The organism is Rhodovulum sp. ES.010 (assembly GCF_900142935.1).
GTDB lineage: Bacteria > Pseudomonadota > Alphaproteobacteria > Rhodobacterales > Rhodobacteraceae > Rhodovulum.
The window spans coordinates 2,615,665-2,671,315 of record NZ_FSRS01000001.1; the positions used below are offsets into that span (position 1 = coordinate 2,615,665).

55 protein-coding genes (2 of these 55 running past the window's edge) are annotated in these 55,651 nt (G+C 66.8%); 18 read left to right on the forward strand and 37 right to left on the reverse strand.

Going from position 1 to position 55,651, the window contains the following annotated elements:
* From dnaK to radC, 3 genes are all read left to right on the forward strand, one after another.
* A protein-coding gene (gene dnaK / locus BUR28_RS12880; protein ID WP_074220497.1) for a molecular chaperone DnaK crosses the window boundary here: on the forward strand, positions 1-1,634 show its 3' portion. The gene continues 292 nt to the left of window position 1, outside the view; only the last 1,634 of its 1,926 coding nucleotides appear in the window; its start codon lies beyond the left edge, outside the window; its stop codon occupies positions 1,632-1,634.
* A gap of 74 nt (positions 1,635-1,708) precedes the next feature.
* Positions 1,709-2,860 (forward strand): molecular chaperone DnaJ, encoded by a 1,152-nt coding sequence (gene dnaJ / locus BUR28_RS12885; protein WP_074220498.1) that lies wholly within the window; start codon positions 1,709-1,711, stop codon positions 2,858-2,860.
* Positions 2,861-2,925: 65 nt separating this feature from the next.
* Positions 2,926-3,693, forward strand: a complete 768-nt coding sequence (radC, locus tag BUR28_RS12890) for a RadC family protein (protein ID WP_083626635.1) — start codon at positions 2,926-2,928, stop codon at positions 3,691-3,693.
* On the opposite strand, the gene BUR28_RS12895 is transcribed toward radC, so the two are convergent.
* From BUR28_RS12895 to secA, 3 genes are all read right to left on the reverse strand, one after another.
* A complete protein-coding gene (locus BUR28_RS12895) occupies positions 3,690-5,246 on the reverse strand; it encodes a phosphate ABC transporter substrate-binding/OmpA family protein (RefSeq protein WP_074220499.1) in 1,557 nt (518 codons plus the stop codon). The genes radC and BUR28_RS12895 overlap by 4 nt on opposite strands.
* Before the next feature lie 21 nt (positions 5,247-5,267).
* Positions 5,268-5,528, reverse strand: coding sequence for a hypothetical protein (locus BUR28_RS20135; RefSeq protein ID WP_175566948.1), 261 nt, complete (start codon positions 5,526-5,528; stop codon positions 5,268-5,270).
* A 252-nt stretch (positions 5,529-5,780) separates the two neighbouring features.
* The gene (gene secA, locus BUR28_RS12905) at positions 5,781-8,504 is read right to left on the reverse strand and encodes a preprotein translocase subunit SecA (RefSeq protein WP_074220501.1); all 2,724 of its coding nucleotides are present in this window, start codon (positions 8,502-8,504) and stop codon (positions 5,781-5,783) included.
* Between the two features lie 181 nt (positions 8,505-8,685).
* Between secA and BUR28_RS12910 the strand changes: the two genes are divergently transcribed.
* From BUR28_RS12910 to BUR28_RS12920, 3 genes are read left to right on the forward strand one after another with little or no spacing between them, the layout of a single operon-like run.
* On the forward strand, positions 8,686-9,534 hold the full coding sequence (locus BUR28_RS12910; RefSeq protein ID WP_074220502.1) for a peptidylprolyl isomerase: 849 nt from the start codon (positions 8,686-8,688) through the stop codon (positions 9,532-9,534).
* A gap of 19 nt (positions 9,535-9,553) precedes the next feature.
* On the forward strand, positions 9,554-10,921 hold the full coding sequence (argJ, locus tag BUR28_RS12915; protein ID WP_083626637.1) for a bifunctional glutamate N-acetyltransferase/amino-acid acetyltransferase ArgJ: 1,368 nt from the start codon (positions 9,554-9,556) through the stop codon (positions 10,919-10,921).
* Positions 10,918-11,316 (forward strand): (deoxy)nucleoside triphosphate pyrophosphohydrolase, encoded by a 399-nt coding sequence (locus BUR28_RS12920; protein WP_074220503.1) that lies wholly within the window; start codon positions 10,918-10,920, stop codon positions 11,314-11,316. The genes argJ and BUR28_RS12920 overlap by 4 nt, the downstream gene beginning before the upstream one ends.
* A 351-nt stretch (positions 11,317-11,667) precedes the next feature.
* Here the strand turns inward: BUR28_RS12920 and infB are convergent, their stop codons facing one another.
* The 6 genes from infB to pip form a co-directional block, all read right to left on the reverse strand.
* Complete coding sequence (infB, locus tag BUR28_RS12925) at positions 11,668-14,145, reverse strand: translation initiation factor IF-2 (RefSeq protein WP_074220504.1); 2,478 nt, start codon at positions 14,143-14,145, stop codon at positions 11,668-11,670.
* Between the two features lie 7 nt (positions 14,146-14,152).
* A complete protein-coding gene (locus BUR28_RS12930; protein ID WP_074220505.1) occupies positions 14,153-14,773 on the reverse strand; it encodes an RNA-binding protein in 621 nt (206 codons plus the stop codon).
* 20 nt (positions 14,774-14,793) lie between these two features.
* Positions 14,794-16,428, reverse strand: a complete 1,635-nt coding sequence (gene nusA / locus BUR28_RS12935; protein ID WP_074220506.1) for a transcription termination factor NusA — start codon at positions 16,426-16,428, stop codon at positions 14,794-14,796.
* 3 nt (positions 16,429-16,431) lie between these two features.
* Positions 16,432-17,025, reverse strand: coding sequence for a ribosome maturation factor RimP (gene rimP / locus BUR28_RS12940; protein WP_074220507.1), 594 nt, complete (start codon positions 17,023-17,025; stop codon positions 16,432-16,434).
* Between the two features lie 143 nt (positions 17,026-17,168).
* A complete protein-coding gene (locus BUR28_RS12945) occupies positions 17,169-17,795 on the reverse strand; it encodes a class I SAM-dependent methyltransferase (RefSeq protein WP_074220508.1) in 627 nt (208 codons plus the stop codon).
* A gap of 3 nt (positions 17,796-17,798) precedes the next feature.
* Positions 17,799-18,788, reverse strand: coding sequence for a prolyl aminopeptidase (gene pip / locus BUR28_RS12950; RefSeq protein WP_074220509.1), 990 nt, complete (start codon positions 18,786-18,788; stop codon positions 17,799-17,801).
* A gap of 71 nt (positions 18,789-18,859) precedes the next feature.
* Between pip and ubiG the strand changes: the two genes are divergently transcribed.
* A complete protein-coding gene (gene ubiG / locus BUR28_RS12955) occupies positions 18,860-19,606 on the forward strand; it encodes a bifunctional 2-polyprenyl-6-hydroxyphenol methylase/3-demethylubiquinol 3-O-methyltransferase UbiG (protein ID WP_074220510.1) in 747 nt (248 codons plus the stop codon).
* Between the two features lie 144 nt (positions 19,607-19,750).
* Here the strand turns inward: ubiG and BUR28_RS20440 are convergent, their stop codons facing one another.
* From BUR28_RS20440 to BUR28_RS12985, 6 genes are all read right to left on the reverse strand, one after another.
* Positions 19,751-20,356, reverse strand: a complete 606-nt coding sequence (locus tag BUR28_RS20440) for an IS630 family transposase (protein WP_139307493.1) — start codon at positions 20,354-20,356, stop codon at positions 19,751-19,753.
* Entirely contained in the window at positions 20,343-20,708 is a 366-nt protein-coding gene (locus BUR28_RS20445; RefSeq protein WP_074218878.1) for a helix-turn-helix domain-containing protein, read from the reverse strand. Before BUR28_RS20445 ends, BUR28_RS20440 begins: the two co-directional genes overlap by 14 nt.
* Positions 20,709-20,793: 85 nt before the next feature.
* Complete coding sequence (locus BUR28_RS12970) at positions 20,794-21,186, reverse strand: MarR family winged helix-turn-helix transcriptional regulator (protein ID WP_074221645.1); 393 nt, start codon at positions 21,184-21,186, stop codon at positions 20,794-20,796.
* Positions 21,187-21,233: 47 nt separating this feature from the next.
* On the reverse strand, positions 21,234-22,067 hold the full coding sequence (locus BUR28_RS12975; RefSeq protein WP_074220511.1) for a carbon-nitrogen hydrolase family protein: 834 nt from the start codon (positions 22,065-22,067) through the stop codon (positions 21,234-21,236).
* Positions 22,068-22,072: 5 nt separating this feature from the next.
* Positions 22,073-22,330 (reverse strand): glutaredoxin 3, encoded by a 258-nt coding sequence (gene grxC, locus BUR28_RS12980; RefSeq protein ID WP_139307644.1) that lies wholly within the window; start codon positions 22,328-22,330, stop codon positions 22,073-22,075.
* A gap of 36 nt (positions 22,331-22,366) precedes the next feature.
* Entirely contained in the window at positions 22,367-23,086 is a 720-nt protein-coding gene (locus BUR28_RS12985) for a ComF family protein (RefSeq protein WP_074220512.1), read from the reverse strand.
* A 44-nt stretch (positions 23,087-23,130) separates the two neighbouring features.
* Here BUR28_RS12985 and BUR28_RS12990 point away from each other — a divergent pair, with 44 nt between their 5' ends.
* Both BUR28_RS12990 and hemH read left to right on the forward strand, forming a co-directional pair.
* Complete coding sequence (locus tag BUR28_RS12990) at positions 23,131-23,970, forward strand: methyltransferase domain-containing protein (protein WP_074220513.1); 840 nt, start codon at positions 23,131-23,133, stop codon at positions 23,968-23,970.
* Positions 23,971-24,047: 77 nt separating this feature from the next.
* On the forward strand, positions 24,048-25,139 hold the full coding sequence (gene hemH / locus BUR28_RS12995; RefSeq protein WP_074221647.1) for a ferrochelatase: 1,092 nt from the start codon (positions 24,048-24,050) through the stop codon (positions 25,137-25,139).
* A 79-nt stretch (positions 25,140-25,218) separates the two neighbouring features.
* Here hemH and BUR28_RS13000 read toward each other — a convergent pair whose 3' ends face one another.
* Both BUR28_RS13000 and BUR28_RS13005 read right to left on the reverse strand, forming a co-directional pair.
* On the reverse strand, positions 25,219-25,398 hold the full coding sequence (locus BUR28_RS13000; RefSeq protein ID WP_074220514.1) for a hypothetical protein: 180 nt from the start codon (positions 25,396-25,398) through the stop codon (positions 25,219-25,221).
* A 139-nt stretch (positions 25,399-25,537) separates the two neighbouring features.
* A complete protein-coding gene (locus BUR28_RS13005) occupies positions 25,538-26,134 on the reverse strand; it encodes a L,D-transpeptidase (RefSeq protein ID WP_074220515.1) in 597 nt (198 codons plus the stop codon).
* Positions 26,135-26,300: 166 nt separating this feature from the next.
* Here BUR28_RS13005 and BUR28_RS13010 point away from each other — a divergent pair, with 166 nt between their 5' ends.
* Positions 26,301-26,837 carry a divisome-associated lipoprotein DalA gene (locus tag BUR28_RS13010; RefSeq protein ID WP_074220516.1) on the forward strand — a complete coding sequence of 179 codons (537 nt, stop codon included), beginning with the start codon at positions 26,301-26,303 and terminating at the stop codon, positions 26,835-26,837.
* A 6-nt stretch (positions 26,838-26,843) separates the two neighbouring features.
* Here the strand turns inward: BUR28_RS13010 and BUR28_RS13015 are convergent, their stop codons facing one another.
* From BUR28_RS13015 to BUR28_RS13050, 8 genes are read right to left on the reverse strand one after another with little or no spacing between them, the layout of a single operon-like run.
* Positions 26,844-27,338 (reverse strand): L,D-transpeptidase family protein, encoded by a 495-nt coding sequence (locus tag BUR28_RS13015; RefSeq protein ID WP_074220517.1) that lies wholly within the window; start codon positions 27,336-27,338, stop codon positions 26,844-26,846.
* A gap of 4 nt (positions 27,339-27,342) precedes the next feature.
* Positions 27,343-28,197 (reverse strand): ion transporter, encoded by an 855-nt coding sequence (locus tag BUR28_RS13020; protein WP_083626641.1) that lies wholly within the window; start codon positions 28,195-28,197, stop codon positions 27,343-27,345.
* A gap of 29 nt (positions 28,198-28,226) precedes the next feature.
* Positions 28,227-29,441 carry a class I SAM-dependent RNA methyltransferase gene (locus BUR28_RS13025; RefSeq protein WP_074221648.1) on the reverse strand — a complete coding sequence of 405 codons (1,215 nt, stop codon included), beginning with the start codon at positions 29,439-29,441 and terminating at the stop codon, positions 28,227-28,229.
* Between the two features lie 5 nt (positions 29,442-29,446).
* Positions 29,447-31,288, reverse strand: a complete 1,842-nt coding sequence (locus BUR28_RS13030) for an ABC transporter ATP-binding protein (protein ID WP_074220518.1) — start codon at positions 31,286-31,288, stop codon at positions 29,447-29,449.
* A 48-nt stretch (positions 31,289-31,336) separates the two neighbouring features.
* Entirely contained in the window at positions 31,337-31,921 is a 585-nt protein-coding gene (locus BUR28_RS13035) for a LysE family translocator (RefSeq protein ID WP_074220519.1), read from the reverse strand.
* A 26-nt stretch (positions 31,922-31,947) separates the two neighbouring features.
* The gene (locus tag BUR28_RS13040; RefSeq protein WP_074220520.1) at positions 31,948-33,096 is read right to left on the reverse strand and encodes a CCA tRNA nucleotidyltransferase; all 1,149 of its coding nucleotides are present in this window, start codon (positions 33,094-33,096) and stop codon (positions 31,948-31,950) included.
* Positions 33,096-33,716: a CoA pyrophosphatase gene (locus BUR28_RS13045; RefSeq protein WP_254813746.1), complete on the reverse strand. Its 621-nt coding sequence runs from the start codon at positions 33,714-33,716 to the stop codon at positions 33,096-33,098. The genes BUR28_RS13040 and BUR28_RS13045 overlap by 1 nt, the downstream gene beginning before the upstream one ends.
* Positions 33,685-34,686, reverse strand: coding sequence for an Hsp33 family molecular chaperone HslO (locus tag BUR28_RS13050; RefSeq protein WP_074220522.1), 1,002 nt, complete (start codon positions 34,684-34,686; stop codon positions 33,685-33,687). Before BUR28_RS13050 ends, BUR28_RS13045 begins: the two co-directional genes overlap by 32 nt.
* Positions 34,687-34,761: 75 nt before the next feature.
* On the opposite strand from BUR28_RS13050, the gene BUR28_RS13055 reads away from it, so the two are divergent.
* A complete protein-coding gene (locus BUR28_RS13055) occupies positions 34,762-35,208 on the forward strand; it encodes an NUDIX hydrolase (protein WP_074220523.1) in 447 nt (148 codons plus the stop codon).
* Here the strand turns inward: BUR28_RS13055 and BUR28_RS13060 are convergent.
* Positions 35,205-36,464, reverse strand: coding sequence for a PP2C family protein-serine/threonine phosphatase (locus BUR28_RS13060; protein WP_254813747.1), 1,260 nt, complete (start codon positions 36,462-36,464; stop codon positions 35,205-35,207). The genes BUR28_RS13055 and BUR28_RS13060 overlap by 4 nt on opposite strands.
* Positions 36,465-36,627: 163 nt before the next feature.
* Here BUR28_RS13060 and BUR28_RS13065 point away from each other — a divergent pair, with 163 nt between their 5' ends.
* On the forward strand, positions 36,628-36,957 hold the full coding sequence (locus BUR28_RS13065) for an Hpt domain-containing protein (RefSeq protein WP_074220524.1): 330 nt from the start codon (positions 36,628-36,630) through the stop codon (positions 36,955-36,957).
* Here the strand turns inward: BUR28_RS13065 and ilvA are convergent.
* Entirely contained in the window at positions 36,954-38,201 is a 1,248-nt protein-coding gene (ilvA, locus tag BUR28_RS13070; protein ID WP_074220525.1) for a threonine ammonia-lyase IlvA, read from the reverse strand. The genes BUR28_RS13065 and ilvA overlap by 4 nt on opposite strands.
* 124 nt (positions 38,202-38,325) lie before the next feature.
* On the opposite strand from ilvA, the gene BUR28_RS13075 reads away from it, so the two are divergent.
* Positions 38,326-39,543, forward strand: a complete 1,218-nt coding sequence (locus BUR28_RS13075; RefSeq protein WP_074220526.1) for an argininosuccinate synthase — start codon at positions 38,326-38,328, stop codon at positions 39,541-39,543.
* On the opposite strand, the gene BUR28_RS13080 is transcribed toward BUR28_RS13075, so the two are convergent.
* Positions 39,540-40,262: a sulfotransferase-like domain-containing protein gene (locus tag BUR28_RS13080; protein ID WP_139307574.1), complete on the reverse strand. Its 723-nt coding sequence runs from the start codon at positions 40,260-40,262 to the stop codon at positions 39,540-39,542. The genes BUR28_RS13075 and BUR28_RS13080 overlap by 4 nt on opposite strands.
* Positions 40,263-40,403: 141 nt before the next feature.
* Between BUR28_RS13080 and msrA the strand changes: the two genes are divergently transcribed.
* Positions 40,404-41,069: a peptide-methionine (S)-S-oxide reductase MsrA gene (msrA, locus tag BUR28_RS13085; RefSeq protein WP_074220527.1), complete on the forward strand. Its 666-nt coding sequence runs from the start codon at positions 40,404-40,406 to the stop codon at positions 41,067-41,069.
* Here the strand turns inward: msrA and BUR28_RS13090 are convergent.
* Positions 41,066-41,926: a ribokinase gene (locus BUR28_RS13090; protein WP_074220528.1), complete on the reverse strand. Its 861-nt coding sequence runs from the start codon at positions 41,924-41,926 to the stop codon at positions 41,066-41,068. The two genes, msrA and BUR28_RS13090, sit on opposite strands and share 4 nt — an antisense overlap.
* A complete protein-coding gene (locus tag BUR28_RS13095; protein ID WP_074220529.1) occupies positions 41,926-44,184 on the reverse strand; it encodes an NADP-dependent malic enzyme in 2,259 nt (752 codons plus the stop codon). The genes BUR28_RS13090 and BUR28_RS13095 overlap by 1 nt, the downstream gene beginning before the upstream one ends.
* A gap of 164 nt (positions 44,185-44,348) precedes the next feature.
* Here BUR28_RS13095 and mutS point away from each other — a divergent pair, with 164 nt between their 5' ends.
* A complete protein-coding gene (mutS, locus tag BUR28_RS13100) occupies positions 44,349-46,967 on the forward strand; it encodes a DNA mismatch repair protein MutS (RefSeq protein ID WP_074221651.1) in 2,619 nt (872 codons plus the stop codon).
* Here the strand turns inward: mutS and BUR28_RS13105 are convergent.
* Positions 46,964-47,524, reverse strand: a complete 561-nt coding sequence (locus BUR28_RS13105) for a nucleotide exchange factor GrpE (protein WP_074220530.1) — start codon at positions 47,522-47,524, stop codon at positions 46,964-46,966. The genes mutS and BUR28_RS13105 overlap by 4 nt on opposite strands.
* A gap of 3 nt (positions 47,525-47,527) precedes the next feature.
* The gene (hrcA, locus tag BUR28_RS13110; protein WP_371441618.1) at positions 47,528-48,568 is read right to left on the reverse strand and encodes a heat-inducible transcriptional repressor HrcA; all 1,041 of its coding nucleotides are present in this window, start codon (positions 48,566-48,568) and stop codon (positions 47,528-47,530) included.
* 149 nt (positions 48,569-48,717) lie between these two features.
* Between hrcA and rph the strand changes: the two genes are divergently transcribed.
* From rph to hemW, 3 genes are read left to right on the forward strand one after another with little or no spacing between them, the layout of a single operon-like run.
* Positions 48,718-49,434 (forward strand): ribonuclease PH, encoded by a 717-nt coding sequence (rph, locus tag BUR28_RS13115; protein WP_074220532.1) that lies wholly within the window; start codon positions 48,718-48,720, stop codon positions 49,432-49,434.
* Positions 49,435-49,437: 3 nt separating this feature from the next.
* Complete coding sequence (gene rdgB / locus BUR28_RS13120) at positions 49,438-50,046, forward strand: RdgB/HAM1 family non-canonical purine NTP pyrophosphatase (RefSeq protein ID WP_074220533.1); 609 nt, start codon at positions 49,438-49,440, stop codon at positions 50,044-50,046.
* Positions 50,036-51,199, forward strand: a complete 1,164-nt coding sequence (gene hemW, locus BUR28_RS13125) for a radical SAM family heme chaperone HemW (protein ID WP_074220534.1) — start codon at positions 50,036-50,038, stop codon at positions 51,197-51,199. Before rdgB ends, hemW begins: the two co-directional genes overlap by 11 nt.
* 8 nt (positions 51,200-51,207) lie before the next feature.
* On the opposite strand, the gene BUR28_RS13130 is transcribed toward hemW, so the two are convergent.
* The 5 genes in view from BUR28_RS13130 to mnmE are tightly spaced (at most 15 nt apart) and all read right to left on the reverse strand, a layout consistent with a single transcriptional unit that may run on beyond the window.
* On the reverse strand, positions 51,208-52,104 hold the full coding sequence (locus BUR28_RS13130; RefSeq protein ID WP_074220535.1) for a ParB/RepB/Spo0J family partition protein: 897 nt from the start codon (positions 52,102-52,104) through the stop codon (positions 51,208-51,210).
* A gap of 15 nt (positions 52,105-52,119) precedes the next feature.
* Positions 52,120-52,929, reverse strand: coding sequence for a ParA family protein (locus BUR28_RS13135; protein ID WP_074220536.1), 810 nt, complete (start codon positions 52,927-52,929; stop codon positions 52,120-52,122).
* Positions 52,922-53,542 carry a 16S rRNA (guanine(527)-N(7))-methyltransferase RsmG gene (rsmG, locus tag BUR28_RS13140; protein WP_074220537.1) on the reverse strand — a complete coding sequence of 207 codons (621 nt, stop codon included), beginning with the start codon at positions 53,540-53,542 and terminating at the stop codon, positions 52,922-52,924. The genes BUR28_RS13135 and rsmG overlap by 8 nt, the downstream gene beginning before the upstream one ends.
* On the reverse strand, positions 53,539-55,404 hold the full coding sequence (mnmG, locus tag BUR28_RS13145) for a tRNA uridine-5-carboxymethylaminomethyl(34) synthesis enzyme MnmG (protein WP_074220538.1): 1,866 nt from the start codon (positions 55,402-55,404) through the stop codon (positions 53,539-53,541). Before mnmG ends, rsmG begins: the two co-directional genes overlap by 4 nt.
* A gap of 12 nt (positions 55,405-55,416) precedes the next feature.
* Positions 55,417-55,651, reverse strand: partial view of a tRNA uridine-5-carboxymethylaminomethyl(34) synthesis GTPase MnmE gene (gene mnmE / locus BUR28_RS13150; protein ID WP_074220539.1) — the 3' portion only. It continues 1,055 nt past the right edge of the window; the window shows 235 of its 1,290 coding nt (coding positions 1,056-1,290); the start codon falls outside the window, past its right edge; its stop codon occupies positions 55,417-55,419.

The window sequence follows — 55,651 nt, forward strand, 5'->3', positions numbered from 1 at the left end:
GCGATGCCTGGGTGGAGGTTAAGGGCGAAAAATACTCCCCCAGCCAGATTTCCGCCTTCATCCTTCAAAAGATGAAGGAAACCGCCGAGAGCTATCTCGGCGAGAAGGTCGAGCAGGCGGTGATCACCGTGCCGGCCTATTTCAACGACCAGCAGCGCCAGGCCACCAAGGATGCCGGCAAGATCGCCGGCTTGGAAGTGCTGCGCATCATCAACGAGCCGACGGCGGCCGCGCTGGCCTATGGGCTCGACAAGAAGGACAGCAAGACCATCGCCGTCTACGACCTTGGCGGCGGCACCTTCGATATCACGATCCTGGAAATCGACGACGGCCTGTTCGAGGTGAAGTCCACCAACGGCGACACCTTCCTGGGCGGCGAAGACTTCGACATGCGCATCGTGAACTACCTCGCCGAGGAGTTCAAAAAAGAGCACGGCGTTGATCTGACCAAGGACAAGATGGCGCTGCAGCGCCTCAAGGAAGCCGCCGAAAAGGCCAAGATCGAACTGTCCTCCTCCAGCCAGACCGAGATCAACCAGCCCTTTATCTCGATGGACAAGGACACCGGCACACCGCTTCACATGGTCATGAAGCTGACCCGGGCAAAGCTGGAAAGCCTGGTTGGCGACCTCATCAAGAACTCGATCAAGCCCTGCCAGGCCGCGCTGAAGGATGCCGGCATCTCGACCTCGGAAATCGACGAGGTGGTGCTGGTCGGCGGCATGACCCGGATGCCCAAGGTCGTCGAGGAAGTGACCAAGTTCTTCGCGAAAGAGCCCCACAAGGGCGTGAACCCCGACGAGGTCGTGGCGATGGGCGCCGCGATCCAGGCCGGCGTGCTGCAGGGTGACGTCAAGGATGTCGTGCTGCTGGACGTGACGCCGCTGTCGCTTGGAATCGAGACCTTGGGCGGCGTGTTCACCCGCCTGATCGACCGCAACACCACGATCCCGACCAAGAAGAGCCAGATCTTCTCGACCGCCGAGGACAACCAGTCGGCGGTGACGATCCGGGTGTTCCAGGGCGAACGCGAAATGGCCTCGGACAACAAGATGCTGGGCCAGTTCAACCTTGAGGACATCCCGCCCGCGCCGCGCGGCATGCCTCAGATCGAAGTGACCTTCGACATCGACGCCAACGGCATCGTGTCGGTTTCGGCCAAGGACAAGGGCACCGGCAAGGAGCAGATCATCACGATCCAGGCCTCCGGCGGTCTGTCCGACGACGAGATCGACCAGATGGTCAAGGATGCCGAGTCGAATGCCGAGGCCGACAAGTCGCGGCGCGAGTTGGTCGAGACCAAGAACCAGGCCGAGAGCCTCATCCACTCGACCGAGAAGTCGCTTGAGGAACACGGCGACAAGGTCGATCCCTCGACGGTGGAGGCGATCGAACTGGCCGTTGCCGCGCTCAAGGATACCCTGGAAACCGAGGATGCCGGCAAGATCAAGGGCGGCATCCAGAACGTGTCCGAGGCCGCGATGAAGTTGGGCGAGGCGATCTACAAGGCCCAGCAGGAAGAGGCCGCGGGCGCGCAGGCCGAACCCGAGAGCGATGACGGGCCAAGCGGCGTCGACGAGGATATCGTGGATGCCGAGTTCGAGGACCTGGACGACGACGGGAAACGCTCGTAAGGGCGACAGGGACGGAAAAGGCCGGTCCGGGGGCACCCGGGCCGGCCCACGCGTTACGCGCAGAGGGATAGCCGATGGCAAAACGTGATTTCTACGAGGTTCTTGGCGTCGCCCGCGGCGCCTCGGCCGACGAAATCAAGAAGGCCTACCGCAAGAAGGCGAAAGAGCTTCACCCCGACCGCAACGCTGACAACCCCGGCGCCGAGGCCGATTTCAAGGAAGTGAACGAGGCCTACGAGACGCTGAAGGACCCCGACAAGAAGGCCGCCTATGACCGCTTTGGCCATGCTGCCTTCGAGGGCGGCATGGGCGGCGGGCCGCGTCCGGGCGGTCCGGGCTTCGGAGGGGGTGGCGGCGATTTCGCGTCGGCCTTCTCCAACGTGTTCGACGACCTGTTCGGCGACTTCATGGGCGGCGGCCCCGGCGGGCGCCAGCGCGCGACCCGCGGCTCCGACTTGCGCTACAACCTGCGCGTTACCCTGGAAGAGGCGCATGCGGGGCTGCAGAAGACGATCAAGGTGCCGGGCTCCGTCGCCTGCGACATCTGCAGCGGCACCGGGGCGGCGGGCGGCGCGGAACCGGCCACCTGCCCGACCTGCGCGGGTCTCGGCAAGGTGCGCGCCCAGCAGGGTTTCTTCACCGTCGAACGCACCTGCCCCACCTGCGGCGGGATGGGCCAGATCATCAAGAACCCGTGCACGGCCTGCGGCGGCGCCGGCCGGGTCGAGCGCGACCGCGCGCTTGCCGTCAACATTCCCGCAGGCGTCGAGACCGGCACGCGAATCCGGCTTGCCGGCGAGGGCGAGGCAGGCCTGCGCGGCGGTCCTCCGGGCGATCTCTACATCTTCATCGAGGTCGCGCCGCACCCGCTCTTCGAGCGCGAGGGAATGGATCTCTATTGCCGGGTTCCGGTCTCGATCGCGACCGCGGCGCTGGGCGGCGAGATCGAGGTGCCGACGATCGAGGGCGGCCGAACGCGCGTGAAGGTGCCGGCCGGCAGCCAGTCGGGCAAGCAGATGCGCCTGCGCGGCAAGGGCATGCCCGCACTCCGCGGCACGGGACAAGGCGACATGTTTATCGAGCTTGCCGTCGAAACGCCGGTGAACCTGACCCAACGCCAAAAGGAGCTGCTGCGCGAGTTCGAGGAACTCAGCGAGGAAAACAACCCCGAAGGGTCCAGCTTCTTCAAGAAGGTCAAGAGTTTCTGGGACGGGATGAAAAGCTGAGCACGGGTCCCGGAATCGGCCGGAGTTAACCTTTCGTTCAGCATGTTTTACCTAGTCTCGGGGCAATGACTCGCCCCAGCGATCCCAACCAGCTGTCCGAACCGCCCCTGCCGATCTTCGCAGGGACCGGGGTGCATGCGCTTGCCAAGGGCGCGCGGCTGCCCTCCTACATCCGCGATCATCGCCAGCGGCTGCGCAGCCGCTTCATGGCGGGCGGCGCGGACGCGATGCCGGATTACGAATTGCTGGAACTCGTCCTGTTCCGCGCCATCCCGCGTCAGGACGTGAAACCGTTGGCCAAGGCCCTGCTCGACCGGTTCGGCAGCTTCAATGCCGTGCTGTCCGCCTCGCCCGCGCGTCTGCGCGAGGTGAAGGGCGTCGGCGACGCGGTGCTGACCGAGCTGAAGGTTGTCGAGGCCGCGGCGCACCGGCTGGCCCGCTCGCGGGTCATGCACCGCCCTGTGATTGCCGGGTGGGAGGCGCTTCTGGACTATTGCCGCACCTCAATGGGCCACCGCGAGACCGAACAGTTCCGGGTGCTGTTTCTGGACCGCAAGAACGTGTTGATCGCCGACGAGGAACAGGCCCATGGCACGGTCGACCATGTGCCGGTCTACCCGCGCGAGGTGGTCAAGCGGGCGCTGGAACTCAACGCCTCAGCCCTGATCCTTGTGCACAATCACCCGTCTGGCGACCCGACCCCGTCCACGGCCGACATCGCCATGACCGAACAGGTCAACGCCGGCTGCGTCGCCCTCGGGCTCGTGCTGCATGATCACATCATCGTGGGCCAGGCGCGCGAGGTCAGTTTCCGCGCGGCGGGCTATCTCTAGCGCAGCCACACCTCGACCCGGCGGTTGATGAGCCGGCCCCAGTCGCTCTGGTCGCAGGCGAGCGGCAGCGCCTCGCCGAAGGCCTCGACGCGCAGCCGCACCCGCCCGAAATCCGCAGCGGTCGCCGCCGCCCGCACCGCCTCCAACACAGCCTCGGCCCGGCGCCGGGCCAGCGAGAGATTGGCCGAGGCCGGCCCGGCACCGTCGCTGAATCCCGCAAAGATCAGCGTTCGCCCGTCGAACAGCCCGGCCTCCAAGGCGTGTGCAAGCGTGGCCACGTTGGCGTAGGATTGCGCGTCGAGCCGGGCCGAGCCGCCCGTGCGAAACCGGAAGGTGGTGGTCAACCGGCCGGCCCCCGCCAGCGCCGCCACCATGCGTTGCAACTCGGACAGCGGAACCTCCGTTCCGGCCTGCGCGATCGCCTGGGCGAGCCTGTCGCCCTGGAGCGCCATCGGCAGCACATCCCGCCGCTGGTCGACGAAACCGGCGCGCCGAACCACCAACTGCGCAGCCGGGGTTTCCAGATAGTCGAGGAACTCGCGCAGGAACAGCGGCAGGCGGCGGGCCGGCGTGTAAAGGAAGAGCGGCGCGGCGAACGGGTAATCCTCGGTCTTGAGCGATTCGACGCTGGCCACCAGCGGCATCCCGCACCCCCCGACAACCGGAAGCTGGACGGCTGGGCCGAGCGCCGAGAACCGGGTGACGCCCAACCCCAGCGGGTCGTCGGCCACGGCCGCGGCCAGTTGCTCCGGGGTGGCATGTGGCGTTGCCGTCGCCGCAGGCGCCCGCCCACTCAGGAGACGGGCGGCCGCGGCCTGTTGCAGGCCGTTCCGCGCGCTTAGCAGGTGCAGGCTGACCGGCGCCTCTGGGCCGCCGACCGCCGTCCAGTCCGCCGCCTCGCCGGACATCAGCGCGACCAGTTCGGCGATGGTCAAGTCGGTCACAGGTTGGCCGGGTGCCACGACGGGCACGACGGCGTCGAGCGCGACCACGTGACGCCGGGCCGGGTTGGTCAGGTCGCCAAGCCCAGCGTCGCGCACCCGCCGTACCTCGTCCGGGCGCGCCTCGCGGGCGGCCATCACGAGATCGGTCTCGCCAGCCAGGAGGTCTGCGAACCCCTCGTCGGTGCTGCCCGTGCCCACGGCAATCTCGGCCACCCGGCGGTCGGCGTCGGGGTCGCCCAGCACGAACACGCGGTCGCGCGCATCCTCGCGCGCGTCCACGACCAGCCCGCGGCTTTCGGCATAGGCCGCGATCAGCGCCGGAATCAGGACCCGCCCGAGCGACGGGGCCCCGGAGAACCGGAACTGCGCGACACTGGCCTCGATCGTCGGACAGCCCGGCCCGGTGCAGATCACCGCCTGACCGTCGAGCGTCAGCGGCCCGTAGACCGTTGCGACGCGGTAGAACTCGCCGTCGAAACCGACGAGGGTGCCGCTGATCTCGACCGAGCCGTCGCGCGAGGTCAGAGTGACGTCCTGCGCGCAGGCCGGACCGCCCCACCCCAGATGAAAGAGCGCGGCGAGCATCGCCGCGCACCCGAAAAGCCGCATGTCTGCAAGAACCAGGTCGCCTCAGTTCGCGCCGAGTTTCCGGGGTCGGGGCAGGTTTTTCAACACCGGAAATTCGCCGCCGACGCGGTGAGGCAGACCGGTGAGTTCGAAACCCCGGGCGCCACCGCGCATGTCGGAAAACGGCTCGTCGGGACGTGCCGAAAGGCCGTGGGTCAGCCGACTCCGCATCGGGCGCAAGGCGGGGTCGGACGGGATGGAGGGCAGGGCGCGGCTACGGGAAAGCGGCGGCACGGCGGGAACCGGCCCGAAGGTGTAGGTCACAGGGCCAGAGTCGCGTCCCGCAAGAAGGACAGGCGAGGCCTCCGTCGAGGCCACCAAGGCCGAGTCGGCGTGACCGGGACCCATGGACTGTGCGGCGGCGACCACCATCGCCACGCTCAGCCCAATGGCGAAAAACCGTTCTCTGCGTCTGCCCATGGCGCTCTCCGGCCACTCCATCCTCTCCCCAGTTACGCGAGAAAATGGGCAAGGGCGGGGCGGAGTTGCGCGGATTCCGGGCCGCGGCGCGGCCTGTCAGACCAGCTGGCCGTGGCAGTGCTTGAACTTCTTGCCCGATCCACAGGGGCACGGGTCATTGCGCCCGGGGTCGCCCCAGGTCTCGGGGCGCGTTTCGTCGAAGCCTTCCGCCGCGCCTTCCAGAACCTTCGCCGCGGTACCCGGCGCGGCGGCATGCTCTGGCACACTCTCGGCTGCGGCCGCCTGCATCCGGCGCTGTTCCTCCGCCAGCTGGCGCATCATCTCGTTCCGCTCTTCCTCGGTGAGCGGCCGGATTTGCCCGAGCTTCTGCGTCACGTCCTCGCGCAGCGCGTTCAGCATCGATTCGAACAGTGTGAAGGACTCGGTCTTGTACTCGTTCAGCGGGTCGCGCTGGGCATAGCCGCGGAAGGCGACCACCGAACGCAGGTGTTCAAGCGTCAGCAGGTGTTCCCGCCACTTGGTATCGATGGTCTGCAGCAGCACCTGTTTCTCGATCCCGCGCATCGCCTCGGGGCCGAACTGGGCCGCCTTGGTCGCCATCGCCTCGTCGGACGCATCGTAAAGCCGCTCGCGAATGTCGTCGTCGTCCACGCCTTCCTCGTCGGCCCAGTCCTTCACGGGCACATTGAGGTTCAGCTGCTCGACGATCGCCTTGTGCAGCCCCTCCGTATCCCATTGCTCCGCATAGGATTTCGGCGGCATGGAGGTCTCGACCAGATCGTCGATCACCTGGTGGCGCATGTCCTGAACGATATCGGAGAGGTCGTCGGCCTCCATGATCTCGCGGCGTTGGCCGAAGATGACCTTCCGCTGGTCGTTCATCACGTCGTCGAACTTCAAGAGCTGCTTGCGGATGTCGAAGTTGCGCCCCTCGACCTTGGCCTGGGCCTTTTCGAGGCTCTTGTTCACCCAAGGGTGCACGATCGCCTCGCCTTCCTTCATTCCAAGGCCGGACAGGACCTTGTCCAGCCTGTCGGACCCGAAGATGCGCATCAGGTCGTCTTCCAGGGACAGGAAGAAGGCGGATCGCCCCGGGTCGCCCTGGCGGCCCGACCGACCGCGCAGCTGGTTGTCGATGCGGCGGGATTCGTGGCGTTCGGTGCCCAGCACGAACAGCCCGCCGGCCTCGAGAACCTTCTGTTTCTCGTCGGCGTGCTCGGCTTCGATTCGCTTGCGCAGCTCGTCGGGATGGGCGTCCGGGTCCTCGGCCAGCGCCTCCATCACCTTCATCTCGACATTGCCGCCAAGCTGGATGTCGGTGCCGCGACCGGCCATGTTGGTCGCGATGGTGACGGCGCCCAGCCGGCCCGCATCGGCGACGATCTTGGCCTCCTGCTCGTGGTGGCGGGCGTTCAGCACATTATGCGGCACCTTCGCCTTCTTGAGCATCTCGGACAGCATCTCGGACTTTTCAATCGAGGTTGTGCCGACCAGAACCGGCTGGCCCTTGGCGTTGGCCTCCTTGATCGTCTCGACGATGGCGTCGTATTTCTCGCGCGCTGTGCGATAGACGGCGTCATGCTCGTCCTCGCGGGCGATGGGGCGGTTGGTCGGAATCTCGACCACGCCAAGGCCGTAGATCTGGTCGAATTCCTCGGCCTCGGTGGACGCGGTGCCGGTCATGCCCGCCAGCTTGTCGTAGAGGCGGAAATAGTTCTGGAAGGTGACCGAGGCCAGCGTCACGTTCTCGGGCTGGATCTTGACGCCCTCCTTGGCCTCGATCGCCTGGTGCAGGCCCTCGGACAGGCGCCGGCCGCGCATCATGCGGCCGGTGAATTCGTCGATCAGCATGACCTCGCCGTCGCGGACGATGTAATCCTTGTCCTTGAGGAACAGCTTGTGCGCCTTGAGCGCCTGGGTGGCGTGGTGGACGATGGTCGTGCTCTCGGGGTCGTACATCGACTGACCTTCGGGCAGGATGCCGAGCTCGTGGAGCCGCTCTTCCATGAACTCGTTGCCTTCCTCGGTGAAGGTCACGTTGCGGGTCTTCTCGTCCAGCTTGTAATGCTCTTCGGTGATCTCGGGTACGACCTTGTCGAGCGTAACGTAAAGCTCGGACCTGTCCTGGCTGGGGCCGGAGATGATCAGCGGCGTCCGCGCCTCGTCGATCAGGATCGAGTCCACCTCGTCGACGATGGCGTAGTGATGGCCGCGCTGGGCCATGTCCTTCAGCTCCGCCTTCATGTTGTCGCGCAGGTAATCGAAGCCGAACTCGTTATTGGTGCCGTAGGTGATATCGGCCTGGTAGGCGGCGCGCTTCTCCTCCTCGGGCTGCCACGGGTAGACGCAGCCGGTGGTCATGCCGAGCGCGCCGTAGACCTTGCCCATCCACTCGGCATCGCGCTTGGCGAGGTAGTCGTTCACGGTGACGATATGCACGCCCCCGCCGGTCAGCGCGTTCAGGTAGGCCGGGAAGGTCGCGACCAGGGTCTTGCCCTCGCCGGTCTTCATCTCGGCGATGTTACCGCGATGCAGGAAGATGCCGCCCACGAGCTGCACGTCGAAGGCGCGCAGGCCCAGCGCGCGCCGCGCCGCCTCGCGGCAATTCGCGAAGGCTTCGGGAAGGATGTCGTCCAGGCTTTCGCCGGCCGCGACGCGCTGCTTGAACTCGGCGGTCTTCTGCGTCAGACCCTCGTCGCTCAGCGACTCGAACTCAGGCTCGAGCTCGTTGATGCGGGTCACCAGGGGCCGCACCTTCTTGACCGTGCGGTCGTTCTTGGTGCCAAAGACCTTACGGGTGACTGTTCCGATGCCCAGCATATTCTCTCCGAGACGGTGGCGGACTGACAGGATGTTGTTCTACGGACGCCTTGCCCGCCTGACATTGCGGCAATAGAAGTGGCCAGAGTCTGCAGCCCGGCCCCAAGGATCAACAGCGATGTAAGGGGCGGCCAGAATGGAGTCAACGTCGCCAAGCGCGCGGCCCGATAGGAGTTGCCCAATGTCCGAAGCCCCGAAACCGCTGCTCGCCCTCGCCCTCGTCGCGGGGCTCGCCCTGCCGGCCGCGGCCCAGGATGTCGGCCCGGACACGGTCGTGGCCCGCGTCGGCGAAAGCGAAATCACGCTGGGGCACATGATCGTGCTGCGATCGCAATTGCCGGCGGAATACCAGGAACTGCCCGACGACGTGCTTTACCAAGCGGTGCTCGACCAACTGATCCGGCAGAGCGCGGTGGTGGAACGCGCCGGTGGCGAGCTGTCGCTCGGCGCGAAGCTCGCGCTCGAGAACGAGCGGCGGTCCTTCGTGGCCGGCGAGGCGCTCAGCCGCATCGCCGAAGACGCAGTAACCGAGGAGGCGGTGCAAGACGCCTACGAGGCGGCCTACGCGACCGCCGAGCCGACGACCGAGTTCCACGCCTCCCACATCCTTGTCGAGAGCGAGGAGGACGCGCTGGCGCTTCTCGCCGAGATCGAGAACGGCGCCGATTTCGCCACGCTCGCCAAGGAGAATTCCGTGGGGCCGTCGGGCCCCAACGGCGGCGATCTCGGCTGGTTCACGGCAGGCATGATGGTCAAGCCCTTCGAGGTGGCGGTGGTGGAGCTCGAGCCGGGCGGCGTGGCCGGCCCGGTGCAGACGCAGTTCGGCTGGCATGTCATCAAGCTGCATGAAACGCGCCTGAAAGACGCCCCCGCGATCGAGGATGTCCGCGCAGAACTGGTGCAGCAGATCCAGCGCGACGCCATGGAAACCGCGCTCGAAACCTACACCGCCGAGGCCGACATCAGCCGCACGGACGTGGAGATCGACCCGTCGATCCTGAAGAATCGCGAGATTCTGAACCAAGATTAGGCGCGGACCGGGGGAACAGATGGCCAAGGCGAAGAAAAAAGACATCGCGAAGAAGATCAAGAAGGCGAAGGTCAAGCCGCTGAAGCGCGAAGTGAAGCGGCTGCGCAAGGAACTGCAGGCGGCGACTGCCAGCCAACGCCAGGCGCCGCATGTCTCGCCTTTGGCCCCGCCCGGCGGCTTTCCCCTCCTGCCGGTCGTTCGCGGCGCGGCCTTTGCCGCCGCCGAGGCCGGCGTGCGCTATGGCGGGCGGCCCGATGTCATGCTGGCGCGGCTCGCCCCCGGCACCACCATCGCGGGAGCCTTCACCCGCTCGGCCACCCGCGCCGCGCCGGTGCTCGATTGCCAGGCCAAGATCGGCACCGACGCCGGGCCGCGGCAGGGTGCGGCGATCCTGGTGAATGCAGGGAACGCGAATGCCTTTACCGGGGCCGCGGGCGAGACGGCGGTCAAGGCGGTCTGCAACGCCACGGCAAAGACCACCGGCGTGCCCGAGACGCGGGTCTTCACCTCCTCGACGGGCGTGATCGGCGAACCGCTGCCCCATGACCGCATCACCGCCGTCCTCGACGACCTTGCCGGCCGACTTTCCGAAGACGGCCTGTCGCAGGCCGCACGCGCGATCATGACCACCGATACCTACCCCAAGGGCGCCGGGGCCGTCGTCGAGATCGAAGGCCAGCCTGTCCACATCGCCGGAATCGCCAAGGGCTCCGGCATGGTCGCCCCCGACATGGCGACGATGCTGGTCTACATCTTTACTGACGCGAAGATCGGGCATGCGCCGCTGCAGCGGATGCTGGCGCGCCTGACCGACGAGACCTTCAACTGCATCACCGTCGACGGCGACACCTCGACCTCGGACACGCTGCTGCTGGCTGCGACGGGCAAGTCGAAAGCACCGGAGATCGCCGACTTGCGGAGTGCCGCCGCCAAGACCTTCCAGGAGGCGTTGCGCGGCGTGATGCTCGATCTGGCCCAGCAGGTCGTCCGCGACGGCGAGGGCGCCACGAAATTCGTCGAGGTGAGCGTCACCGGGGCCGCCAGCCCGGCGGACGCAAAGAAGGTGGCCATGGCGGTGGCCAACTCGCCGCTCGTCAAGACCGCCGTCGCCGGCGAGGATCCCAACTGGGGGCGCATCGTCATGGCGGTGGGCAAATCCGGCGCCAAGGCCGACCGCGACGCGCTTTCGATCCGGTTCGGCGACATATTGGTGGCCGAGAAGGGCTGGGTGGCGGAGAGCTACGAGGAAGAGGCCGGGGCGGCCTACATGCGGCGGGACGAACTGGAGATCGGGGTCGATCTCGGCCTCGGCAAGGGCGCGGCCACCGTCTGGACCTGCGACCTGACCCATCGCTACATCGACATCAACGCCGACTACCGCTCATGAAGATGGTCCTTGTCGCCGCGGTGGCGCTGGTCGATGTCGATGGGCGGGTGTTGCTGGCCCAGCGGCCCGAGGGCAAGCCGATGGCCGGGCTTTGGGAATTCCCGGGCGGCAAGGTGGAGCCGGGCGAGACGCCCGAGGCCGCGCTGATGCGCGAGTTGAAGGAAGAGCTCGGGATCGACACCTGGGAAAGCTGCCTCGCGCCCCTGACGTTCGCCAGCCACTCCTACGAGGACTTCCACCTCCTGATGCCGCTCTTCGCCTGCCGCAAGTGGAAGGGACAGCTCCACGGCCATGAGGGACAGACCCTCAGATGGGCGCATGCCAGGGACCTGAACAAGTTTCCCATGCCCGCCGCGGACCTGCCGCTGATCCCGATCCTGCGCGACTGGCTGTGAACCGCCCCCGCCCGGTGGGGAAAAGCTGTCACCGCTCGGCGAACATCCGCCCATGACCACCGACCGCGACGAAATATTCTTTCGTCGCAGGGCTCGTGCGGCTTACAAAATGAGTGTTTGCAGTTGGGAGACAGAAGGCGATGATCCAGACCATTATCCTTGGATCGTGCGTATCGGTTCAAGGGGCGCTCGTCGGATATCGACCGGACGGCAGGGTCGTCGTGCGCGTGGGCGACCGGCTGTACGAAGGACATCCGGTGACTCGCGCCGCCTGAGGGATCCGACCGCCACGCACGAGGAGAAAAGGGGCGCCCCGACGGGCGCCCCTCTGACCTTCTGTTCGGCGGTCGCTCAGTCGAGGCTGCGCTCGACCTCCTGGCGCTCGAAGATCTCTATGACATCGCCCTGGCGGATGTCTTCGTAGTTCTCGAAGGCCATGCCGCATTCCTGGCCCGACTGGACCTCGGCCACCTCGTCCTTGAAGCGCTTGAGCGTTTTCAGCGTGCCTTCGTGGATCACCACATCGTCGCGCAGCAGCCGCACGCCGGCCGACCGGCGCGCGATGCCCTCGGTGACCAGACAGCCCGCGACCTTGCCGACACCCGAGACCTTGAAGACCTCCTTGATCTCGGCATAACCGATGTAGGTTTCGCGGATCTCGGCCGACAGCAGGCCCGAGGCCGCCGCCTTCACGTCGTCGACCAGGTCGTAGATCACGCTGTAGTAGCGGATCTCGACACCTTTCTGGTTCGCGGCATTCCGCGCCGGCGCGTTGGCCCGGACGTTGAAGCCCATGATCGGCGCACCGCTGGCCTCGGCGAGGCCCACATCGGTTTCGGTGATCGCACCGACGCCGGCGTGCAACACGCGCACGCGCACTTCCTCGTTGCCGATCTTCTCCATCGCCTGGACGATCGCCTCGGCCGACCCCTGGACGTCGGCCTTGACGAGGATCGGCAGCTCCTGAACGTTCTCGTCCTCCTTGGCCTTGGCCATGAGCTGTTCCAGCGTCGTGGCGGCCCCGGCGGCGGCGCGCTTCTCCTTGGCCTTCTGCTCGCGGTATTCAGCAATCTCGCGGGCCTGTGCCTCGGTCTCGACCACGTTCAGGACGTCGCCTGCTTCCGGCGTGCCGTTCAGGCCCAGCACCTCGACGGGCACCGAAGGCCCGGCTTCCTCGACGCGCTCGCCCTTGTCGTTGATCAGGGCGCGGACCTTGCCCCACTGCTCGCCCACGACGAAGATATCGCCGCGCTTCAGCGTGCCCTTCTGCACGAGGACGGTGGCCACCGGGCCACGGCCGACGTCGAGCTGCGCCTCGATCACCGCGCCCTCGGCCACCCGGTTCGGGTTCGCCGTGAGTTCGACAAGTTCGGCCTGCAGCGCGATCGATTCCAGCAGTTCGTCAAGCCCCTGGCCGGTCACCGCCGAGACTTCGACATCCTGCACCTCGCCCGACAGCTTCTCGACGATCACCTCGTGCTGAAGCAGGTCGGTGCGCACCTTGTCGGAATTCGCGGCGGGCTTGTCGACCTTGTTGATCGCCACGATCATCGGCACCTCGGCCGCCTTTGCGTGGTTGATCGCCTCGATTGTCTGCGGCATCACCGCGTCGTCGGCCGCGACCACCAGCACCACGATATCGGTGACCTGCGCGCCCCGCGCCCGCATCGACGTGAAGGCCGCGTGGCCTGGTGTGTCGAGGAAGGTCAGCGTGGTGCCGCTGTCGGTCTTCACTTGGTAGGCGCCGATATGCTGGGTGATACCCCCGGCCTCGCCGGCGACGACCTTGGCGTTGCGGATCGCATCGAGAAGCGACGTCTTGCCGTGGTCGACATGGCCCATGATCGTGATGACCGGCGGGCGCGCCTGCATGTCCTCGGGCTTGTCGTAGACCGTGGCGATCACGTCCTCGACATCGGCGTCCGAGACGCGCTGGACGCGGTGGCCGAATTCCTCGACGATCAGTTCGGCGGTATCGGCGTCGATGGTCTGGTTTTGCGTGACCATCATGCCGTTCTGCATCAGCGCCTTGACCACGTCGGCCACGCGTTCGGCCATACGGTTGGCAAGCTCCGAGACGACGATCTGCTCGGGCACCTGCACGTCGCGCACGACCTTCTCGCGGTTCTCAGCCCCGCCCATCGCCTTCTGGCGCATGCGTTCCTGCTTGCGCTTCATCGCGGCGAGCGAGCGCTGCCGCCCGCCCTCGCCGCCGGCGAGCGCCTGGTTGACCGTCAGCTTGCCGGATCGGCGGCTGTCGCCCTTGCCCTTGCCGCGCGAGGGACGGTCGTCGGTGCGTTCGCGCTCGCGCTCGGGCTTGCGCGGGGCGGCGGCCGGTTTCGGCGCCGCCTTCGCGGCCTCGGGGGTCGCGGACGCCGCAGGTTTCTCCGCCGCGCTGGCTTCGCGACGGCGGCGTTCCTCTTCCTCCGCCGCCTTGCGACGCGCGGCTTCCTCGATCTCGCGCTGTTCGCGTTCCTTCGCCTCGGCTTCCTCGCGGCGGCGCTGGCGCTCTTCCTCGCGCTTGCGCTCGTCCTCGGCGCGCTTTGCGGCGTCTTCCGCCTCGCGGGCCTTCGCGGCCTGCAACGCCTTCAGACGGCGCTCCATCTCGGCATCGGAGATGCCGGCGGGACGTTTGGAAGGATCACCCGCGGATGCACCGCCCGCGCCGCCGCCAGACTTGCCGGCGCCGGGTTTCGGGACGACGACACGCTTGCGCTTGGTCTCGACGACCACGTTCTTGGTGCGGCCGTGGCTGAAGCTCTGCTTCACCTGGCCGGACCGAGGCCCGCCGCGCAAACCCAAAGTCTTCTTGCCGTCACTATCGCTCATCCGGTTTTCAACCCTTCCCGGGGGTCTCTCCCCCGATCTTCTCGCGCACGCCCGAAAGCTTGGCGGCATCCTCTACTACACGTTCGGTGAGTCCGCCACCCGCAAGCGCGCCATGTATCACATGTTCCCGGCCGAATGCCAAACCCAATTCCCGGGCCGTCAGACAGCCGATATAAGCCCCCTCGGGCCGCGGGGGGCGCAGCTTCGACTTGCCCCGCGCCGACCCGTCGCTGGCCTGGATCAGCACCGCCGCCTCGCCGGTGTCGAGCCACCCGCGCACCTTCTCGTAGCCGACCACGGCTTGCCCCGCCTTACGCGACAGCGACAGCCCTTCGACCACCCGCCGCAGCAGCCCCGTCTCGACCTGGTCCAGCAGGTCCTCCGGCACCGTCACCGCCTGTTTCGCCGCCCGCGCGAACAGACGCTTCTTCGCCGCGGTCTGCAACGCCGCCCGGTCCGCCGACACCCATATGCCGCGACCGGGCAGCTTGCCCAGGAGGTCGGGCACCACCCGACCCTCGGGCGCCACGACGAAGCGGATCAGGCCGGCCCTTGGCTGCACCCCACCCGTGGCGATGCATCGCCGTTCGGGCTCGGTTGGGGCCTTGCGTGCGCCTCCGCGGGACATCGGGGCCTCCGGCGCCAGGATCAGGCCCCGGCCTCCTCTTGCCTCTCCCCGGCCTCTTCGGGCTGGTCCTCTGCCTCGTCAGCCTCGGCCGCCAACTCGTCCGGGTCGACCCAGCCCAGTTGGACGCGGGCCGTCATCACAAGGCTCTGCGCCTCTTCCAGCGAGACGTCGAACTTCTCAAGAAGACCTTCGTCCTTCACGCGCTCGCCATCGACCGTCGTCCAGCCCCCGGCAAGCTCCCAGTCGGCGCAGGTGGCAAAGTCCTCGAGGGTCTTGATGCCGTCCTCGGCCAGCGCCTCGAACATCTGGGGTGTCAGCCCCTCGAATTCAACCAGGCTGTCCTCCACACCCAGTTCGCGGGCATGTTCCAGGGCCTTGCGGTTGAGTTCCTCCAGATGATCGCGGGCGCGGGCCTGAAGCTCGTTGGCGGTGTCCTCGTCCACCCCGTCGATCACCAGCAGTTCGTCGATATCGACGTAAGCCACCTCTTCGAGATTGGTGAAGCCTTCCGACACAAGCAACTGGGCAAAGAACTCGTCGAGGTCCAGCGTATCCATGAAGAGCTTTGTGCGATCCTCGAACTCGGCCTGGCGGCGCTGGCTTTCCTCGGCCTCGGTCATGATGTCGATGTCGAGCCCGGTCAGCTGGCTGGCCAGCCGCACGTTCTGGCCGCGCCGGCCGATGGCCAGCGAAAGCTGATCGTCGGGGACCACCACCTCGATCTTGCCGGCCTCCTCGTCGATAACGACCTTGCTAACTTCGGCAGGCTGGAGCGCGTTCACCAGGAAGGTCGCCTGATCCTCGTTCCACGGGATGATGTCGATCTTCTCGCCCTGAAGCTCGTTGACCACGGCCTGCACGCGGCTGCCGCGCATGCCGACGCAGGCGCCCACCGGGTCGATGGAGCCGTCATAAGAAATAACCGCGATTTTGGCGCGCGAGCCGGGGTCGCGGGCCACGGCCTTGATCTCGATGATGCCGTCGTAGATTTCCGGCACTTCCATCTTGAAGAGTTCGGCCATGAACTCGGGCGCGGTGCGCGACAGGAAAACCTGCGGCCCCCGCGTCTCGCGCCGGACATCCTTGATGTAGCAGCGGATGCGGTCGTTCGGGCGGTAGCTTTCGCGGCCGATCTTCTCGTTCCGGCGCAGGATGCCCTCGCCCCGGCCGATATCGACGATGACGTTGCCGTATTCCTCGCGCTTGACGACACCGTTGATGATGGTGCCGGCGCGGTCGTGGAATTCCTCGTATTGCCGGTCGCGCTCGGCCTCGCGCACCTTCTGCAGGATCACCTGCTTGGCCGACTGCGCGGCGATCCGGCCCATGTCGACGGGCGGCACCTCGTCCACGATGCTGTCGCCGACCTTGGGGTCATCGAGATACTGTTTCGCCTGTTCGACGGTCAGCTCGGCCTGGTAGTTCTCCAGTTCCTCGTCCTCGACCACCGTGCGAACGCGGGTGAAGGTCGCCCGCCCGGTCTTGCGATCGATCGACACGCGGATGTCCATTTCCGAGCCGTAGCGCGACTTCGCGGCGCGGGCGAGACTCTCCTCCATCGCCTGAACGACGAGATCGGGGTCGATCATCTTTTCGCGCGCGACGGCTTCGGCCGTCTGCAACAGTTCCAGCTGGTTGGCAGAGGTAATCGCCATGTCTCAGTCCTCCTGCGGGACGGAACCCTCGTCCGTCTCGATCTCGTCAAAATCCTTGTCGTCGATGATCCCGGCGTCCTTGCGCGCCTTGAGCATCTCGCGGATCAGCTCTTCGGTCAGTACCAGCTTGGCGTCCGACAGCCAGTCGAACTCCAGACCGATGGTGACGGGCTGACCATCCGCGCCGGTAATCTCGATCAGAACCTCGCCGTCCTCCAGGCCCGCAAGCAGGCCCTTGAAGCGGCGTCGGCCATCGATAAGTTCGGTGGTCTCCAGCTTGGCCTCGTACCCTTCCCAGGTCTCGAAGTCCTTGAGCCGGGTCAAGGGACGGTCGATTCCCGGGCTGGACACTTCCAACGTGTAGGCATCCTCGACCGGGTCCTCGACATCCAGAACGGCCGAGACCGCCGTGGAAATCTCCGCGCAATCGTCCACCTCGATGCCGCCATCGGGGCGTTCGGCCATCAGTTGCAGCGTCTTGATCTTGCCGCCCATGAGGCGCACGCGCACCAGCTCATAGCCCATCCCCTCGATCACGGGGGTCAGGATCCCGGCGAGGCGCCGGTCGATGGCAGTCTTGGCGACAAGGTCGGTCATGGGTGTCCAGACACAAAAAAGCGGGCCAACGGCCCGCGCGGAATTCACCGGTAGAGGTTCGGGGGTGGAGGCCGAACCGCCGCTGTCGACGGGGATATAGGCGGATGCGCGCGAAACTGCAAGGAGATTGTCCGCGGTCTGCGCTATGCGACCTTGCGCGCGATCAGGAACAGCGCCGACTTTCCGCCCTCGGGCAGCCACTCCTCGACGATCTCGAAACCCGCCCCCTCGATCTCGGCCTTGAGCTGGTCCTCGGTCAGAAGGTTGAAGAGCGGCAGAAGGCCGACGGCATGGCCCCCCTTGATGATGACGCGAAAGACCAGAGGCGCGCGGGCCGCGCAGGCCGTGCTGGACACGAAGATTCCGCCGGGCCGCAGCATCGCGCGCACGCGCGCGAGCGCACCTTGCCGGTCCTCTAAGAGGTGCAAGACGTTGTGCGCCATGACCATGTCGTAGGGTCCGGTCGCCGCGGGCATGTCTTCTAGGCTGGCGACCTCGAAGCGGACATTGGTCACGCCCTCGGATGCAGCCTTTTCCCGTGCGATCTCGATCATGTTGACCGAACAGTCGATGGCGGTGACATGACCCGCGTGGGGGGCATGTTTCAGGGCAGTGGTGCCGGTGCCGCAGCCGAACTCGAACACGCGCGACTCCCGCGTCAGGTGGTCTCTCGTCAGGCACAGCTTGCGTTCATAAGCGTCGGGGTCGCGCACCGGCATCCGGGCATAGCGCCGGGCGAGCCGATCCCAGAAACGGACATTCGCGCTCATGGACTACAGACCCAACGCCCCCGACTGCCGCTGCACGCCGCGCATCGTGCGCACCAACTCGGCGCTGATCCCCGGCTCGGACAGCGCGTGGCCCGCCAGCGGCACCATCTTCAGTTCGGCCCGGCTCCAGCGTTCGGCCAGTGCCCAGGCCGAAGCGGGCGGGCACACCATGTCATAGCGACCCTGCACAATGGTCGCCGGGATATGCGAGATCAGAGCAACGTCCTGCAGGATCTGGCCGTCGCGGTCGAGGAAACCGCGATTGCGGAAATAATGGTTCTCAAGCCGGGCGAAGGCGCGCGCATAATCGGCCGGCGCTTCGCCCATCGGGCCATCGTGGTCGATCGAAGCCAGGGCGTTCTCCCACGCCGCCCAGGCCCGCGCGTAGCGGGTTTCCAGCATCATGTCGCCGGAGAACAGCCGCCGGTGGTAAGCTTCGATCATGTCGTGGCGCTCGTCCTCGGGCACGAGGTCGGCGAAGCGCGCCCAGAGGTCGGGCCAGAACTGCCCGGCGCCGCCGCCATAGAACCAGTCGAGCTCGGCCTGGGTCATCAGAAAGACGCCGCGCAGAACGAGGTAGGCCACGCGGTCGGGATGCGCCTGGGCGTAGATCAGCGCCAGCGTCGCCCCCCAGCTGCCGCCGAACAGCACCCAGCGGTCGATCCCGAGCGTGTCGCGAATCGTCTCGATGTCGGAGACGAGATGCCAGGTGGTGTTGGCCGAAACGGAGGCATGGGGCCGCGAGCGCCCGCAACCGCGCTGGTCGAACAGGATCACGCGGAACTCCGCCGGGTCGAAATAGCGGCGCATCGCCGGGCTGCAGCCGCCGCCCGGCCCCCCGTGCAGCACCACCACGGGGATGCCCCTGGGGTTGCCGCACTGCTCGACATAGATACGGTGGCCCTCGCCCACGTCGAGCATCCGCTGGTCGAACGGGTCGAGCGGCGGATAAAGAAGTTGCGATGCGCGCTTTTGGCCTGCGGATTTGTCCATGAGCCGCCTATATAACCCCGGAGCGCCACACCCAATAGGTGTGTTCACAGAAGACAGGAACGGAGCTCGCGATGCAAGGATCGGAAACCACCGTCGATGCCGGCGAGGTGGCGAAATTCGAGGCGATGGCCGCCGAGTGGTGGGACCCGAACGGCAAGTTCAAGCCGCTGCACATGCTCAACCCCTGCCGTCTGGACTACATCACGCGCCAGATCGCCGCAGAATTCGACCGCGACCTGTCGGCGGAGACACCCTTCGCGGGGCTGCGCCTGCTGGACATCGGCTGCGGCGGCGGGCTGCTGGCCGAGCCTATGGCAAGGCTCGGGGCCGAGGTCGTGGGGGCCGACGCGGCCGAACGCAACATACCGGTCGCGCGCATCCATGCCGAGCAGTCGGGGCTGGAGATCGACTATCGTCACACCACCGCCGAGGCGCTGGCCGCGGCGGGCGAGACGTTCGACGTGGTTCTGAACATGGAGGTGGTGGAGCATGTCGCCGACCCGCTGCACTATCTGACCGCGTGTCAGCATTTGCTGAAGCCCGGCGGGCTGCACATCTGTTCGACGATAAACCGCAACCCCAAGAGCTTCGTGATGGCGATCTTCGGGGCGGAATACGTGATGCGCTGGCTGCCCAAGGGCACCCATGAATACGCAAAGTTCATCACCCCGGACGAACTGTGCGCGCTGATCGAGCAGGCGGGGATGACGCCGTTCGATCGGACCGGTTTCGTCTTCAACCCGATCACCTGGTCCTGGTCGCTGTCCAGCCGTGACCTGAGCGTGAACTACGTCACCGCGGCGGTGAAACCCGCCTGACGCTTCGGTTTCGGCTTGGCGGCCGCCAAGCCGACCGGCCGGGGGCGCTGCCCCCGGACCCCCGGGATATTTCCGGCCAGAAGAAGACGCCGCGCCGGCGCGACAGGCCCTTGCGCCGAGCACCGGGCCTAGAGCGCGTCGCATTTAATCGGCCTCATAGCCGGCAGCCTTGAAGTAGTTGTAGCATTCTTGGTCTGAGACGAGGTCGCAGACATGGCCGACGGCCGCCCAAAGTTGATCGTAGGTTCGCGCGGCTGCCTTCCTTATGAGCGACTTCAGCTTTGAGAACGCCATTTCGATGGGGTTCAGGTCCGGGCTGTAAGGCGGCAAGAACAGGAACCAGGTGCCAATCGCACGCAGGGACGCCGCTGCGGCCGGGGCCTTATGGCTCGACAGGTTGTCGAGAATGACAACGTCGCCTTTGCGCAGCGTCGGCCCCAGCTGGGTTTCGATGTAGAGGGCGAACATCTCGGCGTTCATCGCCCCGTCGATGATCCATGGTGCGTCGAGCCGGTCGTGGCGCAGGGCCGCGACGAAGGTCTGGGTGCGCCAATGTCCGAACGGCGCGTGATCGACGAGGCGCTGCCCGAACGGGGCCCAGCCGGTCGTCTTGGCCATGTTGGTTTTGACCGAGGTCTCGTCCACAAAGGCCAGCCGGTCCAGATGGTTGGCCATGAAGGGCTGGCGTTTCGCGATCCAGATGCGCCGCAGATCGGCGACATCCTTGCGCTTCTGCTCAAGCGCCTGCAGGTCTTTTTTCGTGCGTCAGACCAAGCCCGCGCAGCACCCGCCAGATCGTGCCGCGATGGACCTCGATGCCATGGGTTTCGGCCAGCTCAACGGCCAATTCATCGAGCGTGATCTCGCCCTTGGCGGCGACGCGGGCTTCGATCCAGCCGGTCACGCCCGCAAGCTTGCCGTGCCCGCCGCCATTGCCTTGGGGCCGGGGCTTGAGTGATCCGGTCTCGCGACGCAGTTTGATCAGCTCGTTCACGAACTTCGGCGATACCCGGAAGTGCCGTGCCGCTTCGCGATGCCCATGACCTTCGTCCACGAACGCGACGACACGCTCGCGTAGCTCTATCGGATGTGGTTTGCCCATCTATGACCCCCATATCTACCTCAAAGAGACGGAATCACATCACGGCCAATCTGGGAATCCTGAATCCGAAAGCCGGCGACACGCTCTAGCGTGGGCCTTCCAGGGCCTGGCGCAGCATGCGAAGCACCGGGAGCGCGGCGCGCAGGCGCTCCTCCCCCACGCCGGCCACGACTTCCGACAGCACCGGCACGACGGCCTGGATCGCGGCCTCCCGCGCGGATCGGCCGGCCGGGCTGATCGAGACCATCTTGCGCCGGGCATCGTCCCAGTCGGGCCGGATATGGACATGGCCCGCCCAGTCCAGCCGGTTCAGGGTATTGGTCATCGCACCGCGGGTGACATGAAAGGTGGCAGCGAGCTGGGCGGGCGAGCGTTCCTCGTTGATCCGCGCAAGGTGGTTCAGCACCGAGAAATGGCTGAGTTCCATCCCCTTAGGCAGCGCCTTCGAAATGCGATTGCGCGCAAGCTGGTCGGCCATGAAGATTTCGCTGAAGAGCGACACCGCGAGGCTGTCGCCCGGCTCGGTCACGCCGGCGCCTCGAACCGGCGATCATGGATGATCGAAGGCACGCGGGCGCGGGCGCGGGCGACCTCGCCGCGGTCGATCTCGACATAGGTGATGCCTGGTGCGTCACCGCCATCGGCCAGGATCTCGCCCCAGGGCGCCACTGCGAGCGACTGGCCATGGGTGCGCCGGGGCCGGCCCTCGCTTGCCGGGTGCAGCCCGCATTGCGCCGGGGCCAACACGTAGCACCCCGTCTCGATCGCGCGGGCACGCAGCAGCGTCTCCCAGTGAGCCTTGCCGGTCACGGTGGAAAACGCGGCGGGCACCGTCAGGATCTCGGCGCCGGCATGAGCGAGGGCACGGTAGAGATGCGGGAAGCGCAGGTCGTAGCAGATCGACAGGCCGATCTTGCCGAAGGGCGTTTCGGCCACCACGGCCCGGTCGCCGGGCCGGTAGCCCTCGGACTCGCGGAACGATTCCGTCTCGGAGATCTGCACGTCGAACATGTGGATCTTGTCGTAACGCGCCGCGACCGAGCCGTCCGGCGCGACAAGGAAAGACCGGTTGGCGAACCGGCCGTCCGCGTCATGGGTCTTGAGCCCCAAAGAGCCGATCAGCAGCCAGATGCCCAGCGCCGCCGCCTCGTCGCGCAGCGCGGCGAGCGTCGCGTCTTCGTCCTCGGGCACCAGCACCCGATCCTGGTGGGCGCGGCTGGAGGACAGGCAGTTCGTCACCTCCGGCGTCAGAACGAACGCCGCGCCGCCGGCCGCGGCCGCGCGCACCCGTTCGCGCGTGGTGCCGATATTGACCTCGGGCAGATCGCCCGATGTCAGCTGGATCAGCGCTGCGCGCATAGGGCCTACCCTTCCAGCAGCGGGTCGAGCTGGCCCGCACGCTCCAGCGCATAGAGTTCGTCACAGCCGCCCACATGGGTCTCGTTGATGAAGATCTGCGGCACCGTGTGGCGGCCATGCGCGCGCGACATCATTTCCTGGCGCAGGCGCGGCTGCGCGCCCACATCAATCTCCGAATAGCTTATGCCCTTGGTGTCGAGCAGCCGCTTGGCCGCGTGGCAGTAGCCGCAGAGGGGCGAAGTATAGATTTCGATCATGTCGATCACCGGATGCGCTCGTTTCCGGCGCACTATAGGGCTTCAGGGCGCTTTCGCAACGCGGGCCAGAACCAGGACGCGCACCTCGGCGGCCCCCGCGGCAAGGCAGGCGTCGGCCGCCGCGGTGAGCGTGGCGCCCGAGGTCATCACGTCGTCGACCAGCAGGATCGTGCGCCCGCGGACGCGATCCATGTGACGGGGCGACACCACGAGCGCGCCGTCGAGATTGGCGAATCGACCCTCGGCGCCCATGCCCTCCTGTACCCGCGTGCGCCGCGTGCGAACCAGCAGGTCGGCCCGGTGTTCGAAGCCCGGCCCCTCGGCCACGCCGCGGGAGAGCAGGGCCGACTGGTTGAAGCGGCGCGAAGCCAGGCGCCAGCGGTGCAGCGGCACCGGCGCCACCAACATGCCCGGGACGAGAATTGGTCGGCCCGCCCGCAGCATCCACTCAGAGGCGGGGCGGGCAAGTTCGGTCCGGTCGCCGTGCTTCAGGGCCAGCACCAGCCGGCGCGCCTGGTCGCGATAGAGGAGCGCGGCCCGCCCCCGACTCCATGGGCGGTGTCGAGCCAGGCAGTCGTCGCAATACTCGGGCGTGCCGGTGTCCTCGCCCGGCAGGGGGGTGCCGCAGCCGTCGCAGACCAGGCCCGAGACGAAATCCATCTGCCCCCAGCACTTGGCGCAAAGCGCGAAATCGCGGTCGACCATCTCGCTGCAGGAAATGCAGCGGGGCGGGTAGATCAGCCGCAGGGCGGTTTGCAACATCCCGTCTGGCCCCTAGATAGCGACACGCACATGCCGGAGAGCCCATGCAGAGCCCCCCCGAGTTGACCGACCGCCTTGCGCTGGCGCGCCATCGCGCGCGTGCCCGGCGCGACCCGGCGCTGTTCCTGCACGACCGCGCGGCCGACGAGGTCAAGGAAAGGCTCAACGAGGTTAACAGAACCTTTACGGCGCCCGCCATCGTGTCGCCTTTTCCTGAAACCTGGACCGGCACCCTGTCGGGCGCGGCGATTATCGAGGATGCCGAAACGCTGCCGCTGGACGAGGGCGCACACGACCTCGTCATCCATGCGCTCTGCCTGCACTGGGCGAACGATCCCGTCGGTCAGCTCGTGCAGTGCCGGCGGGCCTTGCGGCCCGACGGGCTGTTTCTCGGCGTGCTTTTCGGCGGGCGCAGCCTGCACGAACTGCGCACGGCGCTGGCCGAGGCGGAGGCTGCGCTCATGGGCGGCCTTTCACCGCGGGTCGTACCGATGGGCGAGATCCGCGACCTTGGCGGTTTGTTGCAGCGGGCAGGCTTCGCGCTACCGGTGGCCGACTGCGTGACCGCCACCGTCAGCTACGCAACCCCGTTTCACCTGATGCGAGACCTGCGCGCGATGGGCGAAACCAACGCGCTGGCCGCGCGTCATCGCCACCCGGTGCCGCGCGCCCTGTTCGTCGAGACGGCACGGCGCTATACCGAACGGCATGCCGGGCCGGATGGCCGCATCCCCGCGACGGTCGAGATGATCTACCTTGCCGGGTGGGCGCCTGCCGAGACGCAACCGAAACCGCTGAGACCGGGCGCCGCCCGGACCCGGCTGGCCGATGCGCTGGGTACGAAGGAAAACTGGCTGCCTCCCGGAAACGGGGGGCCGAGGTGATTGACGCCCGGCCGAAAGCGTTTATGTCGTCAAGGAATTCTAAGTTGCAGTTCGACACAGACCCCGGAAAAGAGACGATGTTCGACTCCAAGCAAGGCGGGAGCGGCCCCGTGCCTGCGTCGACCGCCGCCGAGCGGCCCAGCCACGCTCCGGCGGACCATCCGAAGATTCCGCCCGAGAAGGTCGGCGTGCTGCTGGCCAATCTCGGGACGCCGGACAATTACGATTACTGGTCGATGCGGCGTTATCTGAACGAATTCCTGTCGGACAAGCGGGTCATCGACTATTCGCCGTGGGTCTGGCAGCCGATCCTGCAACTGGTGGTGCTGACGAAGCGTCCCTTCGCCTCGGGCGAGGCCTACAAGTCGATCTGGAACCACGAGGCGGGCGAAAGCCCGTTGATGACGATCACCAAGTCGCAGACGACAAAGATCCGCGACCGCCTCCAGGCCGCCTATGGCGACGATGTCGTGGTCGATTTCTGCATGCGCTATGGAAACCCGTCGACCAAGTCGAAGGTGCGCGAAATGGCCGACAAGGGGTGTCGCAAGATCCTGTTCTTTCCGCTCTATCCGCAGTACTCGGGCACGACGTCGGCCACTGCGAACGACCATTTCTTTCGCGCTCTGATGGAGGAAAAATGGCAGCCGCAGGTGCGCACCGTCCCGGCCTATTTCGACGATCCGGGGTATGTTGACGCGCTGGCGCAGTCGGTCGAGCGGGCATATGCCGGACTCGACGACAAGCCCGACGTGCTGGTCTGCTCCTATCACGGGGTGCCGCAGCGCTACCTCACCGAGGGCGACCCCTACCATTGTCAGTGCGTCAAGACCACACGCCTGCTCAAGGAAAAGCTCGGCTGGGATGACGACCGGATCACGACCACCTTCCAGTCGCGTTTCGGCCCCGAGGAATGGCTCCAGCCCTACACGGTCGAAGAGGTCGCCCGCCTGGCCGAGCAGGGCAAGAAGAAGATCGCGGTGATCGCGCCAGCCTTCTCGTCCGATTGCATCGAGACGCTGGAAGAAATCAACGAGGAAATCCGCGAAAGCTTCGAGGAGGCGGGCGGAGAGCATTTCACCTATATTCCCTGCCTCAACGACGACGCAGCTCATGTCGAGGCGCTGGTCAAGGTGATCCGAACGAACCTTCGCGGCTGGCTGGACTAGGCGCCTGCGGCGAATCCCGAAACGGAAAAAAGGCGGCCGCAAACGCGACCGCCTTTTTCCTTTTTACCGAAGGCCGCGCTCAGTTCGAGGCGGCGGCCGCGAACAGGATCAGGGCCAGGATCGGAACGATGATGCCACCGGCCGAGGACGACGTGTCTTCGACGATGATTTCCGGTTCCATGACCGGCTCGGAGTAACCACCCGCGAAGGCGGACGTGGCGGCAACCGAGAGCGCGGCAGCAAGGGCGATCTTCTTCATGGGTCTCTCCTATTACAGAACGGCACGGATTCGTCCGTCCGTTGCATGCACAATAACCATGTAACCCCTGTCTAATCCACGATTTAAGAATTTTTCAATCGCAGAGGGGATTCCGCGCATCGGTGCCGGGGAAGTGTGGTCAAATAAGCAACACCTGCGTGCCGACCTTGGCGAGGCCGAACAACTCGGCGATATGTTCGTTGTAAAGCCCGATGCACCCATTCGAGGACCGGCGCCCGATCTTGCGGGTGTCATGGGTTCCGTGAATCCGGTAATAGGTCCAGCTCAGGTAGAGCGCATGTGTGCCGAGCGGGTTGTCCGGGCCCGGCGGCACGTAGTCGGGCCATTCGGGGTTGCGTTTCTTCATTGCCGGGGTCGGCCGCCAATCCGGCCCCTCGACCTTGCGCACCACACTGGTCCGCCCGCGCCGTGTCAGGTCTTCGGTCAGCGGAACCGAGGTGGGATAAAGCTTGTAGACGCTGCGGTCGTGGGACCAGAAATGCAGCGCACGCGAGGTGGTGTCGACGAGGATGGCCCCATTGTCGAGGTCGGCGAAATAGGGCTGCCAGTCGAGGGCCCGGAAACTCGAGATGTTGCGCTGCACGGTGGTCGAGACATCGGGTTCCATCTCGACGGTCTGTGCCAGAACGGACGGCGCGGCCAAGGCCCCGGCGGCCAGCGCGGAGCCGCCAAGAAAATGGCGGCGCGTCAGGACGGTGGTGGAACGGTTACGCATCGGTCGGTCCCTCTTGGCTGTCGCAGCCTACGGATACGAAAGTATACGCGGCGCCGCGCCGCCCCGCAATTCAAACCGCCGTCAGTCGGCGCGATACCGGTCCGAACCGTTTGAACCGGTCGGGAAGAGCGGCTAGACAGTTTCGAGAACCGCGAAGGATTGCCCGATGACACGTCTGGTCCCCGCCCTCGTCCTGGCACTCGCCGCGCTGTCGGCCTGCACGCCCACAGCGCCGATGCGCATGGGCCCGGACGGCACACCGCTGCCGCAGGTCTACCGCCTCTCGCGCGGCGACACCGCCAAGGTCCAGTACCGGATGCTGGACGCGGTGAACGCGCTACGGCAGGCGCGCGGCGCGCAATCGCTGGAACTGGACCCGCGGCTGAACGCGGCGGCCGCGACCCATTCCCGCGACATGTCGGTGCAGAACAGGCCCTGGCACTTCGGCTCGGACGGCTCTTCGCCGCTGGAGCGGGTCCAACGTGCGGGATTCCAAGGAAAGCTGCGCGGCGAGAGCCTCTCCGAGACTTACGAGACCGAGCTTGAAACCCTGGCCGCGTGGATGGAAAAGCCCGACACGCGCAACGTCGTGCTCGATCCGGAGGCGACGCATATGGGTTTCGCCTACTTCCAGGAACCGAACGGCAAGATCTGGTGGACGCTGGTCACCGGCCGCAAGGCTCCCGCCATGGCCGGGCTCTGAGACCGTTCAGGGGAAGATGTCGATCACCGTGCCGTCGCGAACCATAGCGTAGATATCCTCGATCTCGCGATTGCCGACCGAGATGCAGCCCGCCGTCCAGTCCGGCCCCTTGCCGCTGCTTTTCCATGTCCGCCCGTGGATGAAGATGTCGCCGCCCGGCGACTTGCCCAGCGCCCGGGCCTCGGCGATGTCGCGCGCGTTCGGGTAGGAGATGCCCAGCGAGAGGTGAAAGTCGCTGTCGGGATTGCGCCGGTCGATGTAGTAGCGCCCTTCGGGCGTGCGCCCGTCGCCCTCGTATTTCTTGTCGCCCTCGGGGGCGAAGCCCAGCCCGATCCGATAGGTCCTGAGCACCGTGTCATGGTGCATAAGGAAGAGCTGCCGCTGGCCCTTCATCACCACGACGCGGGTGACGTCCGGGCCGTGGTAGCTCTTGAATTTCGATCCGCATGCCGACAGCGCGAGGCACACGCCCCCCGCCACAAAGGCCCGTCTTCCGATCATGTTCCTATGCCCGCTCGTTCCGGTCTCTTGCCTGCGGGTGATCATACCCGATGTTGCGGGCGGAATCATCCGCCAACCGCTCCTCCGTCTCTCCGGGCGGGGCGACCAGCCGCGCCTCGATCGCCTGCAGCCGGGCGAGGACCTCGTCGCGGTAGGCATCGGTGCGCTTGACGTCCTCCTCGTGATGGGCGTCCTGCATCGAGTTGACGATAAGACCGACGAGCAGGTTCACCACCGCGAATGTCGTGACCATGATGAAGGGCACGAAGAACCCCCACGCATAGGGATAGACGTCCATCACGGGCCGCACGATCCCCATCGACCAGCTTTCCAGCGTCATGATCTGGAACAGGGAATAGGCCGATAGCCCCAGCGTGCCGAACCATTCCGGAAAGGTGTCGCCGAACAGCTTGGTCGCCATCACCGCGCCGATGTAGAAGATCATTCCCATCAGCAGGAAGACAGAGCCCATGCCGGGCAGCGCCGAGATGAACCCCTCGACCACGCGGCGCAGCCGCGGCGCGACCGAGATCACGCGCAACAGCCGCAGGATGCGCAGCGCCCGCAGCACGCTGAGCGCATGGGCGGCGGGCACCAGCGCGATGCCCACGATCACGAAGTCGAACACGTTCCAGCCCGACCGGAAGAAGGCGAAGCGATAGGCCAGCAACTTCGCGGCGATCTCGGCCACGAAGATCGACAGGCACAGCCAGTCGAGCGCGACGATCAGCCCGCCCGCCTGCGCCATGATCCTGTCCGAGGTTTCCATCCCCAGCAGCACCGCGTTGAACAGGATGACGCCGAGGATCGCGTTGCGCGTGATCGGCCGCTCCAGCACCCGTGCCAGTCTGTCCCTCATTCGCCCACCCCTGTCGGTCCCGGGAAGTTTCACGCCATATGGTCCCGGCGCAGCGCGGCCGCAAGCTCGACATGGCCCGACCACCGGAACTGGTCCACGACCTGCACCCATTCGAGGCGAAACCCGGCGGAACAGAGCCTTTTCGCATCCCGCGCGAAGGTGACCGGGTTGCACGAGACATAGGCGAGACGCGACAGGCCCGATGCCGCAATCTGGGCCACCTGGGCCGCTGCGCCCGCGCGCGGCGGGTCGAGCACGGCCGCGTCGAACCGGCCCAACTCTTCGGGCCTGACCGGGTTGCGGAACAGATCGCGCACCTCGTGGGTGACACGCTTCAGCCCGGTGGCCCCGCGCCAGCCCGAATCCAGCGCCGCCAGCATCGCCGCGTCGGATTCGGCGGCATGCACCTCGGCGGCCTCTGCCAGCGGCAGGGTGAAGGTCCCGCAGCCCGCGAACAGGTCGATGATGCGCCGGCCATCGGCCACCACCTCAAGCGCTGCGGCGGTCAGCGCGGCCTGCCCGTCCTCGGTCGCCTGCAGAAAGGCGCCGGGCGGCGTCACCACATGCGCGCGCCCGAACGCCTGGCGCGGCGGGCGCCGTGTCAGGACGATCTCGCCGTTCCAGGCCAGCCGCGCAAGGTCGTGGCGCCGGGCGAGATCGGCCAGCGCCACTCTTAGCGCGTCGTCCAGCGTCTTCGCCTCGGCCACCGCCAGGTCGACGCCGTCCTCGGACCGGGTCAGGCTCAGCGCGAGTTCGCCTTTCCGCGACGCGCCCAGCGCGGTGAGATCCGCGCAGGCGGGCAGGGCGGCCATCAGGTCGGGATGCAGAAGCCGGCAGTCCGGAATGGCAACGACCTGGTCGGACGCCCGCGCGTGGAACCCGACCAGCGCGCCGCTCTTCGTGCGCCGCCCCGACAGCACCGCCCGGCGCCGGCTGGCCGGCGGCGAGGTCAGGATGGGCTGGACGGGCGCCTCCAACCCGTGCGCGGCAAGCGCCGCGCGCACCACGTCGGTCTTCCACGACGCCACGAACCCATCGCGCGCATGTTGCAGGGTGCAGCCACCGCAACGAGCGAAATGCGGACAGGGCGCGCGGACCCTGTCCGGGACCGGCGCCAGGATGCGCGGCGCAGCAATGCGGCCCTCCTCGGCCTCACCCGCCACCTCTTCGCCGGGCAGGGCGCAGGGCACGGTCACGCCCTCCGCGGTGACGCCTTCGCCCCGAAGGTTCAGCCGCACGACCATCTGGTTCACTCCGCCGCCTCCGTGCCGATGAAGCCGCCGGACTGCCGGGCCCAGAACCGTGCGTAAAGACCGTTCCGTGCCAGAAGCTCGGCGTGGCGGCCCTCCTCGACGATGCGGCCGTCGTCCAGAACCACGATCCGGTCCATATGCGCGATGGTCGACAAACGATGCGCGATGGCGATGACCGTCTTGCCCTCCATCACGCCGTAAAGCGTTTCCTGAATCGCCGCCTCGACCTCGGAATCGAGCGCCGATGTCGCCTCGTCCAGCACGAGGATCGGCGCATCCTTGAGGATCGCCCGGGCCAGCGCGACCCGCTGGCGCTGCCCGCCCGAAAGCTTCACGCCACGCTCGCCCACCTGCGCGTCGTAGCCCGTCCGCCCTTCGGGGTCTTGCAGGTCGAGGATGAACGCGTGCGCCTCGGCCCGCTTGGCAGCGTCGACCATTTCGGCCTCGCTCGCCTCGGGCCGGCCATACAGGATGTTGTCGCGAACCGAGCGGTGCATAAGGGTCGCCTCCTGGCTGACCATGCCGATATGACGGCGCAGGCTCTCCTGGGTGACGTGCGCGATGTCCTGCCCGTCGATCAGGATCCGCCCGCCCTCGGCGTCGTAGAAGCGCAGGAGCAGCTTCACCAGCGTCGACTTGCCTGCTCCGGACCGGCCGACCAGGCCCACCTTCTCGCCCGGGGCGATGGTCAGATCGACATGGTCGAGTCCCCCGCTTCCGCGCCCGTAATGGTGGGTCAGAGCCCGGACTTCGATCCGCCCGTCGGTGAGTTGCAAGGGTTTCGCATCCGGCGCGTCGGTCAGGGTGATCGGCTGGGCGATGGTCTCCATCCCCTCGGCCACCACGCCGAGCGAGCGGAAGAAGCTGGACAGCGCCCACATGATCCAGCCGGTCATCCCGTTGAGCCTGAGCGTCAGCGCGGTCGCGGCAGCGACGACACCCACGCTCGCGCTGCCTTGCACCCAGAGCGCGATGGCCCATCCCACCACGGCCACGATCAGGAAACCGTTCAGCGCGGTCAGCGCGATGTCCATCTTGGTGAAGATGCGCATCTCGGCCGCGAATGTTCGGCGCGCCTGTTCAATCGCCTCCCTGGCATAGGCAAGCTCCCGGTCGTGATGGGCGAAGAGCTTGACGGAATGGATGTTGGTATAGGCGTCGACGACCCGCCCGGTCACGGCGCTGCGGGCGTCGGATGCCGCCTTCGAGGCCGGTCCCACGCGCCGGATCGTCCAGCGCACCAGGAGCCCGTAAAGCGCAAGCCAGATCAGCAGCGGCAGCGCCAGCCTGGGGTCGGACTGGCCCAGCAGGATCAGCGCCCCCACCACGTAGGCCAGCGCAAAGGTCATCGCGTCGAAGACCTGGAACACCGCCTCGCCGGCCGCTGGCGGCGTCTGCATGATCCGGTTGGCGATGCGGCCGGCGAAATCGTTCTCGAACCAGCCGACCGACTGGCGCAGAACCTGCGCATGGGCGCGCCAGCGGATCAGCGTACCGAAATTCGGCATGATCCCGTTGTTCAGGATCGCCGCGTCCAGGCCCTGCAGCACCGGCCGGACCACGAGAATGAAAACGGCAAGGACGACCAGGACAAGGCCGTACTCGTCGAGGACCTGTTCGGGCGTGCCGGCCGACAGGATGTCGACGACGCGGCCCATGGCGTGGATCAGCCAAACCTCGACAGCGGCCACCACCACCGCCAGCAGCGCGGCCACGGCGAAGACCTTTCGAAACGGCCGGGCATAGTCCCACAGGAACGGCGCCAACCGCCGGGGCGGGACGTCGGTCTCGGCATGGACCGCGTAGGGATCGACGAGGGATTCGAAGAAACGGAACATCGGGAGGGGCCTTCGCGCTGGCTGGGCAGGACTATAGGGCGCGCGCGTCTAAAGGACCACCATCCCGGCGGAGACCGCCAGCGCCAGCGCCATGCCGCCCATGAAGATGCGCCACGCCCTTTCGCTGGCCAGAAGCCAGGCGAGAAGCGACCCCGCGAAGGACCAGAAAAGGCAGACGAACAGGTTGATGCCCGAAAAGGCGGTCGACAGGCGCAGCGCCTCGCCCCACGGCCCGAGCCCGGCGGCATAGCCCGAAGCGGCGGCCAGCGCGACGGCCCAGACCTTGGGGTTGACCCATTGGAAAAGCACCGCTTCCACGAAGGTGAAGGGGCGGTGCCCGGCGCGGCCATCGGGCTGGCGCGCGGCGGTCACAAGCGTCCAGGCCATCCACAGGATCCAGCCCGCCGCGAGAATCCGCAGCGTGGTGGCCAGCCAAGGCAGTTCCAGCAGCAGCGCGCCGATGCCAAGCGCGGTGAGGCCGGAGGTGATCCCCACGCCTACGACGACACCGGCGACATGGGGTAGGGTGCGGCGAAACCCGAAGCGCGCGCCGGATGCCGTGAGCAGGATCACGTTCGGACCGGGCGAGAACAGCCCGGCAAAGACGAAGAGGTAAAGCGGGTCGAGCGCCATAGGATCAGATTGGGCCGGAACGGGGTCTAACCAAGGAGGTCGTCCCGCGTCAGCGTGAAACCGGACGCGATCCAGCGCGCCTCAAGCGCCTTGAGCCGCTCGCCAAGCGCCGGGCCCGACAGCGCCGGCATCAGATCGCCCGCCGTCACCGGGAACTCGGCCGCGGCCCCTCGAGCAATGTCGTCCAGCGCACCGGGGGGTGGCGGCGTGGACAGTGCGGCCGCGCGCAGCAGCACCGCGTCCCGCGCATCCGTCAGCCCCAGGCGATAGCCCAGCGCGGCGGGGCCGTCGGGCCGGCCCATGGCGTCGTGCAGGCGCGCGAGCTTGCGGCCCTCGGCCTTGCTCAGGCGCAGCCGCTCGGCGTGGCACTCGCCGCCCAGGGCCGCCAGGCGGCGGATCGGGTCGGCGGCAAGACCCCAGCTGCGCTCCAGGTCGACCAGAGGCGCCAGAAGGTCGGGCGCCGCGCCGGGCAGGCTGTGGGCCAGGACGCCGCTCTGCGCCATGGCCCCCACGCTTTGGCCCGGATCGGGCGCGGACAGAAGCTTCTTGATCTCGGCACCCACCCGCTCGCGCGAAAGATGCGCGAGGCCATCGGCATTGGCGGCGCAGGCAGCAAGCCCATCGGGGTCGAGCCCGCCCCCGGGGTCGCCATACCAGGCATGGAACCGGAAAAAGCGCAGGATACGCAGATAATCTTCGCGAATCCGCGCGTCGGCATCGTCGATGAACCGCACCCGACGCGCGACGAGGTCGGGCAGCCCGCCGAGCGGGTCGATCACCTCGCCGGCGGGGGTGGCGTAAAGCGCGTTCATCGTGAAGTCGCGCCGGTGGGCATCCTCGTCGGCAGTCTCGGCGAATGCGACGACCGCGTGCCGGCCGAAGGTTTCGACATCGCGGCGGAAGGTCGTGACCTCGTGCGGCAGGTGGCCGGCGATCACCGTGACCGTGCCATGGTCGAAGCCGGTCGCCACGGCCTTCAACCCCGCCGCCTCGGCCAGTTCCATCACCCGGTCGGGCCGGGCGTCGGTCGCGATGTCGATATCGGTCACCGGGGCGCCCAGCAGCGCGTTGCGCACGCAGCCGCCCACGAACAGCGCGCGGTGCCCGGCGGCTGTCAGCATTCCGCAGACGGACTGCGTGTGATCGGCGAAGAACCACTCGCCCGTCACCCGCATCACACGGCCACCCGATCGGCCAACCCGCGCAGGATCCGCGCCGTCGCCCCCCAGATGTAGTAGGGGCCGTACGGAACGGTGAAATAATACCTGCGCTGCCCGCGCCAGAAACGCGACTGGACGGTGTAATGCGCGGGCGCCATCACATGGGCGAAGGGCACGTCGAACACCTCGTCCACCTCGCCGACCTCGGGCAGCCAGTGGAAGGCGTCACGCACGAAGCCCAGCACCGGCGTGACGGTGAAGCCCGTCACGGTTTCATGCGTGGGCAGTGTGCCCAGAACGTCGACCTGTCCAGGCGGCAGGCCGATCTCCTCGTGCGATTCGCGCAGGGCCGCGGCGACTGGGCCATCGTCGCCCGCATCGAGCTTGCCGCCCGGAAAGGCGATCTGGCCCGGATGATGCTTGAGACGCGAGGAGCGCTTGGTCAGGATCACCCGCAGGCCGCCCGGCCCCGGCGTCAGCGGGACAAGGACCGCCGCCGGGCGCAGAACCCGCCCCTCGGGCAAAACGAACCCGGGGTTCAGATCATGATCGGAGGTCGCGGGGGCCGGCCGCGCCAACGCCGCGCGCAGGTCCGCAATCGCGTCATCGGCCGGCATCGGGGCCCTTTTCCGCATCGAACCCCAAGGTCGCCGGGTCCATTTCGTAATGGGCGCCACAGAACTGGCAATCGGCGGTCACGATGCCGTCGTCGGTAGTCATGTGAGCGAGGTCCTTGGCCGAGTAGATCGACAGGCTCTGCCTCACGCGGTCCTCGGAACAGGTGCAGCCGAACTGCACCGGCTGAGGCTCGAAGACACGCGGCCGCTCTTCGTGGAACAGCCGCACCAGAAGCTCGGTCGGCTGCACCTGCGGGCCGATCAGCTCCGGGTCCTCGACGGTGTCCAGAAGCGTGTTCGCGCGGGTCCAATCCTCGGCCTCATCGCCTTCGAGAATGTCGTCGGCCTGCATGAGGCCATCGTGGCCGCTGCCGCCTTCGCTCGCGGCGGGCGTCGACGCCTCGGGCATAAGCTGCAGCATCACCCCGCCACCGCGCCAGCCCTCGGTCCGTCCGGGCAGCTGCTTGCGGCCGAAGCTGAGCGCGAAGCGGGTGGGCAACTGTTCGGACTGCGCGAAATAGGTCTCTGCGCAGGCCGAAAGCGATCCGCCCGAGATCGGCGTGATGCCCTGATAGGGCACCATGTCACGACCCTGATCGATCAGGATCGCGAAGTAGCCCTTGCCGATCTGTCCGAACGGGTCGGCCCGCGGCTCCAGCCGGTCCGCATCGAAACTGGCATAGGCGCGCACCCAGGCAGGCGCGCCGTCCTCGGCCGGGGCGTAGTAGTCGGTGGCGATCAGCCGGGCGGGCCCGTCGCCGCGCACCTGAAGCGAAAGTTTCCAGCGCAGCTTGATGGTCTGGCCGATCAACGCGGTCAGAAGCGCGGCTTCGGCCACCAGCGCCTCGATCTCTGGCGGGTAGCGGTGCTGGGCCAACACGTTTTCCAGCACCCCGTCAAGCCGCACGATCCGGCCGCGGATAGCGCTGCGGTCCAGCTGGAAGGGCAGGACGGTGTCGTCCCAGGCGATCTGCGATCCGAGTGACATGGGGTTTCCCTTGGCTCTGGGCCTTGGCATACCCGCCTTATATAGACGCGGTCCAGCGAGCACAAAGGGGCGGGCATGATCAGGCGATTCGGTGAACCGGTGCGCGCGGACAGGACATACCGCCTGCGGCCGGGCGCCTACGCGGTGCTCGCCCGCGGCCGGTCCCTGCTGATCACCCACCAGGACGAGCCGGTTCCGGAATATCAGTTGCCGGGCGGCGGAATCGACGCCGGCGAATCGCCGCTGACCGCGCTGCATCGCGAAGTGTTCGAGGAAACCGGCTGGCGCATCGATGTGACCCGCCGGCTGGGGGCGTTCCGCCGGTTCACCTACATGCCGGAATACGATCTCTGGGCGGAAAAGCTCTGCCGCATCTACCTCGCAAGGCCCGTGCGCGCCCACGGCGCCCCGACCGAGGCGGGGCATACCGCGCTCTGGATGCCTGCGGAAGAGGCGGTTGCGCGGCTCGGCAATGCGGGCGACCGGCATTTCGTCGCGCGGCTGCTGGGCCTCGCGCGCTAGCGGAACTCGAACAATACCGCCGAGATGTCGTCGGGGAAATCCGCCCCGCCGGCATACTTCGTCAAATCGGCAAGAAGCGCGTCGAAGAACGCTTCGCCGCGAATACCGGCGTTTTCACGCAGGATGCGCGCCAGCCCCTCTTCTCCGAGCTGTTCGTCCGACGGCGCGGCGCACTCGGTGATCCCGTCGGATGAGAACAGCACGCGATCGCCGGGGCCAAGCGTCACCTCCCCGGACTCGAACTCGGCATCGGGAATCAGGCCGATCGGCAACCCGCCCTTGCCCAGATACTCCACCGTCCCATCGGCGCGCTGCACGGCGGGGTAGGGGTGGCCCGCCTGGACGAAACGCATGTGGCCGCTGTCGAGCGCGACATGGGCGAGCAGCAGCGTGAAATAGTGCTCGGTGTCGAGTTCCTGAAGGAACAAGCGGTTCAGGTCGGCCGCGACCTCTTCGGGGGGACGGGCCCGGATACGGCCGTCGGGCTGCTGCACGATCGCCAGGTTCTGCTCGGCCGAAGATGACGTCAGGAAACCGGCCAGACGCGCGGTGACCATGGCCGAGCTGATGCCATGGCCGGAGACGTCGATCGAGAAAAGGCCGAGCTGGCCCTCGCCGGCGGGGAAGAACCCCACGAGATCGCCGCCGATGTGGCCGCAGGGCCGGAGCATCAGCGACACGTCCGATGACCCGAATCGGCGGAACCGTTCGCGCACGAGGGATTGCTGGAGTTTTCGCGCCTCGACGAGGTCGCGGTCGATCGCGTCATACAGGCTGCGCAACTCGCTCAGGGTCGACCGCATGATGCGGTTCTGTTCGCGCAGCTGGTGCTCCATCCGCAGGATGCGTTCGCCGGAGGCGATTCGCGCGCGCAACTCGTTGGCGTTGACCGGCTTGGTCAGGAATTCGTCCGCCCCGACATCAAGGCCATGCACCATCTCGCCGGTCTCGGACTTCGAGGTCAGAAGGATGAAATACCCGTAGCTGTCGCGCGGCAAATCACGGAAGGCCTGGCAGAATTCCGGCCCGTTCATTCCCGGCATCATCCAGTCGCTTATGATCAGGTCGACCGGCCGGTCGCGGCAGATCTCCAGCGCCTCCTCCGCCGTGCCGCATTCCACAACCTCGTATCCCCATCGCTCCAGCGAGGCGCGCAGGATGCGACGCTGCAGGCGGCTGTCATCGACCAGCAGGACAAGCCGCACCAGCGAGTGCGGCTCTTGCAGGAGATCGGACGGATCGGTCTGGGCGTTCACGGGTGTCCTTGCGCATCGTTCGGCCTCCCGGATACGGCCTCTCCCTTAACGCCCTATGAAAGATCGCTTTCGATCTTTTTTCTGCCTTGCGCCAAAGGCACCATTAAGGCCCGTCCCCTAGCGTTGGACTCCGAAGCGAGGGCTGTCGAAGGTGAATAGTGCGATGATTGACTGGACTCGAGTAGACGAACTGCGCGACGAAGTCGGCGAGGACGCGTTCGACGAGGTGCTCGATCTGTTCCTCGAAGAGGTGGACGAAGTGATGGAGCGCCTGGGTGACGCACCGGACCCCGCCTGTCTGCCGGCGGATCTGCATTTCGTGCGTGGCTCCGCCCTGAATCTCGGTCTCAAGGAGTTCTGCGCGATCTGCCAGGGGTTGGAGCATCGTCTGGCCCAGGATCAGCCGGTGGATCTGGGACTTCTGCTGGACTGCTATGCCGAGTCGAAGGCCACGCTCATGGCCGGGCGGTCGGCGGATACGAAGGTCGCCTAGATCAGGAATTCCGAGAGCACGACATCGTCGGTGATGTCGCGGAACACCAGGCCCCGCTCCCCCATCCGGGCGTAGAGCGCGGGCAGGTTCTCGGCACGCTTCGTCTCGATACCGATGAGAACCGTGCCGAAATTGCGCGCTGATTTCTTGAGATACTCGAACCGCGCAATGTCGTCCTCCGGCCCGAGCAGGTCGAGGAAATCGCGCAGCGCACCGGGGCGCTGCGGAAGGCGCAGGATGAAATACTTCTTGAGTCCGGTATGGCGCTGGGCCCGCTCCCGCACCTCGGGAAGGCGCTCGAAATCGAAATTGCCCCCCGACGTGACGCAGACCACGGTCTTGCCGGCGATCGCCTCGGCAAGCTCGGGCAGGACATCCACCGCCAGCGCGCCCGCAGGTTCCAGGACGATGCCCTCGACATTCAACATCTCGAGCATGGTGGCGCAAATCCGGTCCTCCGGCGCGCAAAGAACGTCTGCGCGGCCGGCCCCCCGAAGCGCGGCGAATGGGCGCTCGCCGATCCGCGCAACCGCCGCGCCGTCGACGAAACTGTCGACGCTGGGCAGCGCGACCGGTTGACCGGCCTCCAGCGCCGCGGTCAGCGAGGCGCCGCCCGCCGGCTCGACGAAACGCACCGACGTCCTGGGGGCCGTCTCGCGCAGGACCGACACGATGCCGGCAGCCAGCCCTCCGCCACCCACCGGCAGAATGACCAGATCGGGCGGGGCCTCCAGGGCATCGAGGATCTCGATGGCGACCGAAGCCTGCCCTTCGATCACGTCCGCATCGTCGAACGGCGCCAGGAAATGGCCCCCGCTCTCGGCGCAATAGGCCTGCGCCGCGGCCAGGGTGTCGTCGAAATAGTCGCCGGTCAGCGTGATCTCGACATTTTCGCCGCCGAAGCTCCGCGTCTTGTCGATCTTCTGCTGGGGCGTCGTCACCGGCATGAACACCACCCCGCGCACGCCGAAATGCCGGCAGGCGAAGGCCACGCCCTGGGCATGGTTGCCCGCGCTCGCGCAGACGAAGACGCCCTGGTCGGGCCGCGCCACCAACACCTTGCGCATCGCGTTGAAGGCGCCGCGCAGCTTGTAGGACCGCACGGGGGTGAGATCCTCGCGCTTGAGCAGGATCTCGGCCCCGTAGCGGGCCGACAGGTGACCGTTGCGCTGCAATGGCGTCGGCGGGAACAGCCCGCGCAGGGACGCCTCGGCCTTGCGGGCATGATCTGTGAATCCGGTCATGGGTTTCCATGTCGCGCGAAACGGCGCGCGAGGCAAGTCGGCCGCGGCCCGGCCCACCCTTGCCCCGCTGCCGAAAACCCAATAAACGCCGCCGGAACCACCCCCTTTATCCGGAGCGTTTCGCATGTCCGCGCCCAAGAAAGTGGTCCTGGCCTATTCCGGCGGCCTCGACACCTCGATCATCCTGAAATGGCTGCAGACCGAGTATGGCTGCGAGGTGGTGACCTTCACCGCCGATCTCGGCCAGGGTGAGGAGTTGGAGCCCGCCCGCCAGAAGGCCGAGATGATGGGCGTCAAGGAAATCTACATCGAGGATCTGCGCGAGGAATTCGTGCGCGACTTCGTCTTCCCGATGTTCCGGGCGAACGCGGTTTACGAGGGGCTCTACCTTCTCGGCACCTCCATCGCGCGGCCGCTGATCTCCAAGCGGCTGATCGAGATCGCCGCCGAAACCGGCGCCGACGCGGTGGCCCATGGCGCAACGGGCAAGGGCAACGACCAGGTGCGGTTCGAACTGGCCGCCTACGCGCTGAACCCCGACATAAAGGTCATCGCCCCCTGGCGGGAATGGGACCTGACCAGCCGGACCAAGCTGATCGACTTCGCCGAGAAAAACCAGATCCCGATCGCCAAGGACAAGCGCGGCGAGGCACCGTTCAGCGTGGACGCGAACCTTCTGCACACGTCTTCCGAAGGCAAGGTGCTGGAGGACCCGGCCGAAGACGCGCCCGACTACGTCTATCAGCGCACCTCCAACCCCGAGGACGCGCCGAACGACCCCGAATTCGTCGAGGTGATCTTCGAGGAAGGCGACGCCGTGGCGATCAACGGCGAGGCAATGTCGCCCGCCACGGTGCTGACCCGGCTGAACGAGTTGGGCGGCAAGCACGGCATCGGCCGGCTCGACCTCGTCGAGGGCCGATTCGTCGGAATGAAGTCCCGCGGCATTTACGAAACCCCCGGCGGCACCGTCCTGCTTGAGGCGCATCGCGGCATCGAGCAGATCACACTCGACCGGGGCGCGGCGCACCTGAAGGACGAGCTGATGCCGCGCTATGCCGAACTCATCTATAACGGCTTCTGGTTCAGCCCCGAACGCGAGATGCTGCAGGCGGCCATCGACCACAGCCAACAGCACGTCACCGGCACCGTGCGGTTGAAACTCTACAAGGGCGCGGTGCGCACGGTAGGCCGCTGGTCCGACCATTCGCTCTATTCCGAGGAGCACGTAACCTTCGAGGACGACGCGGGCGCCTACGACCAGAAGGACGCGGCCGGCTTCATCAAGCTGAACGCCTTGCGCCTGCGCCTGCTGGCAATGCGCAACCGGCGGCTGGGCTAAGGGCGGAGCCGAACCCTCGCCAATTGGTCGTAGTAGGGCCGAGCCGCCTCCGCGATCCGCGCGTAGTCCGGTGCGAGATCCGGAAGCGGGCCCTCCGGCCCCGCAAAGCCGGTGCTGCGATGCACTGCGCCGTACCAGACCGGCGCCCAGACGCCGTCCTCTGCGTGGCCCCCCGCGGGCCAGGACAGCATCGCCGGCGTGAACCCGATGTCCAGCGCGCTGCATAGTTTGTGCAGCATAGGCTCCGGGTTTGCCCGTATATCCGCGCTATCGATGACGATGGGAGTTATGCCGGTGCGCTGCGCCACCCGGTCGAACAGCTCCGCCTGCTGGACGAAGCCGATATCGGCCAGTCCGGCCGCCTCGTATTTCGCCGCGAAGCTGGCCAGAACGCGGGCCGGGTGGCGGATCAGGAAGACGTTCGTCACATCGTCCATCCAGTCGCGCGGGACGCCGTCAATCATGTGCTGGCACATGTGCTTCTGGTAGAAATGCGCCCGGCCCCCGGGCACGGGCCCGGCCAGCCGCGCGGCGACGCGGGCGGGGTCGGTCTCGCCGGCCGCAATGATCTCGTGCCGCATCGGGTGATCGAGGCCGGTCAGACGCAGATAGGCAGCGTAGAACGGCTCATCCCAGACCGCGCAATCGCCGCGCGCCGCTAAGGCGTACATCATCGCCGTCGACAGGTTGCGCGGCCCCGACCACATGGCAATGTGCATTGTCGCTCCCTCGCTTGACCGCGCCACCCTAGCCGCCCGGCCGTGTGTTACAAGCGGTCCCGCTTGCGTGAGGTCACGGCCTTGTGCGTTCCGCGCCGCCTCGGCCCCAGCCTATCTTCGATCCGCGAAAGGAGGCAGGACATGACGGTTTCCATCAATACGATCAAGCCGATGCTTCTGGTGGTCGCGATCGCGCTTGGGGTCGCGGCGGAATGCAAGCAGGCCCGCGCCGCCGACACGCAGACAGCCATCGTGGCCGGCGGCTGCTTCTGGTGCGTCGAGGCGGATTTCGAGAAGGTGAAGGGCGTGACCGAAGTCGTCTCGGGCTATACCGGAGGCACGGTTCCGAACCCGACCTACAAGCAGGTCACGCGCGGCGGCACCGGCCATTACGAGGCCGCCCGCATCACCTATGACGCCGAGCAGATCAGCTATGACCAGATCCTGTCGCTGTTCTTCCGCTCGATCGACCCGACCGATGCCGGAGGACAGTTCTGTGACCGCGGCGACAGTTACCGGACGGCGATTTTCGTCTCTGATCCGGCCCAAAAGCGTGCGGCCGAGGCCGCCAAGGCCCAGGCGGAATCGGCCTTGGGGCGCGAGATCGTGACCCCGATCCGGCCCGCCGCGGAGTTCTATCCCGCCGAGAACTACCATCAGGACTATTACAAGAGCCGCGAGCGCACCCTGACCCGGTTCGGAGTGAAGACCAGGGCCGAGGCGTATGACCTCTACCGCAAGGCCTGCGGACGCGACGACCGCGTGCGCCAACTCTGGGGTGACCGCGCTCCGTTCGCCGGGAGCTAGGCACTGGCCAGAAACGCCTCCACCTCGGCGCGGTCCGGCATCGCATCCGCGGCTCCGGGCCGCGTTACCTGCAGGGCGGCCGCCGCCGCGGCGTAACGCAGCGCGTCGCGCGGCACGGCGCCCGAGTCCAACGCGGCCGCCAGCGAACCGATGAAGCAGTCGCCCGCCCCCGTCGTGTCGACCGGCGTCACCGCGCAGGCCGGAACCGAGATCTCCTCGAAGCCCGACCGCCACTCCGCGCCCCGGGCGCCGTGGGTGATGACAAGGTCCGGGCCGCTGAGCGGGCCCAACGCTCCAGCAAGCTGCCCTGCCTCCACAGCGTTCAAGGCCAGCAACGAGACATGAGGCAACACCGCACGCACCGCCTCCGCGTCGAAGGGCGCGGCGGAGTAGACCACGCGCAGCCCCTTGCCCGCCGCCAGTCGCGCCGCCTCCACCTGCGCCGATGTCTCGTTCTGAACCAGCAGGGTATCGCCCGGCCCCGCCCGGGCCAGCGCCGCCTCGATACGGGCCATGTCCTGCCGGAGATTGGCGCCGGGATAGATCACGATGGCATTCTCGCCATCGGGCGCGACCTGGATGATCGCATGCCCCGTCGGCGCCCCGTCACGCGCGACGTGGGAAACGTCGATGCCGAACGCGGCCAGTCGCGCAACCGCCCAATCCCCGTCGGGACCGATGGCGCCCAGGTGGACGACCCGCGCCCCCGTCCGGGCCGCCGCCACCGATTGGTTGGCGCCCTTGCCGCCGAGGCCGCTGTACAGCTCGACTGCGGCAATGGTCTCGCCCGGCGCGACCAGATGCGGAACCGAATAAACGTGGTCCGCATTGATCGAGCCGAGGCAGTAGACCGCCACTAGCCGACCTCGCAGGCCGCGAGCAGCGCCATGTTCACGATGTCGTTCACCGTCGCAACGGTCGAGCAAACCTGGATCGGCTTGTCGACCCCGGCCAGGATCGGGCCGATGACCGTGGCCCCGGCCATTTCCTGCATCAGCTTGACCGAGATCGAGGCCGAATGCCGCGCCGGCACCACCAGGATGTTGGCCGGGCCCGACAGCCGGCAGAACGGGTATTTCGCCATCGCCGAGGGGTTCAGCGCAACCTCGACGGTCATCTCGCCGTCGTATTCGAAATCGACCCCGCGCGCATCCAGCACCTGCGGCGCCATGTGCATCTTGGTCGCCCGTTCGGAGACGGGGTAGCCGAAGGTCGAGAACGACAGGAACGCCACCCGCGGCTCCAGCCCAAGGCTGCGGGCCACGGCAACGGCACGCTCGGCGATGGTGGCCAGGTCTTCGGGCTCGGGCCATTCATGCACAAGCGTGTCGGCCACGAAGACGATGCGCCCCTTGTGCAACAGCGCCGTCACGCCAACCGCCCCGTCCTCGGCGCGGGCGTCGAAGACATGGTTGATGAGTTTAAGCACGTGGGCCGATTTCCGCGTCGCGCCCGTGACCAGCGCATCGCCATGGCCATGGGCCAGCATCAGCGACGCGAAGACATGCCGATCGCGGGAGGCCAGCCGGTGGATGTCGTGCGTGTCGAAGCCTTTGCGTTGCAGCCGTTGGTAAAGGAACGACCGATACGCCTCTAGGTGACGGGTGTTGGCGGCGTTGACCACCTCGATCTCGCGATAGGCATCGCCCAGACCCGCCTGTTCCAGCTTGTCCTTCACGTCATGCTCGCGGCCGACGACCAGCGCCTTGCCGTAGCCCGCGCGCTGATAGCTGACGGCGGCGCGCAGCACGCGCTCGTCGTCGCCCTCCGCAAAGATCATCCGCGCCTGCGCCGCCTTGGCGCGCGCCGCGATCCCCGACAGGACCGAGGCGGTGGGATCCATCCGCGCCTTGAGCGTATGCCGGTAGCCATCCATGTCGACGATGGGTCGGCGCGAAACGCCGGTCTCCATCCCCGCCTGCGCCACCGCCGGCGGGATCGTGTAGATCAGCCGCGGGTCGAACGGCGTCGGGATGATGTAGTCCCGCCCGAAAGACAGCTTCCGACCATAGGCCATGGCGACCTCGTCAGGCACGTCCTCGCGGGCGAGCGCGGCCAAAGCCTCGGCGCAGGCGATCTTCATCTGGTCGTTGATCGCACGCGCGTGGATGTCGAGCGCGCCGCGGAAGAGGTAGGGAAAGCCGAGGACGTTGTTTACCTGGTTCGGGTAGTCGCTGCGCCCGGTGGCCACGATCGCGTCGGGCCGGACCTCGTGGGCCTCTTCCGGCGTGATCTCGGGGTCGGGATTGGCCATGGCGAAGATCACCGGGTTGTCGGCCATGGACTTGACCATCTCGGGCGTCACCGCCCCCTTGACCGACACCCCCAGGAACACGTCGGCGTCCTTCATCGCGTCTTCCAGCGTGCGCGCGTCGGTATTCGCAGCATGGGCCGACTTCCACTGGTTCATGCCCTCGGTGCGGCCCTGGTAGATCACGCCCTTGGTGTCGCAGGCGATGCAGTTGTCATGCCGCGCCCCCATCGCCTTGATCAGTTCCAGGCAGGCGATGCCCGCAGCCCCCGCCCCGTTCAGCACGATGCGGCAGTCCTCGATCTTCTTGCCGCTGAGGTGCAGCGCGTTGATCAGCCCGGCCGCACAGATCACCGCCGTCCCGTGCTGGTCGTCGTGAAAGACGGGAATGTCCATCTCTTCCTTGAGCCGCTGCTCGATGATGAAACATTCCGGCGCCTTGATGTCCTCGAGGTTCACGCCGCCGAAGGTCGGCCCCATCAGCTTGACCGCCCGGATGATCTCCTCGGGGTCCTCGCTGTCGAGTTCGATATCGATGGCGTTAACGTCGGCAAAGCGCTTGAAGAGCACGGATTTGCCCTCCATTACCGGTTTGGCCGCCAGCGCGCCGAGGTTACCGAGGCCGAGGATCGCCGTGCCGTTCGAGACGACGGCCACCATGTTGCCCTTGGTGGTGTAGTCGTAGGCGGTCTCGGGGGAATCCGCGATGGCCTGCACCGGCACCGCGACCCCGGGGGAATAGGCCAGGCTCAGATCGCGCTGGGTGGTCATCGGCTTGGAGGCGACCAGCTCGTATTTGCCCGGCATGGGTTCGAGGTGATAGCTCAGGGCCTCTTCCGGCGTGATTCTCGACTTGTCGGACATACGGTCGGTCTCCTCCTGTCAGGCTTGCCGTTTATCCTTCCCCGCGCCGCGCCTCAATAGACGAGGATTTCGCGCTTTCGCGCGATCCCCGGCATTTGTAAGGTCCGCCGGGCAGATCGGAACGGGGGAGCAGCGTGAGCGGGCATTCGGCATCCGTGACGCCGATGATGGCGCAATACCTCGAGATCAAGGAGGCCCATCCCGGTGCGCTCCTGTTCTACCGGATGGGTGACTTCTACGAGATGTTCTTCGACGACGCGGTCGCGGCGGCCGAGGCGCTCGATATCGCCCTGACCAAGCGCGGCAAGCATCAGGGCCAGGACATACCGATGTGCGGCGTCCCGGTACAGGCGGCCGAAAGCTACCTGCTGTCTCTGATCCGCAGGGGGTTCCGGGTCGCGGTCTGCGAACAGCTCGAAGACCCGGCCAAAGCGAAGAAGCGCGGCTCCAAGGCCGTCGTGAAACGCGATGTGGTGCGCCTGGTAACGCCGGGCACGCTGACCGAGGACTCCCTGCTGGAGGCGCGGCGACACAACTTCCTCGCGGCGTTTTCCGAGGTCCGGGGGGCGGGGGCGCTTGCCTGGGTTGATATCTCGACCGGCGCGTTCCGCGTGATGGAGTGCCCGCCGGTGCGTCTGGGCCCGGAACTGGCGCGGCTGACCCCGCGCGAGTTGTTGCTGAGCGAGGCGCAAGAGGCCGATTGGGCCGAAACAGTCACTGAATCCGGCGCCGCGCTCACCCCGCTGTCGCGCGCGAGTTTCAACAGCGCGTCGGCCGAAGCGCGGCTGGGCGGGGTGTTCGGCGTCGAGACGCTAGACGGGTATGGCAGCTTCTCGCGCGCCGAACTGTCCGCCATGGGCGCCATCGTCGACTACCTGGACATCACGCAGAAGGGCAAGCTGCCGCTGCTGCGCCCGCCGATGCGCGAGTCCGCCGGCGGGACGGTTCAGATCGACGCCGCCACGCGGCGGAATCTTGAATTGACCGCAAGCCTGTCGGGCGGCCGCGACGGCAGCCTTCTGGGCGCCATCGACCGCACGGTGACCGCGCTCGGCGCGCGTCTGCTCGAGCGGCGCCTTTCCAGCCCGTCGCGCGATCTGGACACCATCCGCGCGCGTCTCTCGGCGGTTCGGGCGCTGGTGGAGGATGCGACGCTGTGCGACGCCCTGCGTGACGCCCTGCGGAAATGCCCCGACATGGACCGGGCGCTGTCGCGCCTCGGGCTTGACCGCGGCGGGCCGCGGGACCTTGCCGCCATCCGCAACGGGCTGGCCCAGGCCGCTGCCGTGGCCGACCGGCTGACTGGCGAGCTTCCCGCAGCCATTGCGGAGGCCCGGTCGGCGCTGCTGGGCCATGACGCCCTGCGCGACCTGCTCGACGCGGCGCTGGTCGCCGAGCCACCGATACTGGCGCGCGATGGCGGGTTCATCGCGGCCGGACACGACCCGGAGCTCGACGAAGCGCGCACGCTTCGCGACGAAGGCCGAGGGGTCATCGCCGGGATGCAGGCCGATTTCGTCGAGACGACCGGGATCGGCTCACTCAAGGTGAAGCACAACAACGTGCTGGGCTATTTCGTCGAGGTCACCGCGACGCATGCCGACAAGATGCTGTCGCCGCCGCTGTCCGAACGGTTCATCCACCGTCAGACCACGGCGAACGCCGTGCGCTTCACGACCGTGGAGCTTTCCGAACTGGAAACGCGCATTCTGAACGCCGGCAATCGCGCGCTGGAAATCGAGAAGCGGTTGTTCGACCGGTTGCGGGACGCGGTTCTGGCCGAGGCGGGACCGGTGGGACAGGCCGCCTCGGCGCTGGCCGAGATCGATCTGGCCGCCGCGCTGGCCGATCTCGCCCGCGGTGAGAACTGGTGCGAGCCGTCGGTGGATGACAGCCGGGCCTTCGCGATCGGCGGCGGGCGGCACCCGGTCGTGGAACGCGCGCTGCGCCAGCAGGGCGGCGCCCCCTTCATCGCGAACGATTGCGCCTTGGCGGACGGCTCTGACGGCGCGGCGATCTGGCTGTTGACCGGCCCCAACATGGCGGGCAAATCGACCTTCCTGCGCCAGAACGCACTGATCGCACTGCTCGCCCAGGCCGGCAGCTTCGTGCCCGCGGCACGGGCGCATATCGGCGTGGTCTCGCAGATCTTCAGCCGGGTCGGCGCCTCCGACGATCTGGCGCGCGGACGGTCGACCTTCATGGTCGAGATGGTCGAGACCGCGGCGATTCTGAACCAGGCCGACGACCGGGCGCTGGTGATCCTAGACGAGATCGGCCGCGGCACGGCGACCTATGACGGTCTGTCCATCGCTTGGGCGACGCTGGAACATCTGCACGACACGAACCGCTGCCGCGCGCTCTTCGCCACACATTACCATGAGCTTACTGCCTTGGCGCACAAGCTGGTCGGGGTGGAGAACGCCACGGTTGCGGTGAAGGAATGGGAGGGCGACGTCATCTTCCTGCACGAGGTGCGGCAAGGCGCGGCCGACCGGTCCTACGGGGTTCAAGTCGCACGCCTGGCTGGCCTGCCGGAAACCGTGGTGGAGCGCGCGCGGATCGTTCTTGAAGCCCTGGAAAAGGGCGAACGCGAGGGCGGCCAGCCGCAGAAGGCGCTGATTGACGATCTGCCGCTGTTCAGCGCCGCCGCGCCCCCGCCGCCATCCAGTCAAGCGCCGCGGTCAACCCTCGACGAAAAGCTCGCCGGGGTTCACCCCGACGAGCTGACGCCGAAAGAGGCGCTGGAACTGATCTACGAGTTGAAGGGCCTGTCGGACTAGGACGCTGGCGTCGACGAGACGCCGACCTGCGCGGGTCTCAGCAGCCGGTCGTGCAGCATGAAGCCCACCGCCATCACCTGGATGATCTCGCCCGCCTTGGTGTCGGGCACCGGCGCCTCGAACATCGCCTGGTGAAGCTGCGGATCAAAGCTGTGGCCGACCTCGGGCGCCACAGGCTCGATCCCGTGCTTCGAGAAGACGTTCAGAAGCTCGCGCAGGGTCAACTCCACCCCTTCGAGGAACGCCTTCTGCGCCTCGCGCTGCTCTTCGGTGACGACGTCGAGCGCGCGCGACAGGTGATCATAGACCGGCAGCATGTCACGCGCCAGTTTGGAGCCGCCATACTGCTCGGCCTCGCGGCGGTCGCGATCTGCCCGCTTGCGCGAGTTCTCGGCATCGGCCAAGGCCCGCATGAACCGGTCGCGCAACTCGTCGCGCTCGGCCCGCAGCGCCTCGATCTCTTCGGCCGTCATCGCTCCCGGATCGGGGGCGGCGTCCGCACCCGCCTCGTCGGCCAGGTCCTCGATATCGATATCGCGTTTCTCAGGTTCTGCCATTCTCTACCCCTTGCCGCGGTCGGAGATCAGCTTCCCGACCAGCTGGGCCGTGTAGTCGACGATTGGCACGATCCGCCCGTAGTTCAGGCGGGTCGGCCCGATCACGCCCACGGCGCCGATGATCTTTCGGTCAGCGTTCATATATGGAGAGACGACCAAAGAGGAACCCGAAAGTGAAAAAAGCTTGTTTTCGGAGCCGATGAAGATGCGCACCCCCTCGCCTTCCTCGGCGAGTTCCAGAAACTCGATGATGTCGCGCTTGCGTTCCAGGTCGTCGAAGAGCGAGCGAATGCGGTCGATCTCTTCGGCTTCGGCGCTTTCGGCCAGCAGGTGAGACCGGCCGCGGACGATCAGCCGTTCATGCGGCTCGCCCTCGTTTTCCCACACGGCCAGCCCCGATTCGACCATGGTGCGCGCCAGGTCGTTGAGTTCCTGACGCCGCCGTGCGATCTCGACCTGCATCACGTCGCGCAGCTCGCTCAGCGTCTTGCCCTCGGCCAGCGCGTTTAGGAAGTTCGCCGCCTCCCGCATCGAGGCCGGTGTCTGGCCCGGCGCCGGGTGAAACAGGCGGTTCTCGACATGGCCGTCGGCAAAGACCAGAACGGTCAGCGCGCGGTCGGGCGCCAGGCTGACGAATTCGATGTGCTTGATTGGCGCCTCGTGCTTGGGGGCGAGCACCAGGCTTGCCCCCTGTGTAACCCCGGACAGGGCGCCGCCGATCCGGTCGAGCATCGCGCCCACGTCCGGCTCATTGCTGCCGAGCGTGGCGTCGATCTTCTCGCGGTCCTCCAGTTCGAGGTTCCGCACCTCCAGCAGCCCGTCCACGAACATCCGCAGGCCCAGCTGCGTCGGCATGCGCCCGGCCGAAATGTGCGGGCTGTCGAGCAGGCCCAGGAACTCCAGATCCTGCATCACGTTGCGGATCGTCGCCGCGCTGACCTTCTCGCTCATGGTACGGGTGAGGCTACGCGAGCCGACGGGATCGCCGGTCGCCAGATAGCCCTCGACCACGCGGCGGAAGACTTCGCGCGAGCGGTCGTTCATCTCTTCGAGAAGGCTCTGGGTCTCGGTCACGTGGTCGTCGTCTCCGGAAAGGCGAGGCCATTAAAGACGAGTGTCGGGGCCAGTCAATCGGGCTTGCATCGCCGGCACGGGCATGGGAGCAAAGCGCCGGACCCGAGAGAGGAGTTGCCATGCGCCCGTCTGGCCGTGATGTAAGCGAAATGCGCCCGGTTTCAATCGAGACGGGTGTGACGAAACATGCCGAAGGCTCGTGCCTCGTCCGCATCGGCGACACGCATGTTCTGTGCACTGCGTCGCTGGAAGAGCGGGTGCCGCCCTTTCTCAAGAATTCCGGCCTCGGCTGGGTGACGGCCGAGTACGGCATGCTGCCGCGCGCGACCAACACGCGGATGCGACGCGAGGCGACAGCCGGCAAGCAGGGCGGCCGCACCGTCGAGATTCAGCGCCTGATCGGACGTAGCCTGCGCGCTGGTCTCGACCGCGTGGCGCTGGGCGAACGCCAGATCACCGTCGATTGCGACGTGATCCAAGCCGATGGCGGCACCCGCTGCGCGGCGATCACCGGCGGCTGGGTGGCGCTCAGGCTTGCGGTAAACAAGCTGATGAAGGCGGGCGACGTGCTGTCGGACCCGCTGGTCGATCATGTCGCAGCGGTGTCCTGCGGAGTCTATGCGGGCCAGCCGGTCATGGATCTCGACTATGCCGAGGACAGCGAGGCCGGCGTCGACGGCAATTTCGTCATGACCGGCGGCGGCCGGATGATCGAGGTGCAGATGTCGGCCGAAGGCGCGACATTCTCGCGTGCGCAGATGGACCAGTTGCTCGGCCTCGCCGAAGCGGGTGTTTCTCAACTTGTCGCGGCGCAGAAGGCAGCGGTCGGGGGCTAGGCGATGCGCCGTTTCACGGGTGACCGGCTGCTGGTGGCGACGCATAACCGGGGCAAACTCGAAGAGATCGCGCATTTACTGGAGCCGCACAGGGTTGCGGTCGTCGGCGCCGCCGAAATGAACCTGCCCGAGCCCGCGGAAACCGAAACCACGTTCATCGGCAATGCCCGGATCAAGGCGCACGCCGCGGCGCGGGCGACGCGCCTGCCCGCGCTCGCCGATGACAGCGGCATCTCGGTCGATGCGCTGGATGGCGCACCCGGGGTTCATACCGCGGATTGGGCCGAAACAGGGTCTGGCCGCGACTTCGAGATGGCGATGCGGCGCGTCTGGGACGCGTTGCAGGCCAAGGCCGCGCCCGAGCCCCGCACCGCGCGGTTCACCTGTACCTTCGTGCTGGCCTGGCCCGACGGCCATGACGAGGTATTCGAAGGCGAGATCCCCGGGCGGATCGTCTGGCCGATGCGGGGCGATCAGGGCCATGGCTACGACCCGATCTTCCAGCCCGAAGGCTATGACCTGACCTTCGCCGAGATGGACCGCTGGGAAAAGAACCGCATCAGCCACCGCGCCCGCGCCTTTGAGAAACTGGTGCAGGTCTTTGACCGCTAAAGACTGGCAGGCGGGCGGCTTCGGGCTCTACATCCACTGGCCCTACTGCCTCGCGAAATGTCCCTATTGCGATTTCAACTCGCATGTGGCGACGCGGGTCGACACCGTCCGCTGGCAAGACGCCTATCTTTCCGAGATCCGCCGGATCGGCGCCGAAACCGGGCCGCGCACGCTGAACTCGGTATTTTTTGGCGGCGGAACCCCCAGCCTGATGGACGCGGACCTCGTCGCGGCCATCCTAGACACGGTGCGCGGAACCTGGCCGCACGCAAACGACATGGAGGTGACGCTCGAGGCCAACCCGACCTCGGTCGAGGCCGGCCGCTTTGCCGGCTATCGCGCCGCCGGAGTCACCCGCGTTTCTCTGGGCGTGCAGGCCCTGAACGACGCTGACCTCAGGCGGCTGGGCCGGATGCATAGCGCCGCCGAGGCCCACGCTGCCTTCGAGATCGCCCGGCGCCATTTCGACCGGGTGAGTTTCGACCTGATCTACGCCCGCCAAGACCAGACCGCCGAGGACTGGCAACGCGAATTGCGCGAGGCACTGGCGATGTCGGTCGATCACCTCTCGCTCTATCAGCTCACGATCGAGCCCGGCACCGCCTTCGGCGACCGTCATGGGCGCGGGCTGCTGCGGGGCTTGCCCGATGACGACCGTGCAGCGGACCTTTATGCCCTGACGCAGGAGGTTTGCGCGGCGGCGGGCCTCCCGGCGTACGAGGTGTCGAATCATGCCCGCCCAGGGGCGGAGTCTCGTCACAACCTGATCTACTGGCGGTCAGGCGACTATGTGGGCGTCGGACCCGGCGCCCATGGCCGGCTGACGCTGAACGGCACCCGATGGGCGACCGAGACACCGCATAGCCCCGAGGCATGGCTGGACAAGGTGGCGCGAACCGGGTCGGGTGAAACGGACCGCCAAGGTCTGACCGCCGAGGACCGTGGGACCGAATACCTGATGATGGGCTTGCGGCTGCACGAGGGCGTTTCGCTCAATCGCTATCGGCGAATTACGGGCGACGCCTTAGATGGAAACAAAATCAATGAGTTGCAGAACATGGGCCTTCTGTGTGCCAAGGCGGACACACTCCGCGCTACCGAAGACGGCCGGGCGGTTCTGAACGCCGTGCTCCGGACGCTCCTACTGCGCTGAGGCCCACTTTACCGGGCGGCGCTGAGCGTGGCGCAAAGCGTGTCGAGATCGTCAAGACTGCGGTAGGCGACCACAAGCCGCCCCGACCCGTCCGGCGCATGGTCTATCGTCACCGTCATGCCCAGATTGGCCGACAGATCCTGCTCCAGCGCGCGCGTATCGGCATCTTTTTCGCGCGGTTTCGGCTGGCGCGGCGCGCGTTTCTCCGCTCCGGCCTGTTTGGCCAGCTTCTCGGTCTCGCGCACGGAAAGCTGACCTTTGATGACCTTACGCGCCAGAAGTCCCGGGTCGTCCGTGGTGATCAGGGCCCGCGCATGACCCGCGCTTAGCCGGCCCTGCCGGATGTGGTCCAGCACATCGTCGGGCAATTGGAGGAGGCGTAAAAGGTTCGCGATGTGGCTGCGGCTTTTTCCAAGCGCGGCGGCGAGCTTGTCCTGGGTATGCCCGAACCGGTCCATCAACTGGCGATAGCCCATCGCCTCCTCCACCGCGTTCAGATCCGCGCGCTGGATGTTCTCGATGATCGCGATCTCGAGCACCTCGATGTCGTCGAGTTCGCGAACGAGTACCGGCACCTCGTGGCGCTGCGCGATCTGCGAGGCCCGCCACCGGCGTTCGCCGGCCACGATCTCGTAACGGCCTTCGCTGCGCTTGCTCGGGCGCACGATCAGCGGCTGGATCACGCCCTTTTCGCGGATCGAGTTCGCAAGCTCCTCCAGCGCCTCGTCGGAAAACTGGCGCCGCGGCTGATCGGGGTTCGGTTCGAGCAGATCGAGCGCGACGGTCTGGTCGGCCTTGGCGCGCGGTTCCTCGCCCTTTTCCGGCGCCGGTTCGATCTGCACATCGGCCATCAGGGCCGAAAGCCCCCGGCCCAGCCCGCGTTTGCCCGTCTTGTTCGTCGTCATCGCGCCCTCCCCCACCTAGGCCCCGACCGCCAGCTCGACGCCCAGCATCTCGCGCGCAAGGTCACGATAGGCCTGCGCGCCCTTCGACATCGGGTCATAATCCAGCACCGACATCGCGAAGGATGGCGCCTCGCTTACACGGACGTTGCGCGGGATCACCGTCTTGAACACCAGATCGCCAAGATAGGCCCGCGCATCGGTTTCCACCTGCTGCGCCAGGTTGTTGCGGCGATCCGACATGGTCAGAACCACACCCTCGATCCGAAGGTCGGGATTCGCTGTCTGGCGAAGCTCGCGGATGGTCAGCATAAGTTGCGACAGCCCCTCGAGTGCGAAAAACTCGCTTTGCAGCGGCACAAGCACGGAATGCGCCGCCACCATGGCGTTCACCGTCAACAGGTTGAGCGACGGCGGGCAGTCGATCAGCACGAAATCGAAGGCGTACCCATCGATCGCGGGCTGGCGCAGCGCGTCATGCAGCAGGAAACTCCGCTTTTCGTTCGACACCATTTCGATGTCGGCCGAGCTCAGATCGGTGGTCGCCGGCGCAATGCGCAGCCGCTCGATCTCGGTCTCCTGGATGATATCCGAAAGCGGCGCCTCCTCCAGCAGCAGATCGTACGTGGTTTTCGTGCGCTGGTCGGTTTCGACGCCCAGCCCGGTCGAGGCGTTGCCCTGCGGGTCGATATCCACGATCAGCACGGTCTTGCCGAATTCCACCAGGGAAGCGGCCAGATTGATCGCGGTGGTGGTCTTGCCGACACCGCCCTTCTGATTGGCCACGGCGATGGTTTTCGGCCCCTTGGGACGCGTGGGATCAGACACGGAAGATGCCTCCGAGTTTCAGAATGACAGCCTGGGGATCGGTCTTGCTGTGAATTTTCTGAACGTCGAAGCGCCAGGATGCAAGTGCCGCGTCGAGTTCTGCGGCATGACGCGCGCCCTTGGGGAACAGCGCGACGCCGCCGGGCCGCAAGTGGCACTCGGCAAAGCCCAGAAGCACCGGCAGCGGCGCAAGCGCCCGGGCCGACAGGACATCGGCCCCGAGGGGCGCGACATCCTCGATCCGAATCGCGTGAACTTGCGCGTTCTCCAAATCAAGCTCTCGGATCGCCGTCGTCAGGAAGGCCGCCTTACGCTTGTCGCTCTCGATCAAGGTCATCTTCATCGCTGGCGCCTTTTCCACGGCCATGATGGCGATCACGAGACCAGGGAATCCGCCGCCGCTGCCAAGATCGGCCCAATGGACCGCCTCGGCGGGCGCAAGGTCGAAAAGTTGCACGGAATCAAGAAGGTGCCGCGTCTCCAACTCGTCCAGCGTGGCCCGGGACACCAGGTTGATAGCCGGATTCCACCGCCTCAGAAGCGTCGCGAACTGTTCCAGCCGCCGCGATGTTTCACGTGAAACGTCCGGCCAGATCGCGGCCAGATCGCTCATGCCGAGCGCCTCTCCATCTGGCGCAGCCTTGCAAGGATCAGCGTCAGCGCTGCCGGCGTCACCCCATCGATGCGAGCGGCCTGCCCGAGCGTTTCGGGCCTGGAGGCGCCCAACTTTCCTTTCAGCTCGTTCGATAGTCCGTCGATACCATCATACGGAAAGTCGTCGGGCAAGCGCAGTGCCTCGTCCCGCCGCATCGCCTCGACATCTTGCGCTTGGCGCCGAATGTAGTTGGCATAAAGCGCATCCCGTTCAAGTTGGGCACGTGTTTCGTCATCCACCGACGACAGCGAAGCATCCAACGCGAGCAGCTCGCCGAAGCCGACTTCAGGGAACGCAAGCAGGTCGAACCCGGTGCGCCTCTGGCCATCGGCGTTAACCTTGATCCCCGCCTCGGTGATCTGCCGGGGAGTCAGCGACATCGCGTCGAGCTGCGCCCGGGCCGCGTCGAGACGTTCCAGCTTGTCCCGGAACACGGCGGCGCGCGCCGGCCCGACGCAGCCGATCTCCAACCCAAGGGGCGTCAGCCGCTGGTCAGCGTTGTCTGCGCGAAGCGACAGCCGAAACTCCGCCCGCGAGGTGAACATGCGATACGGCTCGCTCACGCCTCGGGTCACGAGATCGTCGATCATCACTCCGATATAGCTGCTCGTCCGGGTGAACACGATCGGGTCGGCGCCCTGCACCTGTCGGGCCGCGTTCAGCCCCGCCACAAGACCTTGGGCCGCGGCCTCTTCATAACCGGTCGTGCCGTTGATCTGCCCCGCCAGGAACAAGCCGGGGACCTCGCGCAGTTCGAGCGTCAGGCGCAACGCGCGCGGATCGACGTAGTCGTATTCGATGGCGTAGCCCGGCTGCAGGATGACGGTCTGCTCCAAACCTTCGATCGATCGCACATAGGCGGCCTGCACGTCCTCTGGCAACGAGGTCGAGATGCCGTTCGGATACACGGTGGGATCATCCAGCCCCTCGGGCTCCAGAAAAATCTGGTGGGAGTCCTTGTCGGCGAACCGCACGATCTTGTCCTCGATCGACGGGCAATAGCGCGGCCCCACCCCGTCGATACGCCCGCCGTACATCGCCGATTTTCCGAGGTTTTCCCGGATTATGTCATGGGTGCGCGCATTCGTATGGGTAATACCGCACGCGACCTGCGGAACCGCCACGCCCCGCGACAGGAACGAAAACAAGACCGGCGCATCATCCCCTGGTTGGCGCCCGACGCGCGCCCAATCGATGGTGTTGCCGTCGAGCCGGGGCGGTGTGCCGGTCTTCAATCGTCCAAGCGGAAGACCGAACCCGTCGATCCGCTCGGCCAAACGGGTGGAGGGCTTGTCCCCCATCCGACCACCGGCAATCTTGCGCTCGCCGATATGGATGACGCCACGCAGGAACGTGCCCGTCGTCAGCACAACGCTGTCGGCCGGGATGTCGACACCATCGGTCAAGCGCAGGCCAGTCACCCGGCCTGCGTCCTGCAACACGTCCGCGGCCTCCCCTTCAATGACAGTCAGGCCCGGTTGGGCGGACACGGCCTCTTGCACGGCCTGGCGATAGAGCTTCCGGTCCGCTTGCGCCCTCGGCCCTTGGACCGCCGGGCCCTTGCGGCGATTCAACAGACGAAATTGAATGCCGGCGCGGTCGGCCGCCCGCGCCATCACCCCGTCCAGCGCGTCCACCTCGCGGACCAGGTGCCCCTTGCCCAGCCCGCCGATCGCGGGGTTGCACGACATGATCCCGATCGCCTCGCGCCGCAGCGTGACCAAGGCCGTCCGCGCGCCAAGACGCGCCGCGCCGCACGCTGCTTCGACCCCAGCATGGCCGCCCCCAACGACAAGCACATCGAATGACGGATGTTTCACGTGAAACACTCCTCATTTTCCAAGGCAAAAGCGCGCGAAGATCTCATCCAGCACATGCTCCACATCGATCCGCCCCACCAGCGCGTCCAAGGCGCGCACAGCACGGCGCAGATGCTCTGCCGCAAGATCCACGGTTTCCATCCCTTCGGATACCTGATTCTGAGCCCTTCCGATACCTTCCAACGCACTAAGCATTGCCTGCCGATGGCGTTCGCGAGTCGCCGTTTCCGCCCGTGCGGCACGGCTT

Bases quoted from the DNA above. Each gene is read 5' to 3' on its own strand.
- dnaJ (WP_074220498.1), top strand. From the start codon at position 1,709: ATGGCAAAACGTGATTTCTACGAGGTTCTTGGCGTCGCCCGCGGCGCC.
- radC (WP_083626635.1), top strand. From the start codon at position 2,926: ATGACTCGCCCCAGCGATCCCAACCAGCTGTCCGAACCGCCCCTGCCG.
- BUR28_RS12895 (WP_074220499.1), bottom strand. From the start codon at position 5,246: ATGCGGCTTTTCGGGTGCGCGGCGATGCTCGCCGCGCTCTTTCATCTG.
- secA (WP_074220501.1), bottom strand. From the start codon at position 8,504: ATGCTGGGCATCGGAACAGTCACCCGTAAGGTCTTTGGCACCAAGAAC.
- BUR28_RS12910 (WP_074220502.1), top strand. From the start codon at position 8,686: ATGTCCGAAGCCCCGAAACCGCTGCTCGCCCTCGCCCTCGTCGCGGGG.
- argJ (WP_083626637.1), top strand. From the start codon at position 9,554: ATGGCCAAGGCGAAGAAAAAAGACATCGCGAAGAAGATCAAGAAGGCG.
- BUR28_RS12920 (WP_074220503.1), top strand. From the start codon at position 10,918: ATGAAGATGGTCCTTGTCGCCGCGGTGGCGCTGGTCGATGTCGATGGG.
- infB (WP_074220504.1), bottom strand. From the start codon at position 14,145: ATGAGCGATAGTGACGGCAAGAAGACTTTGGGTTTGCGCGGCGGGCCT.
- BUR28_RS12930 (WP_074220505.1), bottom strand. From the start codon at position 14,773: ATGTCCCGCGGAGGCGCACGCAAGGCCCCAACCGAGCCCGAACGGCGA.
- nusA (WP_074220506.1), bottom strand. From the start codon at position 16,428: ATGGCGATTACCTCTGCCAACCAGCTGGAACTGTTGCAGACGGCCGAA.
- rimP (WP_074220507.1), bottom strand. From the start codon at position 17,025: ATGACCGACCTTGTCGCCAAGACTGCCATCGACCGGCGCCTCGCCGGG.
- BUR28_RS12945 (WP_074220508.1), bottom strand. From the start codon at position 17,795: ATGAGCGCGAATGTCCGTTTCTGGGATCGGCTCGCCCGGCGCTATGCC.
- pip (WP_074220509.1), bottom strand. From the start codon at position 18,788: ATGGACAAATCCGCAGGCCAAAAGCGCGCATCGCAACTTCTTTATCCG.
- ubiG (WP_074220510.1), top strand. From the start codon at position 18,860: ATGCAAGGATCGGAAACCACCGTCGATGCCGGCGAGGTGGCGAAATTC.
- BUR28_RS20445 (WP_074218878.1), bottom strand. From the start codon at position 20,708: ATGGGCAAACCACATCCGATAGAGCTACGCGAGCGTGTCGTCGCGTTC.
- BUR28_RS12970 (WP_074221645.1), bottom strand. From the start codon at position 21,186: ATGGCCGACCAGCTTGCGCGCAATCGCATTTCGAAGGCGCTGCCTAAG.
- BUR28_RS12975 (WP_074220511.1), bottom strand. From the start codon at position 22,067: ATGCGCGCAGCGCTGATCCAGCTGACATCGGGCGATCTGCCCGAGGTC.
- BUR28_RS12985 (WP_074220512.1), bottom strand. From the start codon at position 23,086: ATGTTGCAAACCGCCCTGCGGCTGATCTACCCGCCCCGCTGCATTTCC.
- BUR28_RS12990 (WP_074220513.1), top strand. From the start codon at position 23,131: ATGCAGAGCCCCCCCGAGTTGACCGACCGCCTTGCGCTGGCGCGCCAT.
- hemH (WP_074221647.1), top strand. From the start codon at position 24,048: ATGTTCGACTCCAAGCAAGGCGGGAGCGGCCCCGTGCCTGCGTCGACC.
- BUR28_RS13000 (WP_074220514.1), bottom strand. From the start codon at position 25,398: ATGAAGAAGATCGCCCTTGCTGCCGCGCTCTCGGTTGCCGCCACGTCC.
- BUR28_RS13005 (WP_074220515.1), bottom strand. From the start codon at position 26,134: ATGCGTAACCGTTCCACCACCGTCCTGACGCGCCGCCATTTTCTTGGC.
- BUR28_RS13010 (WP_074220516.1), top strand. From the start codon at position 26,301: ATGACACGTCTGGTCCCCGCCCTCGTCCTGGCACTCGCCGCGCTGTCG.
- BUR28_RS13015 (WP_074220517.1), bottom strand. From the start codon at position 27,338: ATGATCGGAAGACGGGCCTTTGTGGCGGGGGGCGTGTGCCTCGCGCTG.
- BUR28_RS13020 (WP_083626641.1), bottom strand. From the start codon at position 28,197: ATGAGGGACAGACTGGCACGGGTGCTGGAGCGGCCGATCACGCGCAAC.
- BUR28_RS13025 (WP_074221648.1), bottom strand. From the start codon at position 29,441: ATGGTCGTGCGGCTGAACCTTCGGGGCGAAGGCGTCACCGCGGAGGGC.
- BUR28_RS13030 (WP_074220518.1), bottom strand. From the start codon at position 31,288: ATGTTCCGTTTCTTCGAATCCCTCGTCGATCCCTACGCGGTCCATGCC.
- BUR28_RS13035 (WP_074220519.1), bottom strand. From the start codon at position 31,921: ATGGCGCTCGACCCGCTTTACCTCTTCGTCTTTGCCGGGCTGTTCTCG.
- BUR28_RS13040 (WP_074220520.1), bottom strand. From the start codon at position 33,096: ATGCGGGTGACGGGCGAGTGGTTCTTCGCCGATCACACGCAGTCCGTC.
- BUR28_RS13045 (WP_254813746.1), bottom strand. From the start codon at position 33,716: ATGCGGAAAAGGGCCCCGATGCCGGCCGATGACGCGATTGCGGACCTG.
- BUR28_RS13050 (WP_074220522.1), bottom strand. From the start codon at position 34,686: ATGTCACTCGGATCGCAGATCGCCTGGGACGACACCGTCCTGCCCTTC.
- BUR28_RS13055 (WP_074220523.1), top strand. From the start codon at position 34,762: ATGATCAGGCGATTCGGTGAACCGGTGCGCGCGGACAGGACATACCGC.
- BUR28_RS13065 (WP_074220524.1), top strand. From the start codon at position 36,628: ATGATTGACTGGACTCGAGTAGACGAACTGCGCGACGAAGTCGGCGAG.
- ilvA (WP_074220525.1), bottom strand. From the start codon at position 38,201: ATGACCGGATTCACAGATCATGCCCGCAAGGCCGAGGCGTCCCTGCGC.
- BUR28_RS13075 (WP_074220526.1), top strand. From the start codon at position 38,326: ATGTCCGCGCCCAAGAAAGTGGTCCTGGCCTATTCCGGCGGCCTCGAC.
- BUR28_RS13080 (WP_139307574.1), bottom strand. From the start codon at position 40,262: ATGCACATTGCCATGTGGTCGGGGCCGCGCAACCTGTCGACGGCGATG.
- msrA (WP_074220527.1), top strand. From the start codon at position 40,404: ATGACGGTTTCCATCAATACGATCAAGCCGATGCTTCTGGTGGTCGCG.
- BUR28_RS13095 (WP_074220529.1), bottom strand. From the start codon at position 44,184: ATGTCCGACAAGTCGAGAATCACGCCGGAAGAGGCCCTGAGCTATCAC.
- mutS (WP_074221651.1), top strand. From the start codon at position 44,349: ATGATGGCGCAATACCTCGAGATCAAGGAGGCCCATCCCGGTGCGCTC.
- BUR28_RS13105 (WP_074220530.1), bottom strand. From the start codon at position 47,524: ATGGCAGAACCTGAGAAACGCGATATCGATATCGAGGACCTGGCCGAC.
- hrcA (WP_371441618.1), bottom strand. From the start codon at position 48,568: ATGAACGACCGCTCGCGCGAAGTCTTCCGCCGCGTGGTCGAGGGCTAT.
- rph (WP_074220532.1), top strand. From the start codon at position 48,718: ATGCGCCCGTCTGGCCGTGATGTAAGCGAAATGCGCCCGGTTTCAATC.
- rdgB (WP_074220533.1), top strand. From the start codon at position 49,438: ATGCGCCGTTTCACGGGTGACCGGCTGCTGGTGGCGACGCATAACCGG.
- BUR28_RS13130 (WP_074220535.1), bottom strand. From the start codon at position 52,104: ATGACGACGAACAAGACGGGCAAACGCGGGCTGGGCCGGGGGCTTTCG.
- rsmG (WP_074220537.1), bottom strand. From the start codon at position 53,542: ATGAGCGATCTGGCCGCGATCTGGCCGGACGTTTCACGTGAAACATCG.